This is a genomic window from Roseburia sp., from assembly GCF_041325975.1.
Lineage (GTDB): Bacteria > Bacillota > Clostridia > Lachnospirales > Lachnospiraceae > Roseburia > Roseburia rectibacter.
Map to the genome: position 1 here is coordinate 1,347,775 of NZ_JBGLEJ010000004.1, position 56,830 is coordinate 1,404,604.

61 protein-coding genes and 3 pseudogenes (1 of these 64 cut by a window edge) are annotated in these 56,830 nt (G+C 46.8%); 44 read left to right on the top strand and 20 right to left on the bottom strand.

Annotated features, from left to right (window positions below; all coding sequences use genetic code 11):
- The 8 genes from ACDD58_RS09815 to ACDD58_RS09850 all read right to left on the bottom strand — a co-directional run.
- Positions 1 to 248, bottom strand: partial view of a hypothetical protein gene (locus ACDD58_RS09815; protein ID WP_370777219.1) — the 5' end (the start) only. 1,399 nt of this gene lie to the left of the window's left edge; the window shows 248 of its 1,647 coding nt (coding positions 1–248); the start codon lies at positions 246 to 248; the stop codon falls past the left edge of the window.
- 125 nt (positions 249 to 373) lie between these two features.
- Positions 374 to 823 (bottom strand): response regulator, encoded by a 450-nt coding sequence (locus ACDD58_RS09820; protein ID WP_370777483.1) that lies wholly within the window; start codon positions 821 to 823, stop codon positions 374 to 376.
- A 62-nt stretch (positions 824 to 885) separates the two neighbouring features.
- Complete coding sequence (locus ACDD58_RS09825; protein ID WP_370777221.1) at positions 886 to 1,221, bottom strand: hypothetical protein; 336 nt, start codon at positions 1,219 to 1,221, stop codon at positions 886 to 888.
- Complete coding sequence (locus ACDD58_RS09830; RefSeq protein WP_370777223.1) at positions 1,206 to 1,637, bottom strand: Rrf2 family transcriptional regulator; 432 nt, start codon at positions 1,635 to 1,637, stop codon at positions 1,206 to 1,208. Before ACDD58_RS09830 ends, ACDD58_RS09825 begins: the two co-directional genes overlap by 16 nt.
- A gap of 66 nt (positions 1,638 to 1,703) precedes the next feature.
- A complete protein-coding gene (locus ACDD58_RS09835) occupies positions 1,704 to 2,105 on the bottom strand; it encodes an HI0074 family nucleotidyltransferase substrate-binding subunit (RefSeq protein ID WP_117920569.1) in 402 nt (133 codons plus the stop codon).
- The gene (locus ACDD58_RS09840) at positions 2,089 to 2,358 is read right to left on the bottom strand and encodes a nucleotidyltransferase family protein (protein ID WP_117920570.1); all 270 of its coding nucleotides are present in this window, start codon (positions 2,356 to 2,358) and stop codon (positions 2,089 to 2,091) included. Before ACDD58_RS09840 ends, ACDD58_RS09835 begins: the two co-directional genes overlap by 17 nt.
- 96 nt (positions 2,359 to 2,454) lie before the next feature.
- Positions 2,455 to 3,828: an MFS transporter gene (locus ACDD58_RS09845; protein WP_186900527.1), complete on the bottom strand. Its 1,374-nt coding sequence runs from the start codon at positions 3,826 to 3,828 to the stop codon at positions 2,455 to 2,457.
- A gap of 25 nt (positions 3,829 to 3,853) precedes the next feature.
- On the bottom strand, positions 3,854 to 5,866 hold the full coding sequence (locus tag ACDD58_RS09850) for a right-handed parallel beta-helix repeat-containing protein (protein ID WP_186900528.1): 2,013 nt from the start codon (positions 5,864 to 5,866) through the stop codon (positions 3,854 to 3,856).
- A gap of 287 nt (positions 5,867 to 6,153) precedes the next feature.
- Between ACDD58_RS09850 and ACDD58_RS09855 the strand changes: the two genes are divergently transcribed.
- Positions 6,154 to 7,110 carry a helix-turn-helix domain-containing protein gene (locus ACDD58_RS09855; protein WP_370777226.1) on the top strand — a complete coding sequence of 319 codons (957 nt, stop codon included), beginning with the start codon at positions 6,154 to 6,156 and terminating at the stop codon, positions 7,108 to 7,110.
- A gap of 51 nt (positions 7,111 to 7,161) precedes the next feature.
- On the opposite strand, the gene ACDD58_RS09860 is transcribed toward ACDD58_RS09855, so the two are convergent.
- The gene (locus ACDD58_RS09860; protein ID WP_370777228.1) at positions 7,162 to 8,346 is read right to left on the bottom strand and encodes an IS630 family transposase; all 1,185 of its coding nucleotides are present in this window, start codon (positions 8,344 to 8,346) and stop codon (positions 7,162 to 7,164) included.
- A 75-nt stretch (positions 8,347 to 8,421) separates the two neighbouring features.
- Between ACDD58_RS09860 and ACDD58_RS09865 the strand changes: the two are divergent.
- A pseudogene (locus ACDD58_RS09865) lies at positions 8,422 to 8,721 on the top strand (integrase core domain-containing protein); the annotation flags it as partial.
- Between the two features lie 643 nt (positions 8,722 to 9,364).
- Here the strand turns inward: ACDD58_RS09865 and ACDD58_RS09870 are convergent.
- From ACDD58_RS09870 to ACDD58_RS09885, 4 genes are all read right to left on the bottom strand, one after another.
- A complete protein-coding gene (locus ACDD58_RS09870; RefSeq protein ID WP_370777230.1) occupies positions 9,365 to 10,213 on the bottom strand; it encodes a sialate O-acetylesterase in 849 nt (282 codons plus the stop codon).
- 49 nt (positions 10,214 to 10,262) lie between these two features.
- Positions 10,263 to 10,808, bottom strand: coding sequence for an AAA family ATPase (locus ACDD58_RS09875; RefSeq protein ID WP_039121379.1), 546 nt, complete (start codon positions 10,806 to 10,808; stop codon positions 10,263 to 10,265).
- A gap of 134 nt (positions 10,809 to 10,942) precedes the next feature.
- The gene (locus tag ACDD58_RS09880; RefSeq protein ID WP_370777232.1) at positions 10,943 to 12,481 is read right to left on the bottom strand and encodes an ATP-binding cassette domain-containing protein; all 1,539 of its coding nucleotides are present in this window, start codon (positions 12,479 to 12,481) and stop codon (positions 10,943 to 10,945) included.
- Between the two features lie 258 nt (positions 12,482 to 12,739).
- Entirely contained in the window at positions 12,740 to 13,354 is a 615-nt protein-coding gene (locus ACDD58_RS09885; protein ID WP_370777234.1) for a ParB/RepB/Spo0J family partition protein, read from the bottom strand.
- Positions 13,355 to 13,941: 587 nt separating this feature from the next.
- On the opposite strand from ACDD58_RS09885, the gene ACDD58_RS09890 reads away from it, so the two are divergent.
- From ACDD58_RS09890 to ACDD58_RS09980, 19 genes and pseudogenes are all read left to right on the top strand, one after another.
- Positions 13,942 to 14,139, top strand: coding sequence for a helix-turn-helix domain-containing protein (locus ACDD58_RS09890; RefSeq protein WP_114000934.1), 198 nt, complete (start codon positions 13,942 to 13,944; stop codon positions 14,137 to 14,139).
- Between the two features lie 73 nt (positions 14,140 to 14,212).
- Positions 14,213 to 14,734, top strand: coding sequence for a DUF5720 family protein (locus ACDD58_RS09895; RefSeq protein WP_370777237.1), 522 nt, complete (start codon positions 14,213 to 14,215; stop codon positions 14,732 to 14,734).
- Positions 14,735 to 14,903: 169 nt separating this feature from the next.
- The gene (locus ACDD58_RS09900) at positions 14,904 to 15,800 is read left to right on the top strand and encodes a DUF6017 domain-containing protein (protein WP_370777239.1); all 897 of its coding nucleotides are present in this window, start codon (positions 14,904 to 14,906) and stop codon (positions 15,798 to 15,800) included.
- Complete coding sequence (locus ACDD58_RS09905) at positions 15,801 to 16,292, top strand: PcfB family protein (RefSeq protein WP_370777241.1); 492 nt, start codon at positions 15,801 to 15,803, stop codon at positions 16,290 to 16,292. It abuts the gene before it with no gap.
- Complete coding sequence (locus tag ACDD58_RS09910; protein ID WP_370777243.1) at positions 16,289 to 19,210, top strand: DUF4368 domain-containing protein; 2,922 nt, start codon at positions 16,289 to 16,291, stop codon at positions 19,208 to 19,210. Before ACDD58_RS09905 ends, ACDD58_RS09910 begins: the two co-directional genes overlap by 4 nt.
- A complete protein-coding gene (locus ACDD58_RS09915; RefSeq protein ID WP_002593326.1) occupies positions 19,207 to 19,551 on the top strand; it encodes a TnpV protein in 345 nt (114 codons plus the stop codon). The genes ACDD58_RS09910 and ACDD58_RS09915 overlap by 4 nt, the downstream gene beginning before the upstream one ends.
- 215 nt (positions 19,552 to 19,766) lie before the next feature.
- Complete coding sequence (locus ACDD58_RS09920) at positions 19,767 to 21,731, top strand: hypothetical protein (RefSeq protein WP_055060299.1); 1,965 nt, start codon at positions 19,767 to 19,769, stop codon at positions 21,729 to 21,731.
- Positions 21,722 to 22,336, top strand: a complete 615-nt coding sequence (locus tag ACDD58_RS09925) for an ATP-binding cassette domain-containing protein (RefSeq protein WP_004845304.1) — start codon at positions 21,722 to 21,724, stop codon at positions 22,334 to 22,336. Before ACDD58_RS09920 ends, ACDD58_RS09925 begins: the two co-directional genes overlap by 10 nt.
- A gap of 322 nt (positions 22,337 to 22,658) precedes the next feature.
- Positions 22,659 to 22,826 (top strand): hypothetical protein, encoded by a 168-nt coding sequence (locus tag ACDD58_RS09930; RefSeq protein WP_009259853.1) that lies wholly within the window; start codon positions 22,659 to 22,661, stop codon positions 22,824 to 22,826.
- Between the two features lie 117 nt (positions 22,827 to 22,943).
- Positions 22,944 to 23,312, top strand: coding sequence for a DUF3847 domain-containing protein (locus ACDD58_RS09935; RefSeq protein ID WP_009259852.1), 369 nt, complete (start codon positions 22,944 to 22,946; stop codon positions 23,310 to 23,312).
- Positions 23,269 to 24,765: a MobQ family relaxase gene (gene mobQ, locus ACDD58_RS09940; protein WP_370777245.1), complete on the top strand. Its 1,497-nt coding sequence runs from the start codon at positions 23,269 to 23,271 to the stop codon at positions 24,763 to 24,765. Before ACDD58_RS09935 ends, mobQ (ACDD58_RS09940) begins: the two co-directional genes overlap by 44 nt.
- The gene (locus tag ACDD58_RS09945) at positions 24,762 to 26,633 is read left to right on the top strand and encodes an AAA family ATPase (protein ID WP_118772850.1); all 1,872 of its coding nucleotides are present in this window, start codon (positions 24,762 to 24,764) and stop codon (positions 26,631 to 26,633) included. Before mobQ (ACDD58_RS09940) ends, ACDD58_RS09945 begins: the two co-directional genes overlap by 4 nt.
- 142 nt (positions 26,634 to 26,775) lie before the next feature.
- Positions 26,776 to 26,934, top strand: coding sequence for a transposon-encoded TnpW family protein (locus ACDD58_RS09950; RefSeq protein ID WP_178880595.1), 159 nt, complete (start codon positions 26,776 to 26,778; stop codon positions 26,932 to 26,934).
- A gap of 41 nt (positions 26,935 to 26,975) precedes the next feature.
- A pseudogene (locus ACDD58_RS09955) lies at positions 26,976 to 27,791 on the top strand (VirD4-like conjugal transfer protein, CD1115 family); the annotation flags it as partial.
- A gap of 36 nt (positions 27,792 to 27,827) precedes the next feature.
- Positions 27,828 to 27,986: a Maff2 family mobile element protein gene (locus ACDD58_RS09960; RefSeq protein ID WP_118144607.1), complete on the top strand. Its 159-nt coding sequence runs from the start codon at positions 27,828 to 27,830 to the stop codon at positions 27,984 to 27,986.
- A gap of 155 nt (positions 27,987 to 28,141) precedes the next feature.
- Positions 28,142 to 28,414, top strand: a complete 273-nt coding sequence (locus ACDD58_RS09965; protein ID WP_002592127.1) for a helix-turn-helix transcriptional regulator — start codon at positions 28,142 to 28,144, stop codon at positions 28,412 to 28,414.
- Positions 28,374 to 28,751 (top strand): TnpV protein, encoded by a 378-nt coding sequence (locus tag ACDD58_RS09970; protein WP_113993293.1) that lies wholly within the window; start codon positions 28,374 to 28,376, stop codon positions 28,749 to 28,751. The genes ACDD58_RS09965 and ACDD58_RS09970 overlap by 41 nt, the downstream gene beginning before the upstream one ends.
- 48 nt (positions 28,752 to 28,799) lie before the next feature.
- Positions 28,800 to 29,180 carry an Imm50 family immunity protein gene (locus ACDD58_RS09975; protein WP_113993291.1) on the top strand — a complete coding sequence of 127 codons (381 nt, stop codon included), beginning with the start codon at positions 28,800 to 28,802 and terminating at the stop codon, positions 29,178 to 29,180.
- A 24-nt stretch (positions 29,181 to 29,204) separates the two neighbouring features.
- On the top strand, positions 29,205 to 29,537 hold the full coding sequence (locus ACDD58_RS09980; RefSeq protein ID WP_113993290.1) for a hypothetical protein: 333 nt from the start codon (positions 29,205 to 29,207) through the stop codon (positions 29,535 to 29,537).
- A 96-nt stretch (positions 29,538 to 29,633) separates the two neighbouring features.
- On the opposite strand, the gene ACDD58_RS09985 is transcribed toward ACDD58_RS09980, so the two are convergent.
- Positions 29,634 to 30,440: a helix-turn-helix transcriptional regulator gene (locus ACDD58_RS09985; protein ID WP_006573790.1), complete on the bottom strand. Its 807-nt coding sequence runs from the start codon at positions 30,438 to 30,440 to the stop codon at positions 29,634 to 29,636.
- A gap of 483 nt (positions 30,441 to 30,923) precedes the next feature.
- Here ACDD58_RS09985 and ACDD58_RS09990 point away from each other — a divergent pair, with 483 nt between their 5' ends.
- The 7 genes from ACDD58_RS09990 (at position 30,924) to ACDD58_RS10020 (ending at position 36,392) form a co-directional block, all read left to right on the top strand.
- The gene (locus ACDD58_RS09990) at positions 30,924 to 31,112 is read left to right on the top strand and encodes a hypothetical protein (protein WP_002304353.1); all 189 of its coding nucleotides are present in this window, start codon (positions 30,924 to 30,926) and stop codon (positions 31,110 to 31,112) included.
- Positions 31,109 to 31,450 carry a DeoR family transcriptional regulator gene (locus tag ACDD58_RS09995; protein WP_117554708.1) on the top strand — a complete coding sequence of 114 codons (342 nt, stop codon included), beginning with the start codon at positions 31,109 to 31,111 and terminating at the stop codon, positions 31,448 to 31,450. Before ACDD58_RS09990 ends, ACDD58_RS09995 begins: the two co-directional genes overlap by 4 nt.
- Positions 31,443 to 31,739 (top strand): DUF3847 domain-containing protein, encoded by a 297-nt coding sequence (locus ACDD58_RS10000; protein ID WP_238013515.1) that lies wholly within the window; start codon positions 31,443 to 31,445, stop codon positions 31,737 to 31,739. The genes ACDD58_RS09995 and ACDD58_RS10000 overlap by 8 nt, the downstream gene beginning before the upstream one ends.
- Positions 31,740 to 32,060: 321 nt before the next feature.
- The gene (locus ACDD58_RS10005) at positions 32,061 to 32,600 is read left to right on the top strand and encodes a hypothetical protein (RefSeq protein ID WP_118413592.1); all 540 of its coding nucleotides are present in this window, start codon (positions 32,061 to 32,063) and stop codon (positions 32,598 to 32,600) included.
- 195 nt (positions 32,601 to 32,795) lie between these two features.
- A complete protein-coding gene (gene mobQ / locus ACDD58_RS10010; RefSeq protein WP_370777250.1) occupies positions 32,796 to 34,376 on the top strand; it encodes a MobQ family relaxase in 1,581 nt (526 codons plus the stop codon).
- 65 nt (positions 34,377 to 34,441) lie between these two features.
- Positions 34,442 to 35,086 carry a CHC2 zinc finger domain-containing protein gene (locus tag ACDD58_RS10015; RefSeq protein WP_370777252.1) on the top strand — a complete coding sequence of 215 codons (645 nt, stop codon included), beginning with the start codon at positions 34,442 to 34,444 and terminating at the stop codon, positions 35,084 to 35,086.
- Positions 35,055 to 36,392, top strand: a complete 1,338-nt coding sequence (locus tag ACDD58_RS10020; protein WP_370777485.1) for a VapE domain-containing protein — start codon at positions 35,055 to 35,057, stop codon at positions 36,390 to 36,392. The genes ACDD58_RS10015 and ACDD58_RS10020 overlap by 32 nt, the downstream gene beginning before the upstream one ends.
- A gap of 28 nt (positions 36,393 to 36,420) precedes the next feature.
- On the opposite strand, the gene ACDD58_RS10025 is transcribed toward ACDD58_RS10020, so the two are convergent.
- Entirely contained in the window at positions 36,421 to 36,660 is a 240-nt protein-coding gene (locus tag ACDD58_RS10025) for a tweety protein (RefSeq protein WP_098924858.1), read from the bottom strand.
- Between ACDD58_RS10025 and ACDD58_RS10030 the strand changes: the two genes are divergently transcribed.
- From ACDD58_RS10030 to ACDD58_RS10080, 11 genes and pseudogenes are all read left to right on the top strand, one after another.
- Complete coding sequence (locus ACDD58_RS10030) at positions 36,634 to 36,831, top strand: hypothetical protein (RefSeq protein WP_098924856.1); 198 nt, start codon at positions 36,634 to 36,636, stop codon at positions 36,829 to 36,831. The two genes, ACDD58_RS10025 and ACDD58_RS10030, sit on opposite strands and share 27 nt — an antisense overlap.
- Positions 36,832 to 38,502, top strand: coding sequence for a recombinase family protein (locus ACDD58_RS10035; RefSeq protein ID WP_370777255.1), 1,671 nt, complete (start codon positions 36,832 to 36,834; stop codon positions 38,500 to 38,502).
- 90 nt (positions 38,503 to 38,592) lie between these two features.
- Positions 38,593 to 38,676 (top strand): annotated as a pseudogene (locus ACDD58_RS10040) (Maff2 family mobile element protein); the annotation flags it as partial.
- A gap of 20 nt (positions 38,677 to 38,696) precedes the next feature.
- Positions 38,697 to 39,566: a VirB6/TrbL-like conjugal transfer protein, CD1112 family gene (locus ACDD58_RS10045; RefSeq protein WP_021739912.1), complete on the top strand. Its 870-nt coding sequence runs from the start codon at positions 38,697 to 38,699 to the stop codon at positions 39,564 to 39,566.
- Positions 39,567 to 39,580: 14 nt separating this feature from the next.
- Positions 39,581 to 40,015, top strand: coding sequence for a PrgI family protein (locus tag ACDD58_RS10050; RefSeq protein ID WP_370777257.1), 435 nt, complete (start codon positions 39,581 to 39,583; stop codon positions 40,013 to 40,015).
- Positions 39,933 to 42,362 carry a VirB4-like conjugal transfer ATPase, CD1110 family gene (locus tag ACDD58_RS10055; RefSeq protein WP_370777259.1) on the top strand — a complete coding sequence of 810 codons (2,430 nt, stop codon included), beginning with the start codon at positions 39,933 to 39,935 and terminating at the stop codon, positions 42,360 to 42,362. Before ACDD58_RS10050 ends, ACDD58_RS10055 begins: the two co-directional genes overlap by 83 nt.
- On the top strand, positions 42,355 to 42,528 hold the full coding sequence (locus ACDD58_RS10060; protein WP_370777261.1) for a hypothetical protein: 174 nt from the start codon (positions 42,355 to 42,357) through the stop codon (positions 42,526 to 42,528). Before ACDD58_RS10055 ends, ACDD58_RS10060 begins: the two co-directional genes overlap by 8 nt.
- On the top strand, positions 42,521 to 43,543 hold the full coding sequence (locus ACDD58_RS10065) for a DNA cytosine methyltransferase (RefSeq protein ID WP_370777262.1): 1,023 nt from the start codon (positions 42,521 to 42,523) through the stop codon (positions 43,541 to 43,543). The genes ACDD58_RS10060 and ACDD58_RS10065 overlap by 8 nt, the downstream gene beginning before the upstream one ends.
- Entirely contained in the window at positions 43,540 to 45,519 is a 1,980-nt protein-coding gene (locus ACDD58_RS10070; protein ID WP_370777264.1) for a CD1108 family mobile element protein, read from the top strand. Before ACDD58_RS10065 ends, ACDD58_RS10070 begins: the two co-directional genes overlap by 4 nt.
- Before the next feature lie 26 nt (positions 45,520 to 45,545).
- On the top strand, positions 45,546 to 45,818 hold the full coding sequence (locus ACDD58_RS10075; RefSeq protein ID WP_370777266.1) for a DUF4315 family protein: 273 nt from the start codon (positions 45,546 to 45,548) through the stop codon (positions 45,816 to 45,818).
- A 4-nt stretch (positions 45,819 to 45,822) separates the two neighbouring features.
- Positions 45,823 to 46,863: a CD1107 family mobile element protein gene (locus ACDD58_RS10080; protein WP_370777268.1), complete on the top strand. Its 1,041-nt coding sequence runs from the start codon at positions 45,823 to 45,825 to the stop codon at positions 46,861 to 46,863.
- Positions 46,864 to 46,910: 47 nt separating this feature from the next.
- On the opposite strand, the gene ACDD58_RS10085 is transcribed toward ACDD58_RS10080, so the two are convergent.
- Entirely contained in the window at positions 46,911 to 47,624 is a 714-nt protein-coding gene (locus ACDD58_RS10085) for a hypothetical protein (protein ID WP_370777270.1), read from the bottom strand.
- 68 nt (positions 47,625 to 47,692) lie between these two features.
- Here ACDD58_RS10085 and ACDD58_RS10090 point away from each other — a divergent pair, with 68 nt between their 5' ends.
- From ACDD58_RS10090 to ACDD58_RS10100, 3 genes are read left to right on the top strand one after another with little or no spacing between them, the layout of a single operon-like run.
- On the top strand, positions 47,693 to 49,789 hold the full coding sequence (locus tag ACDD58_RS10090) for a DNA topoisomerase 3 (RefSeq protein WP_370777272.1): 2,097 nt from the start codon (positions 47,693 to 47,695) through the stop codon (positions 49,787 to 49,789).
- A complete protein-coding gene (locus ACDD58_RS10095) occupies positions 49,776 to 50,255 on the top strand; it encodes a hypothetical protein (RefSeq protein WP_370777274.1) in 480 nt (159 codons plus the stop codon). Before ACDD58_RS10090 ends, ACDD58_RS10095 begins: the two co-directional genes overlap by 14 nt.
- Before the next feature lie 12 nt (positions 50,256 to 50,267).
- The gene (locus ACDD58_RS10100; protein ID WP_370777275.1) at positions 50,268 to 52,094 is read left to right on the top strand and encodes an antirestriction protein ArdA; all 1,827 of its coding nucleotides are present in this window, start codon (positions 50,268 to 50,270) and stop codon (positions 52,092 to 52,094) included.
- A 353-nt stretch (positions 52,095 to 52,447) separates the two neighbouring features.
- Here the strand turns inward: ACDD58_RS10100 and ACDD58_RS10105 are convergent, their stop codons facing one another.
- From ACDD58_RS10105 to ACDD58_RS10120, 4 genes are all read right to left on the bottom strand, one after another.
- A complete protein-coding gene (locus ACDD58_RS10105) occupies positions 52,448 to 53,326 on the bottom strand; it encodes a Bro-N domain-containing protein (protein WP_370777277.1) in 879 nt (292 codons plus the stop codon).
- A gap of 242 nt (positions 53,327 to 53,568) precedes the next feature.
- Positions 53,569 to 53,901, bottom strand: coding sequence for a DUF6050 family protein (locus tag ACDD58_RS10110; RefSeq protein WP_370777279.1), 333 nt, complete (start codon positions 53,899 to 53,901; stop codon positions 53,569 to 53,571).
- Positions 53,902 to 53,972: 71 nt separating this feature from the next.
- On the bottom strand, positions 53,973 to 55,316 hold the full coding sequence (locus tag ACDD58_RS10115; RefSeq protein WP_370777281.1) for a relaxase/mobilization nuclease domain-containing protein: 1,344 nt from the start codon (positions 55,314 to 55,316) through the stop codon (positions 53,973 to 53,975).
- A complete protein-coding gene (locus tag ACDD58_RS10120) occupies positions 55,277 to 55,606 on the bottom strand; it encodes a MobC family plasmid mobilization relaxosome protein (protein ID WP_071143469.1) in 330 nt (109 codons plus the stop codon). The genes ACDD58_RS10115 and ACDD58_RS10120 overlap by 40 nt, the downstream gene beginning before the upstream one ends.
- Before the next feature lie 283 nt (positions 55,607 to 55,889).
- Between ACDD58_RS10120 and ACDD58_RS10125 the strand changes: the two genes are divergently transcribed.
- Together ACDD58_RS10125 and ACDD58_RS10130 are read left to right on the top strand one after the other, a co-directional pair.
- Positions 55,890 to 56,090 carry a helix-turn-helix domain-containing protein gene (locus tag ACDD58_RS10125; protein ID WP_117541282.1) on the top strand — a complete coding sequence of 67 codons (201 nt, stop codon included), beginning with the start codon at positions 55,890 to 55,892 and terminating at the stop codon, positions 56,088 to 56,090.
- The gene (locus tag ACDD58_RS10130; protein ID WP_256272297.1) at positions 56,071 to 56,754 is read left to right on the top strand and encodes a response regulator transcription factor; all 684 of its coding nucleotides are present in this window, start codon (positions 56,071 to 56,073) and stop codon (positions 56,752 to 56,754) included. Before ACDD58_RS10125 ends, ACDD58_RS10130 begins: the two co-directional genes overlap by 20 nt.
- Positions 56,755 to 56,830 lie beyond the last annotated feature (76 nt).

Sequence of the window (56,830 nt, forward strand, 5' to 3'; positions counted from 1 at the left end):
ACTTCTTCTATCTGTTCATCAAAATGGGATTTTTCTGTATTTTTCATATCGTAGATATACTTAACAAGCAAAGCAACCCACACTAAAATAAGTACCGAAATAATAACTGCTACTACCAGTTCCGATGATTTTTTTACAAATAAAAATAAAACAATCCATAAAAATGATATCAGCATTGCCGATATGAAAATCATCATACGATTAAAATCTTTTTTCTTTGGTTTCTTTAATGAGTCGTCTTTAGCCATAACAGAACCTCCCGCTTTTTGCACTATCATGCATAGATTTACAGTTCAATTTTACCACAATAAACCAACCCTGAAAACAGCCTTTGTAAAATATTTATGCGGCGTCTCCATTATTTTAATAATTTCTATACGCTGGGAATTTCTATTTTTCTGCTGACTATACACTCTTTGATCGCACTCACAATTTTTTCTTCATCCAAAGGCTTTGACAGATGAAGGTTCATACCGGAAATCCTGCTGTTTATAATATCATCTGCGAATGCATTTGCAGACATCGCTATTACAGGTATTTTCTGGGCATCAGATCTTTTCAATGACCGGATTTTTCTTGTTGCATCCAGACCATTTAAACGCGGCATCATAATGTCCATATTCAGTTCATTATCTTCTACTACCAGCGCACGCAGACCTGCAACAGAGATATTCTCTTTTTCTGCCGGTCTTCTTATCTCTGTTTCCCTGCTGATCTTAAACGGCAGTTTTACAACGCATGTAGTGCCTATGCCCTTTTTGCTATTCATTTCTATCGTTCCATTTAGCTTATCAACGAGCTGTTTGGCTATTGCAAGTCCCAGACCTGTGCCTTCGTATTACACTTCCGCCAGACCGGTTAAACTTTATCGCATTATCCGCAAGATTATGCAGTATCCTTTCCACAAAAATCGGGTTTCCGGATATCATGCGACATTGCTGAGAAAAATTGCGTTTTAGCCCTGCTTGCCTGCTCAGAAAGCCGTGCTGCCTCACGCAGACGATGATTCATGCTGATCAGATATATTCCATCTATCACCATAAGTACCACTAAGGTTCCACAGACGATAAAAATGATATACCATGCATCTATGGATGCATTTAAATCTCTCTTACTTGTCACGCCAAGAATATCTAGTGATGAGTTTTTGCCCATATTTTTCAATACTTCATCCCCAATTTGTCTGATCTGACATCGTTTTACTGCTATTTTTCTATGCACAAAGCAACATCATTTTTCACATCTGCAAGTGTCATCGTTGCCAGTTTATCTTCCATTGCTTTCTGAACCTGATTTAACCGGTCATCCAGCACATGGTGGATATTTTTCCCAACAGGACATTTCTGGTTCGGATTCTCATGAAAGTGAAACAGTTGTTCATCCGGAGTACATTCCACCGCCTTATATACATCAAGAAATGTGATCTCATCTAATGGTTTCGTAACCGTGACACCACCGGTTCCCCTTGAAACTTCAATTAATCCTGCAGCCTTTAACTGTTGTAAGAGTTTTCGTACAATGACCGGATTTGTGCCAATGCTGGCTGCCATAAAATCACTTGTCATCTTCCTGTCTGTAAATGTATCTATACAGGCAAACATGTGTATTGCCATTGTAAATCTGCTCGAAATCTGCATTTTTTACGCCTCTTTCTTATCATAAATATTCCATCTGTTCCGGTATGTTTTTCTGCCGAGTCATTTTCATCCCAGCAATTGTTTTACCGTATTTTCAAATTCATAAAAAAGATCAATATATTTTTCCACGATCGTATTGCAATGTTCTTTTACGATCTCACAATCATAGTCATGTGCCAGTTCATTTCTCACCTTAAGCATATTCATCCACGCTTCATCTGAAATTAAGTTTGCCTTATAGGATTCTCTAAGTACTTCCCTCGGCGAACCAGCTACAAATCCGGTAATTGCATAGTACTGCACCAGTATATCTTTCATAACTTTCCATGACAGATCGAATGTAATGCTAAATTTGGCACTTGTACCACTAAGCACGAATGAATCCGTGAGATCTCTCTGTCTTGCTTCCGCTAATGCATCCAGGGAATTGCAAAATGATAGAAATCGTCTGTTAAATTTTTCGTCCATATTGTCTGATATCCTCCAACAACAATTGATTTTTACATGTATCCATATTCACAAGATCCACACTGTAAAGTGTTGGCAGATCTTCTACTTTTTCTATCAGTGCTTCAAAATCTTCTATTCCGGACACCGCTATATCAATGTCACTGCGTTCCCTTGCCGTTCCTTTTGCCCTTGAACCATACAAAATCACTTCTTTTGCATGAAAACTATTACATAATTTTGCTACTTCCTGTATCACTTCTTCTGCCCGCACGAATACCACCTGCCTTTATTATAATATTTTAGCATAAAAAGAGCGATACCGTATAGATGAATCCATACAATACCGCTCTTTTTTATTATCCTTCTCTTATTTTTCACTTCTTAATTTCTGATTTACTTTTTCTACATCAAGTTTATAATAAAGAAATACGATAACTACTGTAATGATTAACGGAATACCGGCAAACATAAATGCTAACATATTGGTGCAGGATGCACTCTGTACTGCTGCCGTTGCATCATAATGAGACGCTGCGAGTAACCAGCCGCTGATTGCTGAACCCAGTCCATTTCCTACCTTCATGCCAAATGATGTGCAGGAATACATAGAACCATCCATTCTTTTTCCGGTGTTTAAATAAGTATAATCAGATGCCTCAGATACGAGTGCATTGAAAGTACCACCCAGTGTGCAGCATGTAAGAGCAACCAGCCCATACATCCATACTACCACAGATGCATTTGCCTGCATAACGAAGATCATATAAATAGCGCGTACTATCACATTTAAAGCAAAACACCCCAGATTTAAAAGACGAATATTTTTCAGTTTCTTTACAAGTACAGGTGCTGCGATCAGACCGATCACATTGGCTGCCGAAAATACAGTTACCATATTTCCAAAATATCCGGCATTTCCACAATTGTATGTAAAGTAATAAATGGCTGCTCCCATAGATACACCTGTCATCAGATAAAAGAGCAGATAGATCATCGTCAGCATATTAAAATATTTATTGGATACAAGAGTTTTTAAAGTCTCAATCAAGCCAATTTCTTTTTTTTCTATACCCTCTTTTTTCGCTTCCCTGTATGTTTCATTCAGTTCTTCTTCCGGAAGTTCCTTTACAGATAATACAGAAATTGTGTTAACAACAAGTCCAATTAATGCAAAAATGATTGCCGTTGTTCTCCAGCCTGCATTACCACCACCAAATTTCTCTACCAGAACTAATGTATAATTGGAAACCAGAAGATTCCCCAGTGTAGAACCAATAAAACGGAAAGTTCCCATCTGCACACGTTCCTGGCTGTTTTTTGTAATTAACGATGTGAGTGCAGAATATGCTATATTATTTGCTGTATAAAAAATAGCATTCAGTAATGTATATGCTATAAAGAAATACGCATATTGCAGCTTGGAACTCATGTTCATAGGAATAGAAAACAATGCAATAAGCGCAATTGCATTACCAAAATAGGACCAGAACATCCACGGTCTTGCCTTACCAAATTTAGAATGTGTTCTGTCAATCAGACTGCCAAACAAAATATCTGTAACACCATCTAGCAGCTTGGACAACAATATTAATGTACCTATAATACCTGCATCCATTCCAATTGTATTTGTCAGATAAATCATAACAAAGCTGGAAATCAATCCATATACCATATTGGCAGCAAAATCGCCCCCGCCATATCCTGCTTTATTGTAAAATTTTAAATATTTTTTTTCTTCCATCGTAAATCCCCCTCTATATCCTAATCTATCGTAAACTCCAGACCGCTGCTTCTTTTGCAGCAAAAGGTCCCGGTACTGCTGTTAAGCTTCTGTGATTACCAAAATAATCCCGGTCAAAGGTAATCGTACTGCCGTCAGGATTTTCAAATCTTTCCTCCGGCTCAAAAGCCTCCCCCAATACATCACTATCTATGATAGATGTCGTATAATCACCAAGTATCTCATATACATTTGTTTCCAATGTATACCGTCCGTCCTTTTCCACCAGATTGACATACACTTTATCTGCTGTATTCACAAAATGATCCGTTTCATTCTTCCATGCTGTGGCACCATTAAAATACGCATTTCCATTGATCCATACCGGCAGCTTACCAAAATGATAGTCCTGCATAACAAACATGTTTGGTTCCGGATTGTCCAGTTCAAATGCTTTAATCCACTCTTCATAAGTAGGAAAATCATCAAATACACTTGTACCCTGCACCTGATTATCCACCATGATAAATCCCATATCTTCTTTGATTTCTTCTGGTTTTACCGGCCAATTCTGGATAAATATATTATTATATATCCTGTCATCTCCATGCAGGAAAGTCATCATACCCGCTACCTCTGTCCTGTGTGCAATATGATACGGAGTATATCTTGGTGCCATAGTTCCATTCTTTAAAGGCATGTCAGAACCACTTCCAATAGAACTCATCGGTCCAAGGCAAAGATTATGCACAACTGCTACACCCTGCGATGCGATCTTCATAGAAAGTTTGGACAGGCAGATATTATGATCTATAAGTGTCGGACCGTGACTTACTTCCACAAAGATATCACAGCTTCCCATTCCTCCCGGTACAAGCGGAATATCCTCAGAAGGTGCGTTATTATCATGGAACAGATTTTGTGTGATTCTGGTTCCCTGCGCTTCCCAGTCACACCAGATACCCATGGTGCAATGATGAAAATGATTGCGGCGTATTGTTACATCAATTGCTGCATGTAACTTAATACCTGCTACCTCTGCTCCTGCAAGTTCCTGCATATTATTGATATGATGAATATGATTATCCTCTATAGTGGAAAATACACCTCCCATTCTCCCAACAATACCGGTCTGCTCACAATGGTGAATATGACATCTGCGAACGATATGACTTCCTATGTTTTCTTTCGTCCATCCATGATACTGCCCTCTGCAGACGGCATCTCTTTCCATCTGTGTTGCACTTTTGACATGCCGATTTGTAAAATAATGGTCATTTTCTGCATCATAATACTTTCCGAGAGATATTCCACAGCACTTACTATTACTGATCTCGCAGTCTTCAATAATCCAGCCCTTTGCCCAGTGAGGACCAATCATACCATCCTGGTAAGCTGCCGGAGGTGCCCAGGTAGTAGCCGCCTTATTGATATCAAAGCCACTGACTGTAATATAATTGATATGATTTTCAGACGGCATAAAGCAATTACGCCGTGCATTAATCTCCACCTTTTCCACCCGTGGATCTTTTCCCTGAAAATTAGCATAGATAACTGTTTCGTTTTCTTCCTGCTCTGTATACCATTTATACACTGACCATTCCGGCTCCCAAGAATGTATATATACCTTTCCTTCCCTGCATTCTTCCAGACTCTGTACTTCATATAATTGTCTGTCGTTCAGATACACCGCACCGGTATGCCTTACAAAAGGGCCAAAATACCAGTCGCCTTTCACAAGAGTTGTGTATGGGTTATAACCACCAAAAACACCATTATCAATTCTGCATACCCATACATTTCCATCAAGGTGATTCCAATTGCGGACTTCTTCCGCTCCCGTTATGACAGCTCCCAAAGGAACCTCACTTTTATAGATGATCCGTGCATCTTCTGTGCCGGCATTTTTGGGATCTACATATTCTCGATAAACACCGGGTGCCACCAATACCTCATCGCCTGCTGCTGCTACCTGTGCCGCATCGTTGATAAAACGAAACGGACTTTCTTTTGTTCCATTGCCATCTTTACAGGCATTGCAATTTACATAAATATTCATTTTCCTCTCCTTTCAAAGAGTACGGCTCATCGGGCCCTTGATGATCACATGCACATTACTCTTGCTTTGCTGTTACCTGTATTATATAATCGAACTTATAGTTCCAAAATATCTAAAAGAGAGCAAATATAAATAAAATGTATCCAAAACAGACTTTATTTCAAACGATTCCTACACAGTCAAATGCAAATTACAGAAAAGAACTCTCCAGACATCATGACATGTCTCACTCTAATCTGATTCTGCATAATAATGAAAATTCACTATATCAATACTTTGAGATCAATATGCCTTATCTTATTCTCTATGAAAATGTCAATCCGACCACTAATCTCTCTACATATATGGAATTGTCGGAAAGCAGTATCGTGGATACACATATGCCTTACAAGGATTTTTTGTCCATGGGAGGATTACGGCTTCACTCTCACGACTTTTATGAACTGACTTTTGTTTTGTCTGGAGAACTAAAGATGCGGATTGAGGACGAATATATTACTTACCACCCGGGTGAATGTTGCCTATGCAACAAAAATATTCACCATGTGGAAATTATGGATCATTCTACAGAGATTGTCCTTTTTCTGCTAAAAGAAGAGTATCTGCGCGATGTGATCAATGCAAATTATTATTACGACCAGAACGGAAATCCCCATGCGATCGGTTCTGTGTTTCTGCACTTTTTTGAAGAAAATAACAAAAACTCGCTCTATGATGCCAAAGTGTATACCGATTTCAAGCTCTTAGACACATCCTGTCAGGATCAATTCTTTGATATCATTAATCACATGGTGGATGAAATTTCCAGAAATCATTCCGGCAAAAGCCATATGATGAAAGCATTGTTCTGTCGTTTTATCGAAATGCTTGAATTTAATGATACCCATCAGGTAGAAGTTCACTGGGCAAAATTGTCAAATGATGAACAGATCATCTATAAAATAGCAAATGCCTATCAGAATAAAATGGGAATTTTTTCCAGGTCAGAAATTGAAACATTAACCGGTTATAACAGCGACTATGTAGAACGAATCTTGAAACGCTCTACCGGCAAAACTCTTTCTGAATATGGAAGGACTTTTTTGTTAAAAAAAGCTGCGGATATGCTAACAGAAACAAATAAAAAAGTTGGAGATATCTGTGAAACACTCGGATACTCCAACCGTAATTATTTTAATAAATTGTTTATGAAAGAATATGGCATGACACCGCTTACTTATCGCAAACATATGCGTCATTTATAATATGTATTGCTGCTAGTGTACTATACTGTGCACTAGTATTTCATCCTTTAATTAACTCGACTTTTTGACAGACAGTGTATCAACAATGATTTCTTCCGATACATCAATATCATCGAGATTATATTTCCAATGGAACACAATCGGCTCTTCGTTTATTTCTACAAAATATCTGTAGATACGATTAGTAAGTTCCTCCTTAGATTTAACACGGATACCTCTGAGCATCTGACGAGTCATCTTGCTAAAGAAACTTTCAACCATATTGAGCCATGATCCATGTTTGGGAGTGAATACAAATTCGAATCTTCCCGGTACAGTTGCCAGGTATTGTCTGGTCGCCTCTGATGTATGAACTTTAAGGTTATCGAGTACGATGCGAAGCTTGTCTCCCTTTGGGTACTTATCATCTAACAGCTTCAAAAATTCAATGTATTCCGTGCTGCTGTACTTGTCTCTTACAAGAGGAATCGCTTCTCCTGTTTGAAGATCAATTGCAGCTAATAATGAAAGAGTCCCCAAACGTTTATATTCGTAATCTCTATTGATGGTCGGATGCTTTTCATTCGGCATTAAATCATCTGATGTTGTTGAAATAGCCTGTATTTCTGGCTTTTCATCATAAGACAGCACATGTATAGGTGTATCTTCAGATATAATGAGCTTTCCAGATTCATCAAACTGCATTTCAAGCTGCTTATACACAAGCAGGACATTATGCATTTTGGAATCAAAATTAGGATCCCTGTTCTCACAATAATAAGTTATTTTATGTGGCTTTATATCTGCCTCGTCAAGAATTGTATGTACTGTACTTTTATGAATGGTGGATAGTCTTGTGTATCCAGCTGCTTCAGCAGTTTTATTGATATGTGAGGTTAGCTTTGCATACGTCCATGTTTCAGCAGCATATCCAAAATCAATTGGCTTCTGGCATGCAATGTTAATGATCCAGGCTTTTTCTTCGTCTGTAATCTCTGCATTCCTGCCACGACCAGGGGCATCAAAGAGTGCATTTTCAATGCCGCCTTCTTTAAACTTTTTCAGGCAAAGCATGACGCTGCAGCGGTTGATCCCCACTTTATCAGCAATCGCATCTATTGATACGGAATCCGCACGTAATAATAGAATGCGCGCTCTTGTAACTGTTTGAGCCTGAATTGTTCTGGCACGAGTCTGACGTTCCAGATATTCTCTTTCTTCATTGCTGAGTTCGATTGATGATGCTCTTTTGCCCATGCAAATGCCCTCCAAAATCTTTATAAGGACATTATAGCACAGGTTCTGAATATAGTCGAGTTATTAAAAGAATATTATACTAGCGAGTTGTACCGTAACGCAATCAATAAATATGGCATTCTTCAAAGTATGAACAGTGCCGGTGGCAGATGCCATGACAATGCAAGATGTGAAAGTATGTGGGCACGATTCAAAGAAGAATTACTTTATGGACGCTACGACGCCACCTCAATGACTGTAGAACAGTTAAAAACTCTTATTTGGAGATATTTTATCAGTTATTGGAATAATCGGAGAATCTGCTCTGCTAATGGTGGACTACCTCCGATGGTTAAGCGGCAACAATACTATACTTCACTACAAGAGGCAGCATAAAGTCGAACATCCTTGTGAAAAAAGTGTAAACCAATATTGACAATATCATTTGCCATCGAAGTTGATAAAATTGCATGAAGAAAGCGACAATGATTTTGTCTTCATTACCGCTAAAATGTAGCGTCTCCTATAGGAATCGAACCTACAATAGAGTCTTAGGAGCTCGAGATACCACTGTAAATACATACAATGATTAGTCAACCTAAGTCAAGGAAATCCTTGGTTTTCCTAACTATTCTGTTACTCCCTGTCAAAATAAGAAAACCTGTTTTCATCTCTGTAAAGCACCTTTCGGTGCTCGTCCGGTGCTCGGAGCACCCGGAGGATATAACCATTCCGTTCCATCGAGTTCACTCAGTTGGCCACCATTACGATTCAGCTTCGTAACAATGATCACTTGGTTTTCTTATTAGATTAACTATATTATAACGTGCTGTAGGTCGGATGTCGATGATTTTTTGACCATATTTATTGTTTTACATGTTACTTCTCTATTAGTTCTGCAAACTGGAATTTGCCAGTCAATTACTTATCTTTTTCCAAAGAAGTAAGAATAGCAATCCTCATTACAACAATCGCTTTATTCATACAATTACACTTCTTTGTAAAATTCTAATTCTTTTCTTTATTTTATTTCCATTAGTCAGATTGAAAGTAAGAGATTTTTCATTTTTGTTATGAACTCTTCATAACTACATTTTCCCATTGTCAAATCCATCATAGCTAAATATTTCATTTCATTCTGAGTATATGGAATATTAATACATGACTCTAATAATTTTTCTTCGTTTTTCAAAGGTGTTATCACATTCTTTTTGTTTTTGTAGGCATAGTAATAACGAACCCCAAATTTTCTTTGAGAGACAGCATTTAAATGTATGCCATCTGGATTTGCTGACAACCCCTGGGCAGTTACAAAATATACATGATTATGATCATTGGCATATCGTAATAATTCTTTATTCACCAAGTCATACTCTGTACAATTAAAACCAAAGCCTATCTTTCCTAAATAGTCACCAAGTCCTCCAATAATAAACGGTACATCGTCTAAATTAAGTTCATTTTTTAAAGCCTCAAAAATTGTATGTAATTTTTCATAATACGTTTTGTAGTTACCATTATAGCTATCATTTTCTCCTTGATGCCACAGAATAGCAATCAAATTACTATTTTGCATTGCAAATTTTGCCTGAATAATTGCATTTTTAAATAATATTTTCTCTATAGACCAGTCATCAATGGAACTGCCACCTTCCGCACATGGAATCAAGCCGATTTGTTCTTCTTTGTTTTCCATGCACCACATTGCAGCAAATGAACCCGCAAGACTTACTCCTGATATAGGACGATCGTAGTTAATTGGTTCTGTCATCATTTGCCATTTTCCATTTCTTAACATCTGGATTCTCTCATTACAAATCATCGGTACTTCGTTTATGAATCCACGTCCAGCCATGTTGGACTGTCCAATCATTAATACACTTTTCATTCAACACCTCCACAAATTCCATTTTTTCAATTCTCCAAACTGAAATTGTCTAAAATAGTAAAGCCGTACCGCTTACTATTTTTTCTTTTACTGCTGAAACAGTATCTTTGATTGAATGCGTAGTTGTATCTATAACATTTAATTCATAGATTCCTAAATTGGAAAATTGCTTCCACATTGTTTCAACTAATTCAATATTTGTTTCTCTGTCTAACTTTGAGCGTTCGATAGCTCGCTTCATAGTTTCTTCTTTACTTGCCCTTAAAACGATATAGTGTACTTCATAATGCTCTTGAACAATGTTGAGCCACGGCTCTAAAAACCACGGTCCTACAATGCCATCTACAATTACATCATATCCACCACGAGCATATCGCTTCGCAGCTTCTAAAAACGCTTCAATGACAATCAAATTTTGCTCATTTGATTCTGGCAAATGCGGTGGTATTGCCCCTTTACTCAAATAATGATAAAAGTCATCTGTGTGCATATGCACAGACTTTTCCAAATCTGATTCTTTTGCAACAGCAGATGCCGTTGTAGTTTTTCCTGTCCCCGGCGCACCTGTGATTACAATAATTCTACCTTGATTCATCTATATTTTACCTCCACAACTTCAAATTTTCATTTCTTTACTCTTAGTAATAAAAAATCCGGCTTATGAAACAAATCCTTGTAATCCGGATATTGTTCAAGTATTTCATCTGTTGGTAATGGTTCAATCATTCATTACAAATTTCTTAATCCACTATAATCTAACTCGTATATTTTATCACATACCTCATCAATATACTTTCTATCGTGAGAAATACTGATAATAGCTCCCGGGAACTCTCTAAGCATTTTTCTGATTACAGGTCCCGATAAGGGCGAAAAATTTCTTGTTGGTTCATCTAAAATAAGCACATTTGCTCCGCTCAAACTCATACTTAAAAGAAGCACCTTGGCCTTTTGCCCTCCGGACAGTTCCCTTATAGGATGTTCCATTTCATCCGCAGTATATTTAAGGGAACCAAGATATGTTCTAATTCTTGTTCTTTCTTCCTTGTCTCCGGATTTATCAAGAAAATCAACAGGAGTCATATCCAAATCAAGTATCTCTTCATAGTTTTGCGGCATATACTCTGCCTTAATATCATCTCTCTGCGAAAGTTCTTCCGCTATTTTTCTTAAAAGAGTCGTTTTTCCAACTCCATTAGCGCCAATAATACATATTTTCTCCGAGCCTCTTATTTTCAAGTTAATGTCTTCAGCCAAAATCCTTTTCTCATCCCTAGTCGTAAGTTTTGCAAGAGTATACTCTATAACTGTTTTTCCTGCCGGAATAGATGAATCTTTGTCTCCCAGTTTAAAGAAAATAGCCTCCTCCTGTTCCGGCATCTCCGTCATGTTTTCATCTTCCTTTTCAAATCTTCGTTCCATAGACTTAACTGTGTGCATTTTATCTTTTAAGTTTTTAGCTTCGGCTGGTGACTGTCTGGAACAGTTCCCTAATGCGTTCTGAACACTTTGCATGATTTTTCTGTATTTTTCATCACGAATCTTTTTTTCTTTTCGATCATTTAATGCTTGTCTTTCCTGGCTCTCAAATTTATGAAATCTTTCTTCTAAATATTTTCTGTAAGGAATTTTTGCGACTGTATATCTGGTCTTTGTTTTTCGCACAATCTGTTCAATATGAATTACCATATTCGCTGTATTTTCTATCAAAGTTTCATCATGAGAAATGAAAAGTACTATGTGCTCCCAGTCATTTATTATTTTTTCAAGGATTTCCAGCGTATTGATATCTATATCATTTGAAGGTTCATCCAACAAAAGCACAGTCACATCCTGAATAATAAGTCTCATTAGGTGTGCCTTAACTTTTTCTCCACCCGAAAGACTTCCCATTTTCTGGTCACTATAGAAAAATTCACTTGTCATTCCGAATTTTCCGGTAATTTCAGATAACTCTTTCGGTGTTCTATTCCAAAACATTTCTTCTGCAGAAAAGAACTCATAAATAGTTTTTTCTTTATCTTCTTCAGATATTTCCTGTGGAAGATAACCGAGTATTTCTTTTCCGACCAACCTTTCTCCTTCAGCTTCTATATAATTATCAATAAGTAATGGATTGTAAATCCACTTCATCAATGTTGATTTTCCATTTCCTTCTTCACCAATGATTACCGCCTTATCACCTTTATTTAGTACAAGGTTAAATTCACTAAGTATGACTCTTAAATCCTTTTTATGTGTTAAATTTAAGTTTTTTATCTGTAACATATTGGTTCCTCCTTTCGCCCGTGTGCAAAAGTAAAAAACGAGCCTTTTTTGCATACACAAAAAGACCCGCCAAATAAACCTTTATATATTCTCACAAAGGAAAACAAAGGAAAATCTCTTGCGATAATCTAATTCAAGCGTACACAAAAACAAGCCTGTTTACCACAGGGCTTAAATCATATATGTCTTGCTCAAACCAAATTATCTGTTATACATCTCCTCACCTTTCACTTCATGTGCCTTTCTTTTTTCTGTTAATCATACTAGCACATTGTTACGTAATTGTATATAGTTTTTATTATCCACCTCATCCGATTTCCACGGCAATGGTATGGGATCCAATTCATCTAATAGAGCCGGTATCAGTTCTGTCATTTTGATATAACGCTGGACCTGCTTTGCACTGTCTCCACAAAGTTCTCCAATCACATCAATACTTCTCTTTCCTGTATTGTGGTCAACTTGACCACAATTCTTTCTGCCTGCTTTCTTTTTAATGGCATCATATTTCATCTTGTAGGCATATGCTTTTTCACTTGGTGTAATCTGCTCTCTCTGTAAATTAGAATCCACCATAGTCACTACAGCTTCATCATCCTGCATCATGCGAATAATCACAGGAATTTTCTTATATCCCAGTCGCTCCGCTGCATATTTCCTTCTGTGGCCTGAAATGATTTCATAGTAACCTTCTTCCCTTGGCCGGACGATCAATGGATTAAGAACTCCATATTTCTTAATACTGTCCTGTAGTTCAATCATCTGACTGTCACCGATCACCTTGAATGGATGATTCGTAAAAGTTCTTAAACGTTCCATTTCAATTTCAACTACTTTTTCATCCAAATCTCTGATATCCGTCTTTTCTGTCAATGACACTTCCTCCTTTTCCCTGAACGAAAAAAATCGCCCAGACTAGAATTTTTAATCTAATCTGAGCGATACTTCGTCAGGCCTGTTTTCTTCAAGCAAGAAAACCATTTTTACATTCATTGACAACCTAAATCTTATCCTACACTTTAGTTATCTCCATTGGGTGCTTGGATAGATTTAGTTCTCGGTGCCCGTTTTGTCTTTTCGGTGCTCCAATTACTCATTTTTATATTTTTTCGGTGCTCGCAAGCCCCATAAAATAAAAAAAGCAACAATGAATTTTTACGATCATTGTTGCAAAAAATCGATGTTCCCGGCGGGAATTGAACCCACAACTAGCGCTTAGGAGTATGGCTTACCATGTGATACACGGTTCGGATGTAACTTCCAATATCATCCCTTACGCAGAATGACTTGTAGTAAACGAACTTTATGGTGCAAAACACCTATTCTGACGCAGTTTTATGTGTCCGTTGGGTGGTCCTATTAGCAAATTCTTAGCAAGAGGACACCCAGCCAAAGCCGATTGCTACTGCCATTCTTCACTCCCTTAGTCAAAATGACAAGGCAAATACATGGAGGTTACTATGGACAAGAAAGAGAAAAAGTCACTGCCGGAACCGCGCACATACACCGTGGAACAGATCGCGGCCATGCTCAACATTGGCCGCACAACCGCATATCAGCTCGTCAAGCAGGAGGAGTTCAGGATCGTCCGCATAGGCAATGCGATCCGCGTTTCTAAGAAATCTTTTGACGAGTGGCTGGAAAGTTTGGAATTGTGAATATCGCAAGAAACGCCGTAGGCTCAAAAAACCTATGGCGTTTTTTTATACCCATTTTTGAAGGAGGCTGGCAATGAAATTGACAGAAGCAGAAATGAGGATGGTGTTTCAGATTGAAAGTACCAATCAGAACGCCGCCCTGAATGAGATTTACATGACATGGCGCTATGCGCCGAACCCGGCAACGAAAGAAACGGCGGAAGGCCTTCTGGACAAGCTCCGCCCACTGTCGGATCAGGAGTGCATGGATTTGATCCGCAAGGTGCAGGCCGAATACCGTCTGCCGGAGAAAGCCCGCACCATCGGGGAAATGCTGGCAGAGGCCAGACAGCAATCCGGGGCGCAGAAGTTATCCGGCCATGACATTATGGCTTTGGAGCGTTTCGACCCGGCAACCAGACACATGATCGTCTTTGATGTTCTTACCCATGACTCGCCTATTGGCTGGAAGGGTGAGAAAATGCGCCTGTTCCTGACCGACACCGGATACAGCAAGGCTTTGGAAAATCAGGAAAAGGGACATATCAAAATCCGTAACCATGCGAAGGTGCTTTCCGGCGATCTCCACTATGACCATAAAGACCGTGAGAGGTAGCCGCCCCAAACTGTATCAAAATCAGCGGAAAATCTTCTGCTTCTTCCTCCGTGGCTTGCGTTCTGAACAGAGCGTGGATGTTTTCCCATGCGGGAGGCTATGGAGGCATACAGACGGGTAAACCGCTCAAAATCAACACTTTTTATTTTCACAGGAAGGAGGTGCGAAGATGGCTGTTTTTCGTATTGAAAAGACCCGTGATTATACGGTCATGTCGAACCATCACTTGAAAGATCGGACGCTGACCCTGAAATCCAAAGGGCTGCTGTCCATGATGCTGTCACTCCCTGACGAGTGGAATTACACCACCAGAGGTCTTGCGGCGATCTGCCGGGAAGGTGTGGACAGCATCGGCGCGGCATTGAAGGAGCTGGAAAACCACGGGTATATCCGGCGCACCCAGCTTCGGGATGAAAAAGGCAAGATCACGGATACCGAGTATGTCATTTACGAAATGCCTCAGTGCGAGCCGCCGTCAAGCCCAGGTACGCCTTTACCGGGTACGGCAAAGCCATATACGGAAAACCCGGATATGGGTATCCCGGATACGGCGGAACCGTGTACGGAAAACCCCGCACAATTAAATACTAATCAAACAAAGACTGATTTATCAAGTACGGAGATATCAAATCCTATCCCATCAAATCCCCCTACCCCCGCAGGGGCACGGATGGGAATGGATCGGATGGGAGCCAGAGAATGTTATCGTGAAGTGATTTTGGACAACATCGAGTACAGCTATCTGGTGCAGGACAGCCATATCGACCGTGAGCAGCTTGACGAAATCGTTGACCTGATCGTGGATACCGTATGTTCTGCCCGCAAAGTCATCCGCATTGCCGGAGATGATTATCCGGCGGAGGTGGTAAAGTCCCGGTTTATGAAGCTGGACAGTTCCCATGTTCAGTATGTCATGGACTGCATGAAGGACAACACCTCCTATGTCCGCAATATCAAGAAATATCTTCTGGCGGCGCTGTATAACGCCCCGACCACCATCAACAGCTACTATTCTTCCCTGGTGCAGCACGATATGTACGGAGACGGGCAAAGGGGGCGAGGCTAAATGCAGGAGGAAGTAACGCGGGGCGCCGTAACGCTCATTGTTGACGGAGCCAAGCTAAGTGAGCGAGTCTTTGAAAAGGCCGTCAAAAAGTTCCTGGAGGAAATCCAGAAAAGCCAGAAGCCCAAAATCTACCGCGGCAGGCAGAGTCTTAAACAGCTTGCCAGCCAGAACGCCGGTCTTGCCAATATCGAGATCAGTGACAAGAATATCAAGGCTTTCTCCCGTGTGGCGAAGAAATACCATGTGGATTTTGCATTGAAGAAGGACACCGCCGCAGAGCAGCCCCGTTACCTGGTCTTTTTCAAAAGCCGGGACGCGGATGCCATCACAGCGGCGTTTCAGGAGTTTGCCATCCGGAAAATGAGCCGTGAGGAAAAGCCCTCCATCCGGGAGCGGCTGACTCAGGCGAAGGAACAGGCGGCAGAGAAAACGGAACACCGCACCATTGACCGGGAGAAAGTAAAGGTCAAAGATCGGAGCGTGCAGAGATGAACATGAAAAAACTGTTTTTGCTGAACCTTCCGTATCTTCTGTTCGTGTATCCCTTCGACAAGCTGGCACAGGCTTTTCGGCTTGCGCCCGGCGCTGACCTCTCCGGCAAGCTGCTTTCTATCGGGGACGGCTTCACGGCGGCGTTTTCCTCCCCGTGGCTCAGTTTCCATCCCACGGACCTGCTGATCGGCATAGCGGGTGCGGTGATCCTTCGCATGGCGGTCTACCTGAAAGGCAAGAACGCAAAGAAATACCGCCACGGAATCGAGTATGGTTCTGCTCGCTGGGGTACGGCGGCGGATATTGCTCCCTACATGGACAAGGACTTTTTCCAAAACATCCCCATGACGCAGACGGAACGGATCACGATGGCGAGCCGTCCAAAGCAGCCGAAGTATGCCAGAAATAAAAACATTCTGGTGATCGGCGGTTCCGGCAGCGGCAAGACGCGGTTCTTCTGTAAGCCGTCGCTGCTGCAAGCTCATTCATCCTATGTCTGCACTGATCCGAAAGGAACCTTGCTGCCGGAGATCGGCACTTTCCTGGAACGGAAGAAATACCGTATCAAATGCCTCAACCTGATAAACTTCCGAAAATCCATGAGATACAACCCACTGGCCTACATTCGATCAGAGAAGGATATCTTAAAGCTGGTGAACGCCCTGATTATGAACACGAAGGGCGAAGGCGAAAAATCTTCGGAAGATTTCTGGGTCAAAGCGGAACGCCTCTATTATTCCGCGCTGATCGGCTACATCTGGTACGAGGCCACGGAGGAAGAAAAGAACTTCATCACGCTTCTGGACCTTATCAATGCCAGTGAAGCCAGAGAGGATGACGAAACCTATCAAAGCCCGGTGGACCTGCTCTTTTCTCAGTTGGAAGAACGGGAGCCGGACCACTTCGCCGTGAAGCAGTACCGCAAATTCAAAATGGCGGCGGGTGTTGTATGCTCTAAAAGACTTCTTAATCAAGCGGTTGGGAAGTCTCTTAGAACACACAACCTAAAACCGAAGAAAGGAGCGCAAGTTATGAGAAAAAACGAGAAAATCACAGCTCTGTACGAACGACTGAGCCGTGATGACTTTGGCAAAGATGATGACCAGCAGCGTGAGAGCAATTCCATTTCCAATCAAAAGGCTATGTTGGAGGAGTTCGCCGCACGGCAGGGGTTTACGAACATTGTCCATTTCACGGACGATGGCATTAGTGGTACTTGCTTTGACCGTCCCGGATTTCTGGCAATGATGAAAGAGGTGGAAGCCGGGAATGTGGAGTACCTGTGTATCAAGGACATGAGCCGCATGGGTCGTGACTATCTGAAAGTCGGTCAGATTATGGAAATCCTGCGTCAGCGTGGCGTGCGACTTATCGCCATCAATGACGGCGTGGATAGTGCCAGAGGTGACGATGATTTTACCCCTTTCCGCAACATTATGAACGAGTATTACGCCAGAGACACCAGCCGTAAAATCCGTTCCACTTTCCAGTCCAAAGGCAAGTCCGGCAAGCACCTCACAGGCACGGTCATTTACGGCTATCTCTGGAACGAAGCCAGAGACCAATGGTTGGTTGACCCCGAAGCCGCTGATGTGGTCAAGCGCATCTTTGCCATGACGATTGAGGGCTACGGTCCGTATCAGATCGCCAGCAAGCTGAAAGAAGAAAAAATCCTCATTCCGTCCGCTTACCTTGCCCAGCACGGCGAGGGTGTGAATAAAAACAAGACTTTCAAAGATGTGTACGGCTGGGGTTCTTCCACCATCTGCAACATTCTTGAAAAGCGTGAATATCTGGGACACACCATCAACTTCAAGACTCGAAAGCACTTCAAGGACAAGAAAAGCCATTATGTCCCGGAGGACGAATGGACGATTTTCGAGAATACCCATGAAGCTATCATTGACCAGCAGACCTTTGACCTTGTGCAGAAAATCCGTGGGAATGTCAGACGCTACCCGGACGGCTGGGGCGAAGCAGCTCCCCTCACAGGCTTGCTTTATTGTGCCGATTGCGGCGGCAAGATGTATGTCCACCGTACCAACAACGGCAAGCGTATTTCTCAATATACCTGTTCACAGTACACCAAAGTTCCTTGCGGAACGCTCTGCAAGACCCAGCACCGTATCAACGAAGATGTGGTACTGTCCCTTGTCTCGGAAATGCTGAAAGCCATTGCCGATTATGCGAAGCATGACAGAGCCGAGTTTGTCCGTGTGGTGCAGGAAGCGCAGTCCAGCCAGCAGACGGCAGAGGTCAGGAAGCAGCGGACACGCCTTGCCACAGCAAAGCAGAGAGTTTCCGAGCTGGAAGTCCTGCTCTGCAAAATCTATGAGGACAACATTTTAGGCAAGCTGTCCGACAGCAGATACGCCACTCTGGACGCTCAATACGAAAAGGAACAGTCCGAGCTTACCGCTGAAATCTCTGTTCTGGAAAAGGCTGTCAAGAGCTATGAGAAGCACGAAAAGGACGCTGACCGTTTTATCGCTCTGATCGACAAATATGAGAACTTCGACAAGCTGACCATTGCCATGCTCAATGAGTTTATCGAGAAAATCCTTGTGCATGAGCGTGACCGCAAAGGCAGTATACAGACCACACAGGAGGTCGAGATTTACTTCAATTTTGTTGGGCGATTCGTTCCACCGGCGTTTGGAGAAGTGGAGCTTACCCCGGAGGAATTAGAGGAAATCCGCAAACGTGAGGAACGAAAGGACAGGCTTCATCAGAACTACTTGAAGCGGAAAGCCAGCGGAGCGCAGAAGCGATACGAGGACAAAATCAAGAAGCGGAAAAAGGCAGAAATCGAAGCCAAGAAAGCCGCCATTCGTGCGGAGGACATTGCAAAGGGCGTGTTCGTCCCTGTCAGCAGTTTACCGCAGAGAGAGCCGATGAAAGGAGTACAAACAGCATGAATATCACTTACACACAGAACGGCGATTATCTTATCCCAAACATCATTATCCGCAAGACCAAGCCCCTCGGACACTACGGCAGACTTCGCAAGGCGTATCTGGAAATGCACCGTCCGATACTGTTCAATGAGCTGGTGCTATCCGACAAGCTCTTTGAGCATTGCGCCGAGATTGACGAAACAGCACGAAACCGCATGGAGCTGATCGTGCGGTCACTGGCAGAGCAAAACGGCGTGACCGAGCAACTGAAAGCCGAAAACCAAATGGAATGGGTGCGGCAGATGAACGCTTGCAAGGCACAGGCAGAGGAGATTGTGAAAGTGGAATTGATTTATGATTGAGCGAGGAAGTCCGGGCAGAAAACTGTTCGGACTTTTCTCATGTAGTCCAAAGTTGCGGTAGAATTGTTCACGAGTTTTATGGTACAATTTATGCGAATAAAGAAAACGGAAAATTAGAATCTAACAAGAGAATGTGGTTGTATGAAAAAATCCATATTAGTATTTTGGGCAATCGTGTGTCTGTTACCTATTCAAAGGAGGTTTAAGAATTTTAAATGAAACATATAAGAAATATATTGCTGTTGATTACGATTATTTTTGCTTTTGTTATGCAAGCTGAAGTATATCAAAATATGCTCTGGAACTTTAATGGTGCTTATTATTTATCGTCCAGATACACAACTACTAATGACGATATGGATTCATTTTTAGCCAATGCAGAAGATACAGCTGAGAAGCATGGTGTTCATATTTTTTCGACTTTTAATCAGAGAGTTTCTAATTATCAGACAAGACTTTATATTTATGGTGATGATACCGTTGTTCGGGATAGTCTTAAAAGCACAATGGATATTGAGGAAAAAACATATACGGCTTTGATAGGCGGAATCACCGTAATAGAATTTGAAGATTTTAGAGAAGCAAAAAACACAGGCAATGGACAGGAAATAATGGTCAGCTATATCGGTGACGATGATGACATTATTGCCACATATCAAGATTTGGCAAAAGAATATTCTATATCGCAGCCAGAGTTTTGGCAATCAACCGAAACTGATATGATGTTCATTGTTTGGGGCCTGGTTGCCATATTGATGATTGTACTTAATATGATTGAGGTGATACGCAGACAAAAGGAAGTAGTTGTACGAGCTTCTCTGGGCGAAAATGCTGCTGTGATTGCTCTAAAAGCTGTAGTGGCTGATATGATTTCATATGCTGCATTATTCGTCTTAGCAAAGTTGCTTGTTTCTCAATTTATATCGGGAGCGTATGAAGATCATCTCATTTTGGCAGTGTATTGTGCCGGAGCAGTTCTTTCCGTAATTCCTTATGCTGCTTTTGTCCGCTTTGATGTAAAAAAAGCCTTTGCCAATGCTTCAGATAAAAAAGGTATGTTTTATCTTCTGAACGGTCTTAAAGTATTTGCTACTGCTATGACGATTTTTACAATAACTACAAATCTCAGTAGCATTCAAGGTAATTTACTTACAAACACTACTCTTTTAGAAAATCATTATAATGATTACTATTTTGGAGTTATGCAGATTGAACCTCCTTTTGAAGAAAATGAGGAGGAATCCAAAGAGAGCGAATTTTGGAATGACCTTTACGAAAATGAATACAACACTATAAATCCGGTGGTCTGCATAGGCAGCCGGATAAGCGATACGGATAATTATATTTTTGTAAATCATAATGCCAGAGATATGCTACAAGGGTTTTCTGATATGCTTACTGAAGATGATGAAAAAGAGGATATCGTGGTCTTCGTGCCAAAGGGAAGAAATGCGGAATCATACAAAGATATCGCAAAAGAGGAAATTAGCTCTCTTACCCAAAATGCAGAAGAACTGCGTGTTGTTTATAAAGAATATTCTGGCAGAGAGCAATTTTATTATCTCAATTCGAACAGAGAAGAGGCTATTGACGGATTGTCAAGAGTAACAAATCCGATTGTGATTTATCAGGCAAATGAGGCTGTTGCTTTAAATGGAAGTTATATCGAAACAGGAACATATAATGGTGAGGTAATCTACGGATGCGATGAAAGCACAATTCGTAATGCTGCGAAAAAATATGCAGAACAGCTTGGTTCACACTATTTTATGCTGACGAATGTCGGAGAGGATTACATTTATAGTCATAGTTTCCTTGTAAAATTGATTAGCTTTATAAGCTCTCTTTGCGTATTAGTATTGCTGTTAGATATCGCTATCATCGTATCTGAAGCGAAAATGGAATTTAGACTTAGCTCTATGGAAATCTCCCTCAAAAAGGTTTTAGGTTATAGCTTTTATGAAAGGCACAAAAGATTTATTTCCGTTAATCTCATAGAAAATATAGCCGTTGTGATATTGATTTGCATTGTTTCGATTTTTATATCTAACGCAAGTGTCGGGATTGCTTTACTGATTGGATCATTGCTCACCATTATTGAAATGGCAATCATTTTCACAAATATTATGTGGGTTGAAAAAACAAATATCTCAAAGTCATTGAAGGGAGGATGTTTATGATTATAATTCGTGGCTTAAATAAAGCATTTGGAGAGAAAATAATTTTCTCCAACTTTAATTTGGAAATTCCGGATGGAAGTTTTGTAGTAATCAGCGGGGATAGCGGCAGTGGAAAAAGCACTTTGCTCAATATGATTGGTGGTATCGAAAAGCCGGATAGCGGCAGTATCATAATCGAAGGGCTGAATATTACCCGGCTTAAAAATAAAAACAGTTTTTTTGCGGATACAGTGGGGTTTCTTTTTCAGAATTTTGCACTGCTTGAAAATAAGACAGTTAAAGAAAATTTAAGTTTGATTAAAAAATCAAGCCGAACTAAAGTATCACTTAAAGAAGCTCTTAATCGTGTGGGGTTATCAAAGGAAGTTAACAAAAAAGTTTATCAGCTTTCCGGTGGTGAACAACAGAGAGTTGCTTTAGCTCGTCTTATGATGAAAAAATGTTCTGTTGTTTTGGCAGATGAACCTACTGGCTCACTTGACAAGAAAAATAGAGATATTGTTATGAGGTTATTGCACGAACTCAATGAAGAAGGTAAAACGGTTATCATTGTTACCCACGATCAGGGTATTATTGAAGATGAACCTTATGTTGTGAAAATCTGAGAGTACCTCTTAGAAATGTCTTGATCTACATTTTATGTAATTTGGGTCAGAAGAAAATCCCTTTAGGAACTAAAGGGCGCACTTCTATACTCTCCTATCGGGAGTATGTGCGTCCTGCGGAGCTTCATTCCCGGTCAGCAGAAGAAAACTGCACGACCGAGAATGTTGCGTCACTTCGTTCCGTCAAGGTGGCTACACCCCCTTGCGCCGCTAATGCGGCTATCCCCTGTGGACTTGCCGTCCGCAAACGGTTTTGACAAACCGTTCGCCGCCAGCAAGTTTGAAATTAGTAAACGATAATTTAACAAAGGAGCGTGAGCGTATGAAAAAGATTATGTTTGGAAACAGTTTAATGCTATTGGGTATTGCTATAATGATACTTGCAGGATTAAAGGTGATATATGTAGGAACACTGTGGGTGTCGTTTCTTTTAATTATCGTGGGTTTTGTTATGGCTACGATTGGTTTTTTCGGTAAGGATAGTAAATAAATTATCTAACTGAATACAACAACCGAATACCGAAAAATAGACCGTTGACTGGTCGCAATGTGCGAAAAGTTGGCGGTCTTTTTTTATACCCATTTTCAAAAAAGGAGGTCAACCAAAATGGCAAAACAGAAAAGCCTTGAACAGCTTCGAGCTGAAAAAGAGCAAGTGGAAAAGCGGCTTGCACAGGAACAGCACAAACTGGAGCGTTTGGAGAACAGAAAGAAATATCTGGAGAAAGGCGAAAGGCAGAAACGTACCCACCGCCTTTGCAATCTGGGCGGCACGATTGAGAGCCTTGCCCCGGAGGTCAAAAATCTCACACGCACCGAAATGACCGAGCTGATGGAACACATCTTCGGTCTGCCGGAGGTACAGAGAGCCGTCCGGCACATGGAGATTACACACATCAACCAAGCAAACAGAGGAAAGGAGCTGAAAGCCAATGGCACTATTCCACTTCACAGTAACCCAAACGAAACGCAGTAAAGGTCAGTCTGCGATTGCTTCTGCCGCCTATCGTTCCGGCGAAAAGCTGTACAGCGAGTATTACGGCGAATACAGCGACTACACACGCAAGGGCGGCGTGATCTGCTCTGACATTCTCCTGCCGCCCCATGCACTGAAAGAATACGCAGACCGTCAGACCCTATGGAACGCGGTTGAAAAAGCCGAGCGTGGTAAGAACGCCCAGCTTGCATACAGTTTTGAAATTTCCTTGCAGAATGAATTTTCTCTTGAAGAAAACATCGCTCTGGCAAGGGAATTTTTGTTTCGGGAGTTTGTCAGCCGGGGCATGACCGTTGATGTGTCCTTTCACGAAAAGGAGTGTGAGGACGGCGGCACACCCAATCCCCATTTTCACTTTCTCTGCCCTATTCGACCAATGGAGCAGGACGGCACATGGGGCATAAAACAACGGCGAGAATATGTGCTGGACGAGGAGGGCAACCGTATTCGAGACGCAAACGGTAAGTATGTGTTCAATGCCGTTCCCACTACCGACTGGGGCAGTCCCGAAACGCTGGAACATTGGCGTGAAGCATGGGCGGAGATGTGCAACGCCAAGTTTGCGGAAAAGGGGCTTGACGTTCGTATCGACCACCGAAGCTATGAGCGTCAGGGCGTGGAGCTTCTTCCAACCGTTCATGAGGGCGCAACCGTCCGGGCAATGGAGAAGAAAGGCATACGCACCGAGAAAGGCGAGTTCAACCGCTGGATCAGAGCCACCAATGCCGTTATCCGGGACATCAAGAAGAAAATCGCTCTCCTGTTTGATTGGATTGCCGAAGCAAAAGCGGAGCTTGCCAAGCCGCAGGCACCCGACCTTGTTTCGCTGCTGAGCGCCTATTACACCCAGCGCAGAGCCGGGGCATATTCGCAGAAAGGCAAGGTCAGCAATCTAAAGGAGATGAACGAGACTTTCAATTATCTCCGGGCAAACGGCATTTACTCCCTTGAAGATTTAGAAAGCCGTGTCAGCGAACACAGTGCTGCCACAGAGAGCTTGAAGAAAACGCTGGACGAACAGACCGCCCGAATGAAAGCAATTAAGCAGCTCTATGACAGCTCCGCTGCTTTCCAGAGCTTGAAGCCTGTCTATGACGGCTTGCAGAAAATCAAGTTTGAGAAGCCCAGAGCCAAGTACAAGGCAGAGCATGAAGCGGAACTGAAACAGTTCTACGCCGCCAGACGAAAGCTGACCGGGGAGTTCCCGGACGGCAAGGTGGATATGAAAAAGCTGTCCGACGAGTATGACGAGCTGGAACAGGCGCACGAAACCACCTATGGCGAGTTTAAGGCTGTCAGAGACGATTTACACCGCCTTTGGAAGGTCAAGTCATGTGTAGATACTGCCGCCCGATTTAACGAGCGTACAGAGGAACAAATGCTCCAAAATCGACCCCAAACACGACACAAAAAGGAGGAACTATCCCGATGAATTACACCCAAGCGCAGATTGACCGGGCAAACGCCGTCAGTCTGGAAGATTTTCTCCGCACACAGGGAGAGACACTTATCAAAAGCGGACGGGAATACCGCTGGAAAGAACATGACAGCCTGACCGTCCGGGGAAACAAGTGGTTTCGCCACAGCCAGAGTAAGGGCGGCTATCCCATTGATTTCGTCATGGAGTTTTACGGCAAGTCCTTTCCCGAAGCCGTCCAAATGCTGACCGGCGAAAGCGGCGAAGGACAGACCGAAGCCACCACAGCACCGCCCACAGCGTTCCACTTGCCCTTGCACAACCGAACAGCCGACAGGGTAATTCAATATCTTTGCGAAAGCCGGGGTCTCAACAAAACGCTTGTTGAGGCTTTTCTTCTTTCCGGGGATATTTACGAGGACGCAAAGCGGCACAATGTTGTCTTTGTCGGCAGAGACCGAAACGACACACCGAGATACGCCCATGTGCGAGGAACGGCAGACCCATTCAGACAGGACATTGCCGGGTCTGACAAGTCCTATCCGTTCCGCTATGAGGGAAACGGCAACCAGCTCTTTGTCTTTGAAGCACCGATTGACCTTTTGTCCTTTATCTGCCTTTATCCGCAGGACTGGCAGACAAGGAGCTACCTTGCCCTGGGCGGCGTTTCAGGCAAAGCCCTTGACCGTTTTCTTTCTGAACGCAAGGACACCCAAAAAGTGTTCCTCTGCCTTGACAGCGACACCGCAGGAAGCGAAGCCTGTACCCGACTGGCACAGTCCATTCCCAGCGAGATCGCCGTCATTCGCCTTGTCCCGGCAAGGAAAGACTGGAACGATGTTCTCCGTCAGCAAGGGGACATTCCGAGCCGCAAATTCATAGCCGAGACAATCACGCTGCGAGAGCTGCCCACCGCCCAGCCTGTTCCCATGCTCCGCATGGCAGATGTGGAGCTGACGAGCGTGGAATGGCTATGGTTTCCCTATATCCCCTTTGGAAAGCTGACGATCATACAGGGCAACCCTGGCGAGGGCAAGACCTACTTTGCCATGCGTCTTGCGGCGGCTTGCACCAACCGAAAGCCCTTGCCCGGTATGGAAACCCTTGAACCGTTCAATATCATTTACCAGACTGCCGAGGACGGTCTGGGTGATACGGTCAAGCCCCGACTGATGGAAGCAGACGCAGACCTTGAAAAAGTGCTTGTCATTGACGATAGAGACACACCACTGACCCTTGCCGATGAACGCATCGCAAGGGCAATCCCGGAAAACAACGCAAGGCTGGTTATCATTGACCCGGTACAGGCGTTTCTGGGCGCAGATGTGGACATGAACCGGGCAAACGAGGTGCGCCCGATATTCCGCAGTCTGGGAGACATTGCACAGGCTACCGGGTGCGCTATCGTGCTGATCGGACATCTCAACAAAGCCGCAGGAACGCAAAGCACCTACCGGGGATTAGGGTCTATCGACATTACGGCGGCAGTCCGCAGTCTGCTCTTTATCGGCAAGCTGAAGGACAGCCCCACAACAAGGGTACTTATCCATGAGAAAAGCTCCCTTGCGCCGCCCGGACAGTCCCTTGCCTTTTCTCTGGGAGACGAGAAAGGCTTTGAGTGGATAGGGGCTTATGACATTACCGCTGACGAGCTTCTTGCCGGGACGGACACCGCCAAGACCGAGAGCAAGACCGCACAGGCGCAAATGCTCATTCTGGAACTGCTTGCGGACGGAAAGCGTATGCCGAGCGCAGAACTAGAAAAGGCAGTCAATGAGCGTGGGATTTCCTCACGCACCATGAGAACGGCAAAGAGCCGTATCGGGGACAGACTTGTGACCGAGAAAGACGGCACAGCATGGGTCTGCTATCTCCGAGACTGACAACAGGAACACGGCAAGCATGGCAAAGACGGCAAGGTTTTTATAGATACCTTAATGTTGCCACCTTGCCTTGTTCCCTCATACCGACACCGCCCGATGATGAACAGTCACCGGGCATTTTTTATTTACAGGAGGATTTTGAATGAACAATACCACAACCAACAGTACCCCTTGCCCGACTGTCAGAAAGCAGATCGGCAAGACCACCTATATCGTCCGTGTGCATTTCAGCCAGACCGCAAAAGAAACGATGGAGGACAAAATCAAGCGTCTGCTCCGTGAGGAAGTCCGCAAAATGTGACTTCTTTTTGAATTTGATGAAAAAGTCCTTGACTTTTCGTCTCTGGCAAAACCTTAAAATCCATCCTCATTTCCTGCGGTGCCCGGCTTGCTCCCTTTGATATCAAGGAGCTGCGGGACCTGATGGAGTATGACGAACTGGAACTGGATACCCTGGGCGACCAAAAGACGGCGCTGTTTGTGATCCTGTCAGATACGGACAGCACTTTCAATTTCGTGGCCGCCCTCATGTATAGTCAGCTTTTCAATCTGCTCTGCGACAAGGCGGATGACTTCTACGGCGGGCGGCTGCCTGTCCATGTCCGTTTGATCCTGGACGAGTTTGCCAACATCGGCCAGATACCGAACTTCGATAAGCTGATTGCCACCATCCGAAGCCGTGAGATATCGGCTTCTATTATTTTGCAGTCGCAGAGCCAGTTAAAGACCATCTACAAGGATGCGGCAGATACCATTGTCGGTAACTGTGACAGCACTTTGTTTTTGGGAGGCAAGGAAAAATCCACGCTCAAGGAAATTTCGGAACTGCTGGGGAAAGAGACCATTGATCTCTATAACCAGTCCGAAAACCGGGGCAGCCAGGTTTCCCACGGCCTCAGTTATCAGAAATTAGGAAAGGAGTTGATGACCCAGGACGAATTAGCAGTGATGGACGGCGGCAAGTGTATCTTCATGCTGCGGGGCGTGCGCCCGTTCCTTTCGGACAAATACGACCTCACCCGGCACCCGAATTACAGATACACGGCCGACGCCGACCCTAAAAATGTCTTTGACATGGAACGGTACATGAAGAAGCAACGTGCCGTGGTAAAACCCACGGACATCTTCGATGTGTACGAGATTGACGCAACAACTTAACCCAAAATCAAAAACATTTTTTAGGAGGATTATTTTATGGAATTTTTCAACAGTGCAGTTGGTGTTTTGCAGACTCTCGTAGTGGCCCTGGGCGCAGGTCTTGGTATCTGGGGCGTTATCAACCTTCTGGAAGGTTACGGCCAGGACAACCCTGCTTCCAAAAGCCAGGGTATGAAACAGTTCATGGCTAATTAAAGGGAACAAAAAGAAAGGAAAAGCACAATCCAGACGGTATCAGCGGCAGGCTACAAGAATAAATTGTGATTACACAAGATTGGTGCTATAATAAGAGAAAAGTTCCTGCCGGGGCAGCCGCCCCGGTGGTATGGATAGGAAGGCAGGAAAGCAATATGCACATCAGCTATAAACCACTCTGGCATACACTGTTAGAGCGTGATATGAGAAAAGAAGATTTAAGGCTTGCCGCTGGTATGACAACGAATATGATTGCCAACATGAGCAAAGAGGGAAAGCACATCAGCATGGACACATTAGCCCGTATCTGCGAAACGCTGAATTGTGAGATTACCGATGTGATTGAGTTAGTACCAGACGAGCCTGCTTCCACAGGAGGTAAGGAACATGAGCGAATTGAAACCAAGAATAACAGAAAACGGAATTGATTATATCCTTGTCGGAGATTACTACATCCCAGATTTGAAACTGCCAGAAGAACACCGCCCCATCGGAAAGTATGGACGGATGCACCGGGAATATTTGAGAGAAGTCCACCCAGCCAGATTGAACACATTGATATTGACCGGAGAGCTATGGACATATCTTGCAGACCTGAACGAACAGGCACAGGAACGGTTAGATACCATCATGGAGCAGATGAAAGCTGCCGAGGGCGTGACCGAAGAATTAAAGCGTACCCATCAAATGGAATGGGTGCAGCGTTGCAATAACATTCACAATCGGGCAGAAGAAATTGTTTTGCATGAGATGATTTATGCATAACGGTATGGTAGAATGATTATGACAAATCGTTGTTTGTGGAGGTAAGGTATGTGGTATGATGGAATAGACAGAAACACTTTCATCAAACAAATTTACACAAAAGTCCCTGAATTGCTGAACGTCAGAATAGATGCTATTTCATTGAAAAGAGATGGTACCGAAGTATCTGTGGTTTTTGATATGCCAGTTTATCCAGACAATCCTCCTGAAAAATGGAATGGTAACAATACTGTTTCTATTGAAATTTCTTTTTTCGTTATTTCAGAGTTCAAACTGGAGATGAAGGATAGATATATGTACGGAAATATTGACATTTTTTCACATGAAAGCAAAATAAAAATCGTTGTAGATGGATCGATATTATGCTCTTTTGTAGCCGAAGCGGCTGTTATCCAGAGAATGAGCGCATACATAGATACAGAAATATAAATTAGAAATTTGGAGGGAAGAAATATGCAGACGATTATTGTGTTGTTAAATCCAGGAATGCTTGAAAATGCTGATTTGGATTTGAGATATCGCATACCAGACCGTATCGAAGAGGTATCAAATTCCTTGATACAAAGCAATGGATATGATTATATAGACACAGAGGACGGGGAACCTGGACCATTGATGGGTATTTGGTTGGAAACTGAAAATGCACATAAAAATTGGCATATAGTAAGGGATTTGTTTCAAAGGGAAAAATTTATAGGAAATGATTTATCTTTGTCGGCTCAGATATATATTTCCGAAAAAGATACTGACGATTTAGAAAACTGTGTACTTGTTTTTCCTGAATAACAATTCCAGCTTGTCATTCTGAAAATTTAACTGAATAACCACAGCACGAACCGCTGCTACATGGAAGCTAACAAACCATGCAACAGCGGTTTTTCTTTATCGTTTTTTCCTCTGGCTGATAGGCGTTCCCATTTTCTTTGACTTTTTGAGAATCCGAATTAGCCAGCGAAATTCTTCATCTGACAGATTTTTATAGTTGATACCAAGCTGTTTGCAGTAAAGGACAACGAGCTTTTCATCCCGGCTACCCTTGAAGTTTTCGACCGCTTCCAGATTTTCTTTCAGTTCATCGGCAACGGTGGTCTGGGGTGCACTTTCACTGTCCTTTTTGTGGGCTTCTCGAATATCCCGGATAATGAGGTTGAGGTCATCCCGTACCATGTGACTGAAATATTCATCATCGCTGATATGGGCGGCTTGCAACACTTTCAAATGGGGGTCATCTTCGCCGGGGCGATACCGTTCAATGATTTCATGCCGGACGGTATCGACAAGGGCGTTGAGGTTTTGAATCTGCATGGTGGCAATCCCATCCACATAAATCTCAATGTCCGCAAGAAACTTGATAAAGTCCTTATGGGTGGCAAGTTCGCACAGCAGACGGTTGTTAATCCGACCGCTTTTCAGAAGTGCTACCATCTCATCACTCAAATGCAGCTCCCTTAATGGCGTGTTGATCTCCGCCCGGTTCTCTGTCCGGCAAAAGAGATAATCGAGGGACACCCCATAAAAATCTGCCAGCAGGATAAGGTTGCCATGATTGATTTCCTTATAGTCATCTTTTTCATAACTGCCAAGAGCCGATTTTGAAATACCCGTTTGCTCTGCCAGTTCTTCCAGTTTTAATCCTTTGTTTAATCGTAAATCTTTTAGCCGTTCCTGTATTGTAGTAGCTCCGTTCATTGAAGCAGTTCCCCCTTCTGACAACATTTATAACCGTTGAATTGATTATACCATATCAATTCCGCAATCGTGGAAATTTCTGATTTTTACCCCGAATTCCTACTTTGTGGACATACGGCACAGGGCACAAAAATGTTCTACGATACAGGTAGTTCATCGATGGATTATTCCAATCGAATGACCAGCCTGTGTGGGATATGCTTCCCCGGCGATGTAGTGCCATGACTTTTGGCAGGGATGTGGAGGAACCCTTACCAAAACGAGCATACCAAAGGGAGCGATACGCCGCTGTGAGATTCAGGGGAGGAACGACACCGGGGAGAACTGGCGGACTGACACCGAAATGATACCGAAACACGACAATCTGATAGGGGGATAGTCTACCCTATCGCTGATACTTCGGGAGATTTTAAGCGGCTCTATGGCTGTAATTTTGCCGAAAATCGCCCCGAAACCATACACTAAAACGGGAGGAAGCGCAATATGCCGAGAATGAGCAAAAAGAGGAAGCATGAGCTTTCCTTTTACCTCAATGACCGGGGGCGTGTCACTTACAACGAATTATGCCGGAAATGCCAGCATGGGTGCAAGCAGAGCTTCCGGGCGGTTGTGATTGACTGCCCCCGTTATTTATCCAAACGAGCAAAGAAAAAGGAGGAACACACCGAATGAATTTTGAATTTATGACGATAGACACACCCTTGCCGCCCTGTATGCCATTGCCCAGAGCGTTGACAGGATTTCCAGTCAGCAGCACCGCAAAGGTCATGTACTGCCGGATGCTGGACGCTATGCTGTCCAAAGGGCAGGAGGACGAAAACGGAATCCTCTTTGTCTGCTTCCCTGTCACAGCCATTGCCGCAGTCCTGTCCCGCAGCTCCATGACGGTCAAGCGTTCTTTGAATGAACTGGAAACCGCCGGGCTTATCATGCGGGTGCGTCAGGGCGTTGGAGAACCAAACCGGATTTATGTGCTGATACCGGGAAAGGAGGACGCTGCCCTTGCCTGAGACCTCAAAGCTGGAAAAACTCAACTGGGAGCTGGAGAAAAGCGAAAAGAAGCTGCGGAAAGCCATCAATGATGAAAAGGCATTGCAGTACCAGTTAAAGCAGCTTACCCGAAAGGAACGGACGCACCGGCTCTGTACTCGTGGCGGTATGCTGGAAAGTTTTCTGCAAGAGCCGGAACGCCTGACAGATGATGATGTCATGGTGTTGTTGAAACTCATTTTTCACAGACAGGACACACAGGAACTATTGAAAAAACTGCTGGAACGGAAGAAGCCAGAAACCCCTTAGTTTACTAAGGGCGCAATTATACACCACCCAGAGGTTGGTGCATTGCGTTCTCCGAAGGCTCCTCGCCGGAGGGCTGTGATTTTCCGCAGTCATGGTCTGCTCCAAATCATACAGGGGACGCTACGCTTCCCCTGCGCTGGCTGCCACCAGCTACCCTTTTGTGGACTTGCCATCTGGGGACACCTTGCGTTGCAAGCTGTTCCCAGCCGACAAGTTTTACAAAATCTCTCTATACTTTGACGGTCGGGTAAAGTATAATGAAGTTAACAGCAAAGCGGAAGTTGATTGTGAGAAATTTTATATTGCGAGGAGGAAATAACAGTGCTTACATTACAGGAACTCCTTAACGGAGTGAAATGTTTAGATGAAAATACACTGGCTGAATTGTCGGATAAATTATGGGAATTGGGGACATTAGATGATATAAAAGAAAAAGTGACCCCTGAACTTTTTACCTTGCATATTTGTATGAATATGGTGGGGAATTGGCAATGTGATGGTTGGTGGTATATTATTTGTGAACAGGTAAAATTAGTTCCGTTTATCCCAGAAGCATTAAATGCTTTAGGATTATTCACCCTGAAAACAGCATTTGAAAAGGTTATATCCTGTTTTCCCCAAGATACAATTTTTACTGATGATAATAACTATATTGACACCGTTAATTTTCTGCAAAATAACAGGTTTAAGGTATCAAATAAAAAATTAAATTCAATCCCTCTCGAAAAAAGAAAAGAAATGGTAAAAAAGACTCGTCATTGTATTGAAGAATTAGAACAGTTAACAGAGCCTTTATGGGGATATGCCAGTGAAAATAATGGGTGGAAAATTGTGCTTGACTACATTTCCGCTCATAAATAATATAAATTAACCAGTTCCAGTTTGCCACCCACACATCGGGTCAACTTGTCCTGAACTTTTACAACTTAATACCCGCCGCCCACACAGCGGCACACCAAGCAGGAAATCTGAAAAAGGTCTCCTGCTTTTTTTCTGCCCAAAATGAGGTGGTAAAACGCCACCCCATCCGCCAATTACCGAAAGGAGTGACACGAAATGCCCTGCCCACACAACGAAATCACGATTGTTCAGCGCAGCCAGCGGCAGTCTGCGGTTGCCGCCGCTGCTTACCAGAGCGGTGAAAAGCTGTTCTGTGAATACGACCAGAAAGTGAAGCACTACCCGGAAAAGCGTGGTATCGTCCACAATGAAATCCTGCTTCCGGCAAACGCCCCACGGTCGTATGCAGACCGCAATACCTTATGGAACGCCGCCGAAGCGGTGGAAAAGCAATGGAACTCCCAGCTTGCAAGGCGGTGGGTGCTTACCATCCCCAGAGAGATACCGCCTGACCAGTACGCTGTCCTTGTCCGGGAGTTTTGTGAACAGCAATTTGTTTCCAAAGGCATGATTGCTGACTTTGCCATCCATGACCCCCATCCGCCGGGACACAATCCCCACGCCCATGTCCTGCTGACTATGAGGGCAATGGACGAACATGGGAAATGGCTTCCCAAGAGCCGCAAGGTTTATGACCTTGACGAAAACGGGGAACGGATAAAACTTCCGTCCGGCAGGTGGAAAAGCCACAAGGAGGATACGGTTGACTGGAACGACCAGAAGTATTGTGAAATCTGGCGGCATGAATGGGAGGTCATCCAGAACCGCTATCTGGAAGCCAATGACCGCCCGGAGCGTGTGGACTTGCGTTCCTATGCCAGACAGGGGCTTGATATTATCCCCACTGTCCATGAGGGTGCTGCTGTCCGGCAGATGGAAAAGCGGGGTATCCAGACGAATATCGGAAACCTGAACCGGGAAATCAGAGCCGCCAACAGCCTGATGAAGTCCATCCGGCAGTTCATCCACAACCTCAAGGGCTGGATTGCCGAGCTGGGCGAAAAACGGAAGGAGCTGCTTGCACAAAAAGCGGCGGAGGAAGCGACACTTCTTCCCAATCTGCTGATGAAGTACATGGAGATACGAAAGGAAGAACGGAAGGACTGGACGAGGGCTGGACAGAACCGGGGGACTTCACAGGACTTAAAGGCAGTCAGCGAAGCCTTGTCCTATCTCCGGCAAAAGGAGCTTTCCACTGTGGAGGACTTAGAAGCATTTCTGGAAGCATCCGGGAAATCAGCCGCAGATTACCGCAATCAGATGAAGCCAAAGGAAGCTCGCAGCAAAGTGATTGACGGGATTCTTGCCAGCCGGACAGACTGCAAGGAATGTAAGCCTGTCTATGAGAAGTACCAGAAGATATTTTTCAAGAAAACAAAGGAGAAATTCAAACAGGAACACCCGGAGGTTGCCCGGTATGAGAAAGCCGCCGCCTACCTTGCCAAGCACCCGGACGATAAGGACAGCACCCAAAAGGAGCTGCAACAGGAGCAGGAAAAACTTCTCAGCGAAATCGCAGAGCTGAAAGTACCGCTGACAGAGGTGCAGGAGGATTTGAAGAAGCTGCGGGACATCCGCTACTGGGTACGGAAAGCCACCCCCGGCACAGAGGAAAGCAAAGAGCCGCCCAAGAAACAGCCTATCAAAGAAGTCTTGCAGGATAAGACTGACGAGAAAAAAGCACAAAGAACCACCCCGGCACAGGAGAAACACAGACAACAGGATATGGAACTTTAACAGGCACTTGCCATTTTCAATCAGAGAATGTCAGGTGCTTTTCTTTTTTTCAAGGAGGGATAGATTTGAATGTATTTGAAGCTGTGAAGCAGTTCGTCACAACCAGACAGGCTGCGGAGCATTATGGAATCCATGCAGGGCGGAACGGGATGGCTTGCTGCCCGTTCCATCATGATAAAACCCCAAGCATGAAGCTGGATCGGCGTTACCACTGCTTCGGCTGCGGTGCGGATGGGGATGTGATTGATTTTGCCGCCGCCCTGTATGGGCTGGGAAAGAAAGAAGCCGCCGTACAGCTGGCACAGGACTTCGGGCTTTCCTATGAGGACTGGAAACCGCCGGGAAAAGCAAAAAAGCCCAAGCCCCGGCAGAAATCCCCGGAGGAACAGTTTCAGGAAGCAAAAAACCGCTGCTTCCGTATCCTTGCCGATTATCTCCACCTACTCCGAGTGTGGAGAAAGGAATATGCCCCGCACTCCCCGGAGGAAGTCTTTCATCCCCGGTTTGTGGAAGCCTTACAGAAGCAAGACCATGTGGAATATCTGCTGGATGTGCTGCTGTTCGGGGAGACAGAGGAAAAAGCGGCTTTGATTACGGACTACGGAAAGGATGTGATACAGCTTGAACAGCGAATGGCAGAGCTTGCAGCCGCAGACGCAGCAAGAACTAAAAAACACCATGAACGCCATGCAACCGCCCCAGAGCATTGAGGAAATCAAGGCGGGGCTGGAAACCACCGAGAAAGGCGGTGTCCGTCAGAGCATACGGAACTGCCTGATCGTATTCCAGCGTGACCCGCTGCTTTCCGGGGCTATCGCATACAACATCCTGACCGACCGCAAGGACATCATAAAGCCCATCGGCTTCCACAGGGACAGCACCGCCTTAAACGATACGGACATGAAATATCTGCTTCTCTATCTGGAAGAAACCTACGGGCTTACCAATGAGAAAAAGATTGATAACGCCATCGGGATTGTGGCGAATGAAAACAAGTACCACCCCATCCGGGATTATTTAAGTTCCCTTGTGTGGGACGGGACAGAGCGAATCCGCTTCTGCCTACGGCACTTTCTGGGAGCTGACGCAGATGATTACACCTATGAAGCGTTGAAGCTGTTCCTGATGGGCGCTATCTCACGAGCCTTTCAGCCGGGGTGCAAGTTTGAAATCATGCTCTGTCTGGTCGGAGGTCAGGGGGCTGGCAAGTCCACCTTCTTCCGTCTGCTGGCAGTCCGGGACGAGTGGTTCTCCGATGATTTGCGGAAGCTGGACGATGACAATGTGTACCGTAAGCTGCAAGGTCACTGGATTATCGAAATGTCGGAAATGATGGCAACCGCCAACGCCAAGAGCATTGAGGAAATCAAGTCGTTTTTAAGCCGGCAGAAAGAGGTTTACAAGATACCCTATGAAACCCACCCGGCAGACCGCCCCCGTCAGTGCGTGTTTGGCGGCACTTCCAATGCCCTTGACTTCCTGCCCCTTGACCGTTCCGGCAACCGCCGTTTTATCCCGGTCATGGTGTACCCGGAGCAAGCCGAGGTTCACATTTTGGAGGACGAAGCTGCTTCCAGAGCCTATATCGAGCAGATGTGGGCAGAAGCGATGGAGATTTACCGAAGTGGCAGGTTCAAGCTGGCTTTCAGCCCCGCCATGCAGCGGTATCTCAAAGAACACCAGCGGGATTTTATGCCAGAGGACACCAAAGTCGGGATGATACAGGCGTATCTTGATAAGTACACAGGGAACATGGTCTGCTCCAAGCAGCTCTATAAGGAAGCCTTGAACCATGCTTTTGACGAGCCGAAGCAATGGGAAATCCGGGAAATCAACGAGATTATGAACCAGTGCATTGACCGCTGGCGGTACTTCTCGAATCCAAGAATGTTTTCCGAATACGGCAGACAAAAGGGCTGGGAGCGTGAAAACCCGGCAACGGACTCCGGCAACCCGTCTGAAAAAACGATGGACGGTTTTGTGGAGGTCACAGAACAGATGGAGCTTCCATTCTGAAAATGACAGCCCGTTGCACCCCCTGTTGCTATCCCGTTGCCGAGCCGGTTGCCGGGAAAAATCCCTTAACTGCGGGCTTTTCTCCCTTATAACAACCAAAACAACAGAAAAATAAAAGAAAAGTATAAATAGTAAGTAATGCCAGATTGAGATTGTTTGCAAGGTCTTTTGAAGCCCGTTGCCGGACTTCGTTGCCGACACCCTCTGTCTGGCTGTTTTCATGTATGGAGGATAACTGCCTATGGCAAAAAACAAAACAGAGATTCATGTGACTACTGTGTTTGACGGGGAACTGGACGCAACCGATGTGTTCGTCAGCCTGATTTCCCAGAAATACGGTAAGACAAATACGGAAGAATATCTTGCTAAAAAGAAAGATATGAGCTATAATGAAGATGAGGTTCAAAAGAGCCAGATACCGTCTGGATTGTGTGGGTAAATGGCTATGATGAACGAAATGGAATACAGAACAATCGGAAAAGCACTTGCCGGGGGCTATCGTGCAGCGGTCTATTGCAGGCTGTCAAAGGACGATGACCTGCAAGGCGAAAGTGCCAGTATCGCAAACCAGCGTGATATGCTGGAAAAATACTGCGAAAAGCAGGGATGGGAGGTTGTAGCAGTCTATCAGGACGATGGCTTCACAGGTCTTAATATGGAGCGTCCTGATTTACAGAGAATGTTGAGAGCCATTGAGCGCAGGCAAATCAACCTTGTCATCACGAAAGACCTCAGCCGACTGGGGCGTAACTATCTGCAAACCGGGCATTTGATTGAGGACTTTTTCCCAAGAAACGGTGTCCGCTATATCGCCATGAATGACGGTATCGACACCCTGCGGGATAACAACGACATCGCCCCGTTCAAGAATATCCTGAACGAGATGTACAGCAAGGATATTTCCAAGAAAGTCCATTCCTCTTATCTTCTGAAAGCGCAGAAAGGACAGTTTACCGGGTGTCTTGCCCCGTTTGGGTATCGGAAAGACCCGGAGGACAAAAACCATCTGCTCATTGACGAGGAAACCGCCCCGATTGTGCGGCTGATTTTCGGATATGCCCTAAACGGTCATGGTCCGAACTATATCCGCAGACGGCTGGAGGAAGAAAAAATCCCCTGCCCCACATGGTGGAACCGGGAACGGGGGCTTCGCAATACCCGCACCAAATGGGAAAAGAAAGACCCGGAAAACGGGCGGTATATGTGGGACTTCTCCGTTATCAAAGACCTTTTGATGAATCCCGTCTACACCGGGGCGATTGCTTCCCAGAAAAAGGACTACCGTTTCAAAATCGGCACGATTGGGGAAAAGAAGCCGGAGGACTGGATTGTGGTGGAGGGACAGCACGAACCGCTGATTGACAGCATGAGCTTTGACATTGTGCAGAATAAGCTGAAATCCCGCCAGCGTCCGGGGCAGACCAATGAAATCAGCCTGTTTGCCGGACTGTTAAAATGCGGCGAGTGTAGGAAGTCGCTGACGGTACGCTATACAAACGCAAAACATCCCCAGCGGATTTATTCCTGCAAGACCTACAACGCCTTTGGAAAGAACCACTGCACCCAGCACCGGATTGATTATGACACCCTTTACAGCCATGTGCTGCGGAAAATCCGGGAATGTGCCAGAGCTGCCCTGATGGACGGGGAAGCGGTTGCCGACCGCCTGACCAATACCTGTGAAGCAGAGCAGCGGGAACAGCGGGAAGCAATGGAACGCTCCCTTACAAGGGACGAGGAACGGATTGAGGTTCTGGACAAAATGGTCATGCGGCTTTATGAGGATATGATTGCAGGGCGTATCAGTGAGCAGAATTTCAACACCATGCTGGAAAAGACACAGACCGAGCAGACGGAGCTTAAAACAAAAGTGTCAGAGGGCAGAAAGCGGCTGTCCGATGAAGTCCAGCTTGCCAATGACGCAAAACAATGGGTGGAAGCCATTCAGGAATACGCCAACATCACAGAGCTGGACGCAGCCACCCTCAACCGCTTAATCAAAGAAATCGTCGTGCATGAGTGCATTGACGAGGATAAAACAAGACACATTTCTATCGAAATTCATTTTAATCTCAAACCCATCCCGGAGGTGGAACAGGTCACTGCCTGACCTGTCCCGCCGGGACGGTTCTCTTAAAAACACCATATAGATTTTTTGTACGCCGCCGCCCGCCATCGAGCAGAGTTTTACACCTAATTGGGGATAAAACAGTTGATGGCCGGCGGCGGTGTCGCCCTCATCGGCATCACCCTTGTACCTCTGCTCTCCGGCCTGTTCGGTTGATCGTCCGGCGGTGATCGCTTATGGGCGGCATACTCGACAAACTCGATGAATGGCTCCGAGGGCTGCTCATCGAGGGGATCACGGGAAACCTGTCGGGCATGTTCGATACGGTCAATACCAAAGTAGGTGAGATCGCCGGTGAAGTGGGACAGACGCCGCTGGCATGGAACAGCGGCGTCTTTTCTATGATCCGAAACCTCTCTGAAACGGTGATCGTTCCAATCGCCGGGGTTATCCTGACATTCGTAATGTGTTATGAGCTGATCCAGCTTGTGACAGAGAAAAACAATCTGCACGATGTAGACACCTGGATGTTCTTCAAGTGGATTTTCAAAACATTCTGTGCCGTTCTCATTGTGACGAACACATGGAATATCGTCATGGGTATCTTCGATGTGGGGCAAAGCGTTGTGAACAGCAGCGCAGGCGTCATCATCGGGAATACCTCCATTGATATCAGCAGCGTCATCACGGATATGGAGGCGCAGCTTGAAGCCCTGGGTACGGGAGAACTGTTCGGGCTGTGGTTCCAGTCCCTTTTCGTGGGGCTTACCATGAATGCCCTTTCCATCTGTATCATGCTTGTCATCTACGGCCGCATGATCGAGGTGTATTTGACAACTTCCGTTGGACCGATTCCGCTTGCCACTATGACAAACCGGGATTGGAGCCATACAGGACAGAACTACTTGAAATCCCTGTTTGCATTGGCGTTCCAGGCATTTCTAATCATGGTGTGCGTGGGAATCTACTCTGTTTTGGTACAGAGTATCGCCACGGACGGAAATATCTCAGGCGCGATATGGGCCTGCATGGGCTACACGGTCCTGCTGTGCTTCGCCCTGTTCAAGACCGGCAGCCTCTCTAAGAGCCTGTTCGGAGCGCATTAAGGAGGCTTGATAAATTGGCGTATGTAACCATTCCAAAGGATTTGACGAAAGTAAAATCCAAAGTGCTGTTTGGGCTTACCAAACGGCAGCTTATATGTTTCGGAGCGGCGGCACTCATCGGAGTACCGCTTTTCTTTTTGCTCAGACGCACGGCCAGCAACAGCGCCGCCGCGTTCTGCATGATTATCGTCATGCTCCCGTTCTTTTTGCTTGCCATGTATGAGCGGCACGGTCAACCCCTGGAGGTAGTAGCCGGACAGGTCATCCGCTGTATGTTCCTGCGGACGAAAGAACGGCCTTACCAGACAAACAATTTCTACGTAGCCCTGGAGCGGCAGGCCCAGGCGGAAAAGGAGGTGAAAGCCATTGTTCAGAAAGCGAAAGCCAGAGCCTCAGGCACGGCAGGCGGCAAAACCCACGGTAAAGCTAACCGCTGCGGAAAAGCGTGAGATCAGCCGTATTCTGGAAACTGCCAGAGGCGACGGCAAGGTACATTCCGCTCAGGACACTTTACCGTTCCGCCAGATGTACCCGGACGGCCTGTGCAAGCTGGACGACCACACCTGGTCGAAGTGTATCGAGTTCGAGGATGTGAATTATCAGCTTGCAAAGCCTGACGACCAGACGGCGATCTTTGAAGCCCTCTGTGATATGTATAACGCCCATGACGCTTCTATCGGGATGCAGCTATCTCTTGTGAGCCGCCGCATGAACCGGGAGGATTTTGTGAAGCGTATCGAGATCGCAGCGCAGGGAGATCACTTCGACCATATCCGTGAGCTTTACACACAAATGCTCCGCAAGCAGCTTGAACGGGGCAACAACGGTCTTATCAAAACAAAGTACCTGACCCTCACCATTGAGGCACGGGACAGCAAAACCGCACGGGCACGATTTTCCCGGATCGTCATGGACGCCCTCAACCATTTCAAGGTCATGGGCGCTCTGGCAAAGGAGCTTGGCGGCAAGGAGTGGCTGGAAATGCTCCACGGCATCCTGCACCCGGACGGGGAACGGTTTGCCTTTGAATGGAGCTGGCTTGCCCCTTCCGGCCTGTCGGTTCAGGATTTTATCGCACCATCTTCCTTCCGCTTCGGTGAAGCACGGAAGTTCACGATGGCGGATAAATTCTGTGCCGTGTCCTTTCTGCAGATCAGCGCACCGGAAATGGATGACCGTATGCTCACCGAGCTGCTGGATACGGACAGCGGGCTGCTTGTCAGCCTCCATATCCGCAGCATGGACCAGAACGAGGCAATCAAAACGGTCAAGCGGAAGATCACTGACATTGACAGTATGAAGATCGACGCACAGAAAAAGGCGGTGCGGGAAGGTTTCGATATGGATATCATCCCCACCGATCTTGCCACCTACGCAGGCGAGGCAAAGAACATCCTCCGTGACCTGCAAAGCAGAAATGAGCGAATGTTCCTGATGACCTTTCTGGTGGTGAATTTTGCGGACAGCAAGCAAAAGCTGGAGAATGACCTTCTCCGTGCGGCAAGCGTGGCGCAGAAATATAACTGCTCCCTGGTGCGGCTGGACTTTCAGCAGGAGGACGGCTTCGTGTCGGCTCTGCCCCTGGGTGTCAACCGCATTAAGATACAGCGCGGACTTACCACTTCGGCAGTGGCGGTGTTCGTTCCCTTCACCACACAGGAGATTTTCCACGGCGGCGAAGCTCTCTACTACGGGCTCAATGCCACTTCTGGCAACATGATCCTTGCTGACCGCAAAAAGCTGAAAACGCCCAACGGCATGATCTTAGGCACGCCCGGCAGCGGTAAGAGCTTTTCCGCAAAGCGTTCTATCGTGGGTGTGTTCCTGAACACAAAGGACGATATCCTGATCTGCGACCCAGAGGCGGAATATTTTCCGCTGGTGAACCGTCTGGAAGGACAGGTCATCAAAATCTCACCTACCAGTACACAGTATGTGAACCCTATGGATATCAACCTCAATTACAGCGAGGATGATAACCCGCTGGCGCTGAAATCCGATTTTATCCTGTCGTTCTGCGAACTGGCGGCAGGCGGACGGAACGGTCTGGAGCCGGTGGAAAAGACGGTCATTGACCGTGCTGTGCGGATCGTGTACCGCCCCTATATCGCAGCCCCCCGCCCGGAGAATATGCCGCTGTTGGAAGATTTGTATGACGAGATCAAACGGCAGCCGGAGCCGGAGGCGCAGCGGATCGCGGCGGCACTGGAACTGTATGTGCATGGCAGTTTGAATGTTTTTAACCACCGCACCAATGTGGATATCAACAACCGCATTGTCTGCTTCGATATCAAGGAGCTGGGAAAGCAGCTCAAAAGCCTGGGTATGCTGGTGATCCAGGATCAGGTGTGGAACCGTGTTTCCCAAAACCGGGATCAGGGTAAATCCACCTGGTACTTCGTGGACGAGTTCCACCTTCTGCTGCGCGGCGAGGTCGGTGCCTGGAGCGTGGAGATTTGGAAACGCTTTCGCAAATGGGGCGGTATCCCCACAGGGATCACGCAGAATATTAAGGACCTGCTTTCCTCCCCGGAGATCGAGAATATCTTTGAAAACAGCGATTTTGTGTACCTTCTGAACCAGGCCAGCGGAGACAGGAAAATCCTCTGCGAGCGCCTGAATATCTCCAACCAGCAGGCGGCGCATATCAGCAACGCAGGCCCCGGACAGGGGCTGATCTTCTTCGGCAATGTGATCCTGCCTTTTGTGGATGACTTCCCGAAGGACAACGAGCTTTACAGCATTATGACGACAAAACTTGGTGAAACCGGGAAAGGAGAAAATGAACATGAATGATCCCCATTATTTGCATACGGAAGAAAAACAGGATGGCGAAACCTTCTTTGATGTGATGAACCGGCTGATTGCCAGAAGCAAGGCAGTTACGGCGGATATGGAGGCGGTCCTTGCGGAGCTGGAAAGTGAGATCGAACCGTTCCGTGTGCCGAAGGACCATGAATAAACTGACCCATGTGAGCCTGTTTTCCGGCATTGGCGGTCTGGACCTGGCGGCGGAGGCTGCTGGGTTTGAAACCGTCTGCCAGTGTGAGTGGGCGGATTTTCCGCACTCCGTCCTCTCTGCACGATGGCCGGATGTTCCCAGGTTTCGAGATATTACTACTTTCACGAAGGAGGCGTTTTTTGAAAAAACAGGACTTGAAACAGTTACCGTTATCTCAGGCGGCTTTCCCTGTCAGCCCTTCTCCACCGCCGGAAAACGGAAGGGCTTTGCGGATGAACGCTACCTGTGGCCGGAAATGTGCCGCGTTATTACCGAGCTCCGGCCCCGTTGGGTGCTTGGGGAAAATGTTGCTGGCTTCATCAATATGGGGCTCGACAAAACGATCTTTGACCTGGCAAAAGCGGGATACGCTGTTCTCCCATTCGTATTTCCGGCTTGCGGCGTCGGCGCATGGCATGAGCGCCAGCGAACTTTTATCGTCGCGGCTGATGTTTCCCACACCCCTTGCCTCCGACAACAACACCGCCAGGGATGCGGCAAGCCTGGATGTGTTCCTGTCGGACAATGGGATATTCCGCAAGAGGAACCGAAACGGGGCGATCTGGAGCCTCAGCCTGTCGGCGGCGGTATTCTATCTGACCCCGGTGGCGTCGGACGGTTTCCGTTCAACCTTGAAGCCGTCGGCCTTCGATTCGACGAAGAAGGACGGGAACCTGTCGGCGCAGATCATCTCCCAGGAACAGCCGGTTTCCGAAACGGCGGCGCTGAACCCGGATTGGGTGGAATGGCTCATGGGCTTCCCGAAAGGATGGACGGACGTATCCTCTGGGCTGCCGAACCGGAAGGAATCCCCCGCATGACCGAGCGCATGGAGGACCGGGCTCTGCGGCTGAAAACTTTGGGAAATGCGGTCTGCCCACCCCAGGCCTATCCCATTTTCCGCTATATCGCCATGATCGAGAATGGCACCTGCGGCGACTTTTGCCCTTATGGAAAGGAAGGTGACTGCCTATGAGGGAACTGAAAGCGACCGATAAGATCACGCAGAAAATGACCCGTGACGGTGCGGTATCGGAAAACCTTGCCACGGGAGAGGTGGAACATATCAGCAGCCGTGAACCGGAAATGGAACTGTCCGCTTCTTCGGAAGAATCCGCTGGCGCTGCGGCTGACCTCGCCCTGTGTGCGGCGGAACACCATGAGAAGAAAACCGCACGAAAGGCGGAAAAGGCTGACACCCAGGCAGTGCGGGATGGTTCTGCTGCAAGGCAGCGCCCATCCTCCCGGCTGCAATTCACCGAGGAAGAACGTGCCGATCCCGCACTTGGAAAGTACATCGACCGTTCCGACCGTGCGGCGGACCGGCTGGACGCGGCAAAGGCCGCTATCCCCACAAAGAAAGTTCTCCGTACCGAGCGTGTTTTTGATGAGACAGCCGGAAAAGGCAAAACGCAGCTTCACTTTGAAGAAGTGGAGAAACGCCCCAACGGACGATTGCGGCACAATCCACTTTCCCGACCGGTCCATGAGATCGTCCACGCCGCCCATGCGAAGGTGCATGAGGTGGAACAGGAAAATGTGGGTGTTGAGGCTGGACACAAGGGCGAGGTGCTGACGGAACGCGGGCTTGCCTACGGAAAAGGTAAAGTTCGTACCGCCGTCCACCATCACCGCACAAAGCCCTGGCGTGACGCGGCGAAGGCAGAGCAGGCTTCTTTTAAGGCAAACGCCGACTACCTTTACCAAAAGGCACTGCATGATGATCCTGCATTGGCGGCTTCTAACCCGGTATCCCGCTTTCTGCAGAAACAGCGGATCAAGCGGAACTATGCAAAGGAGCTCCGGCAGGCAGAGAAAACCGCAAAGAACACAGCGGCTACGGCGAAAAGTGCGGCGCAGAAAGCAAAGGACGCCTTCAAGGAAACCTTTCTCTGCATCAAGCATCATAGCCGGGCGGTGCTGTTGGTGATCGGCATTGGTGCCTGTATTGCCCTGCTGTTTGGTGGGGTATCTTCCTGTTCCATGATGGCGGGCTCCGGCGTGGGCGGTGTATTTACTTCCTCTTATCTCTCCGAGGACACGGATATGCTGGCTGCAGAGGCGGCCTACTGTGAACTGGAGCAGGAGCTTCAATATGAGCTGGACCACTATGAGGCTCTGCACCCCGGATATGACGAATACCGTTTTGACCTGGACGAGATCGAGCATGACCCTTATGTGCTGATTTCCATTCTCACGGCGTTCCATGAAGGGGTGTTCACCATCGACGCGGTTCAGGCGGAGCTGCAAATGCTCTTTGAAAAGCAGTACATTCTGACGCAGACCGTGGAAGTGGAGGTACGCTATCGGACGGAGACACGGACAGACAGCGAGGGAAATGACTATGACGTGGAAGTACCGTACAACTACTATATTTGCAATGTGAAGCTGGAAAACTTCGATCTTTCCCATGTGCCGGTCTACATCATGGACGAAGAAACGCTTTCCCTGTATGCGGTCTATATGGCAACGCTGGGAAACCGGGAAGATTTATTCCCCGGCTCCGGCTATGTGGACAAGTACACCAAACCGCCCACCACCTATGATATCCCGCCTTCCGCACTGGAAGATGAAACCTTTGCAGCGCTCATTACCGAGGCGGAGAAGTACATCGGATATCCTTATGTCTGGGGCGGCAGCAATCCGAACACTTCTTTTGATTGCTCCGGCTTCGTATCCTGGGCGCTGACGCAAAGCGGCGTCTGCAATACGGGCAGGCTGGGAGCCCAGGGGCTCTACAATATTTCCACCCCGGTATCCTCTGCCAACGCAAGACCCGGCGACTTGATCTTTTTCGTCGGCACTTACGATACACCGGGCGTTTCCCATGTGGGTATCTATGTGGGCGGTGGAAAAATGCTGCACTGCGGCGACCCCATCCAGTATGCAGATATCAACACAAGCTACTGGCAATCCCACTTTTACGCTTTCGGGCGACCGCCCTACAACTAAAAAACGATATGGAGGTAATTTGATTTATGGCAACGACACAGAAGATCCGCAACGATATTGCGAAAACCAAAGAAAAGATCGCGGAACAGCAGAAACGCCTTCGTGCGCTGGAGGCGCAGCTTGCGGAGGAAGAAAATCTGGAAATTGTCCGCATGGTGAAAGCCGTGAAAATGGACAACAAGGAGCTGACCGCCTTCCTGAAAGCCTACGCCAGCGGTATGATCTCCCTGCCGGAAGGTATGCTGCAGGAGGCCAGCACCGAGCATGAGGAAACGGAGGGATACGAGGATGAAACATAACTTTATGACAAAAATGGTATCGGCTCTTTTGGCGGTGATGCTCAGCACTGCCGCTTTTTCTGTCACTGCCTTTGCCAGCGGCGGCGAGGAAAGCACGGAATCCGTGACCGAACAGGAAACGGTCGGGGATGTTTCTGATCTGCTTTCCGCTCTGGCAGGCAGCCAGGTCACGGTATCCGTCACCGAGGACGGTATTCAGTTCAGTTCCGGCGAAAATGACTCCGGGCAGGCCGGCACCGTCACCACGGGCGGCGGCAATCTGAATGTCCGCACGGGTGCAGGAATGGATTATACCGCCTTCACCCAGCTTCCCAATGGAACGACCGTGAAGGTGATCGGCACGGACGGCGACTGGCTGAAGGTCATCCTGCCGGAAAAGGTCGGCTATGTCTATTCCGGCTACATGACGGTAAGTGACGGCGAGGCTGGCTCCGGGGAAGGTCCTTTCTCTCTGGACGCGGAAACGCTGGAAAATCTGCTGGGGATGCTGGGCGGCGGTCTGAATGGCGGTGCCGCCCTGACGCCGGACGGGAACCTTTCGCTGATCGACGATATTGGCAGCCCGACCGCCAGCGGCAAGCAGTTTATTACAGTGGAAACGAAGAACGGCAATGTGTTCTATCTCATTATCGACCGTGACGACGAGGGCGAGGAAACCGTGCATTTTCTGAACCAGGTGGATGAAGCCGATCTCATGGCACTCACGGAGGATGGAGAAAAGGCGGAAACACCTATTGTCTGCACCTGTACGGAGAAGTGCCAGGCCGGAGCAGTCAATACCGCTTGCCCGGTCTGCGTAAAAAATATGAGCGAGTGCGCCGGTACGGAGCCGAAACCCACGGAACCCACCGAGCCGGAAACTATAGAGCCGGAGAAGAAAAGCAGCGCCGGAGCCATTGCCGCGCTTCTGCTGATTTTGGCGGCTGGCGGCGGTACGGCAGCCTATTTTCTGGTGCTGAAACCGAAACAGGGCAAGAAAGTCCCCGCTAATCTGGATGACTTCGATCTGGAGGATGAAGAAGAATATCTAACCGAGGACGAATGAACTTTGGTCAGAGAAAAATGTGGCAGATGTTATTCATCTGCCACATTTTATAGTTCATCCATTGTATACATTCGCTCAGGAAGATCCTCCCAGAACTTAATCAAAGCGTTAAAGTAATCAATAAAATCTTGTTCTTGTATCATCAGCGTGGGTTCAAGCAGTGTCGTGTGATAGAGAGACATTAAATCATATTCTGTTCCACAAACATCTTGGGTGAAGTAGTCAGGCCTAAGCTTTCTGAGCTTTTGTTCTGAATCTCCTTCTGCGTGCTTTATCACATTAACCAACAAACGAAGCTCTTTTATTTTTCCCCAAGAATCCAGTTTTTCAAAAGGTTGTTGATGCCATTCAAAAACATCTTTTGAAAACGCAAAACCACGTTTAATGTCGGAAGGGTCATATTTAAGACCTTCTTGCTCTGCTTCATGTATGACGAAGGAGTATAGTTGTTGTTCCCATACTTGACACAAACACGCCAACCACATTCCGATATTCCGATATCGCATGAGTGAAAGCATATCATACCGTTCGACTGCTTTTTCCTGAACGAAATCAACATAATCGCTAGGGTCAACATAGTCATTTTCAGTACAAGGACGGTTCATAATGCTTTCCCATAATTCGTTTTGATATTCTTCCGCCTCAGATTCTGCGTTTGCAAAAACAGGCTGAATTCGCTCTACAAACATTGTTTTTATTAGAGTCAAATCATCAATGTATCGTTGTTTTAGTGGTCCCCATAAGTACAGTTGTGATCGCATGATAGCCCCCCTTCTTACCAAATTATTATATTCCGAAATACTGAACTTTTCAACATAGGAGGTATAAATTGAAACTGATTATCGCAGAAAAACCGAACGTAGCAAAATCTATCGCGTCGGCCCTGGGTGCTTCATCCAGGGTCGATGGCTTTTATGAAGGCAACGGCCTTCTCGTATCCTGGTGCGTGGGACACCTAGTATCCCCGATGGATGCTGGCGGCTATAACGAGTATTTCAAGAAATGGCGCTATGACGATCTTCCCATTCTGCCGGAGCCGTTCCGCTATGTGCTGGTACCGGGTAAGGAGAACGCTTTTGAAAATCTCCGTGCCCTGATGGACCGCTCCGATGTGGATACCATTGTCAATGCCTGTGACGCCGGGCGTGAAGGGGAACTGATTTTCCGTCTGGTGTATGAAATGGCTGGCTGCCGTAAGCCAATCCTCCGTCTTTGGATTTCTTCTATGGAGGACAGCGCTATCCGAGAGGGCTTTTCTGATCTGCGCCCCGGCACCGATTATGAAGCCCTATATCAATCAGCACTCTGCCGCCAGAAAGCGGATTGGCTGGTGGGGATCAATGCCACTCGTCTTTTCTCCGTCCTCTATCACCGCACCCTGAATGTGGGCCGTGTGCAGACGCCTACGCTGGCAATGTTGGCAGAACGTGACGCAAAAATCACACTGTTCCACAAAGAGAAATATCATCTGCTGCGCCTGATGCTGGACGGAGCTGAGGCGGTGTCGGAGAAATTCACCGATTCGGCAGCGGCGGAACAGGCAGCGGCCATGTGCAAGGGTGCGACCGTCACCTGTACCTCTGTTACCCGTGAGCAGAAGAAAGAGCAACCGCCGAAACTCTATGACCTTACCACCTTGCAGCGTGAGGCAAACCGCCTGTTCGGATACACGGCGAAACAGACCCTTGACTACGCCCAGAGCCTCTACGAAAAGAAGCTGCTGACCTATCCCCGCACGGACAGCCGGTATCTGACCTCCGACATGGCAGAAACGGCTTCCTGCGTGATCCACCTGGCGGCAAAGCTGCCGCCCTTTGATGGCTGCGGCAACTTCTTTCCGCTGGTGGAGGCCATGATTTCCGACAAGGACGTATCCGACCATCACGCCATTATTCCCACGATGGAGATTGAAAAAGCGGATATCAAGGCTCTGCCCCTGGGCGAGCGCAATTTGTTCCTACTGGTCTGCTGCAAGCTGCTGTGTGCGTTGGCAGAGCCGTATGTGTATGAGACGGTCACGGCCACATTTGACTGCGGCGGCTATTCCTTCACCGCAAAGGGCAAGCGCATCCTCTCCGAAGGCTGGCGGGAGATCGACCGCATTTTCCGTACCTCCCTAAAAGAAAAGCCTGCGGACGGGGACGGCGGCACGCTCCCAGACTTCACCGAAGGACAGACTTTTGACGGTGCGAAGGTTTCTGTTACCGAGCATTTCACCCAGCCGCCGAAGCCCTATACCGAAGATACCCTCCTGTCCGCTATGGAGAACGCAGGCAAGGATGGTATTCCCGATGAGGCGGAGCGGAAAGGTCTTGGCACGCCTGCGACCAGGGCGGCAATCATCGAAAAGCTGGTGGCAGCCGGATTTGTGGAGCGAAAGGGCAAGAGCCTGATCCCCACAAAAGCCGGTATCAACCTTGTCACTGTTCTGCCGGAGCCGCTGACCTCTCCCATGCTGACGGCGGAATGGGAACAGAAATTGACGGAGATCGCAAAGGGCAATGCTGACCCGGATACCTTCATGGACGGTATCCGCACGATAATCCAGGAGATCGTGTCCACCTATTCCTGCATTTCCGAGGATGGCAAAAAGCTGTTTGCCCCGGAGAAGGAAGTGATCGGTACCTGCCCCCGCTGCGGCCAGCCGGTTTATGAGGGCAAGAAGAACTTTGCGTGTTCGGATCGGTCCTGCGGTTTCGTCCTCTGGAAAAATGACCGCTTCTGGACGAGCCGCAAGAAGGAGCTGACAAAGAAGATGGCAACGGACCTTCTGAAAAAGGGACGTACCAATGTAAAAGGAATGTGGTCTGAAAAGAAACAGGCTGCTTATGACGCTGCGGTGATCCTGGATGACACGGGCGGGAAATACATCAACTTCAAACTGGAATTTCCGAAAAGAAAGGAAGGTGTCAATGGCAGAAAATAAGACTTTGGAACATTTACCCGAAGTGAGGGCGGCGGTGGCTGCCCTCTCCCCGGAGGACCGGGAGGTGCTGGCGGCGGTGCAGACCTCGCCCTTCAAGTTGACAACACCAGAGCAGTTTAAGGAGTTTGCGGACAACATCGACTATTTCGTATTTGAGCCCAATATCCACGATCTGAATGATCTGGGGTGGCGGTATCTGGCACAGCACATGGATATGCTGCTGCCCCCGGAACTTCTGAAAGCGATCGACCCTGTTCCGTTTGGCGAGTACGCCATGCAGGAGGAACAGGGTCATTTTACGGAACACGGATACATTTCTCTCTCCGGCGACGAGTGGGTGCATGAACGCCCTGCGGAGCCGGAGAAAAAGCCCTCCATCCGGGAACGGCTGGAACAGGGCAAGAAGAAATGTGCGGAGAAAAACAAGGTGCAGCCCCATAAGGAAAAGTCTGCGCCGGAACTGTAAGGAGGTGCTGATATGCCATATTACGATCACGACAAGGAGTATCCCTTTGCCGCCTTTATCACCAATCTTGGAAAGTACAATGAGGGCGAGCTTGTGGGCGAGTGGGTGAAGTTTCCCACCACCGCCGAGGAATTGAAGGAAGTATTTAAGCGGATCGGGATCGGCCAGAAGGATGACTTCGGCCAGCCCTATGAGGAATGGTTCATCACGGACTATGACTGCTATGTGGACGGTCTTTACAGTAAGCTGGGTGAATATGAAAATCTGGACGAGCTGAATTATCTGGCATCGAAGCTGGATGAAATGAGCGAAAGCGAATACGCACAGTTTCAGGCCGGTATGGAAATGGGCGACCATTGCGGCAGCCTGCAGGAGATCATCAACCTCACCGAGAATCTAGATTGCTATGAGGTTTACCCCAATATCGAGGATTATGACGATCTGGGGCGCTATTACATCAAAGAACTGGATGCCATGCAGGTGCCGGAGCATCTGAAGAACTACATCGACTATGAAGCCTACGGTCGGGATATCGCTATGGATGAAAACGGCACCTTCACCGATCAGGGGTATGTCTGGGATACCGGAAGCAGCTTCCATGAGTTTTATGACGGCGAACGCGGCAGCATCCCCGACGAATACCGGGTGATGACTTTCCAGGATGATCTTCCCGAAGAAGAAAAATCCGAGTGGGCTATGGATATCGCCTTTGACATGGACGAGTTTTTCCGTCAGAACGATCCGCAGTATGCGGCGGAGCACCCGGAGGCACACGCCGCAAAGGAAGAACTTTACGAAAGCCTGATGGCAGGGCGCATTTCTGCTTTGGATGAAAAGCTGGCGGCACTAGGGCAGACGCAGGAGGACTATCTTCCCTCGGAGATTGAAAAGTTCAAGGACGCCACGGGCTATGAGGAATTTCTTGATTTTGACCCGGCGGAGGTCAAGGCAGCTTTGGAGGACCCGGAGAAGTCCCATGCGGATGAAATGCTGTCCGCTGCGGAGAGGGCTGCCTCGGAAAAGATGACTGTGCTTGTAGTGGAGCCTATGAAGGAACCCTATGTGAAGGAGATCAACTCCGACCTTCATTCCCTGCAGGCAGAGGTTGGCGGTGATATTGGGGCAATCTATCCCTATTCTGACCCGGTGGCACTGGTTTGTAATGATGAAGGAAAGCTCATAGGGCTTGAACTGAACCGTGGACTGCGGGATGAAAATGGAGAAATTTATGATATCGTAGCAGGAACTTTCCTGGTGGTTGGACTTGGTGAGGAAGATTTTTCCTCCCTGTCCCCGGAACTGATCCAGAAATACACGGAACAGTTCAAAACGCCGGAACGATTTATGCAGATCAATGGCAATATCGTTGTTCTCCCTGTCCCGGCAGAGAAACAAGACCTCGCTTTTCTGCCAGACCGTTTTGAGACCGGCGAGCGTGTGCAGACACCGAGGGGCAGCTTTCAGGTGACGGCTATGAGCCGGGAGCAGATGGAGGCGGCCGGTTACGGCGTCCACCATATTTCCGATGATGGAAAGTATCTTATCATGGGAAACGGCACACGGGCCTTTGCCGTGGCAGCGGAGCAGCCGGAAAAGGATAATCCCCTCCGCACGGTCGAAATGACGTTGGAGGATGACTACGGCATGATCGACGGCGTTATCAACAACGGCAGACGCGGCGAGGAATTGGAAAAGGTCCAGGAGTACGCAGAACGGATAACGCCGGAGAAGCTTTCCATCCGTGAGCGGTTGGAGGACGCAAAACGGGAGTGTGCCGAGCACAAACCCCCGGAGGGAAAGAAGCCCGGTCGTGATGTGCCGGAGCATGACTGCCTATGAGCCGAAGCAAGAAGTGGCGGCTGGAATGGGCGTTCTTCCTGGGCGAGAACGGCAGGCGGCAGTATAACCATATCTGCAAAAAATGTGTTCACGGTTGCAAGCAGAGTTTCCGGGTATGTCTGGTCGCTTGTCCGCATTACAGTTCCAAACGGTCTAAAATCTGTGAGGATAAGGGGGCGAAAAACGCAGAATAATTCCCTGTATCCGTATTTTCAAAGGGAGCCTTTATGATTTCTCATGTGTCGGTCTGCTTACTGGCACATGTAGAAAAAGGCTTGATTTCAAACACTTTCTGACACATAAAAAGGGAGTACAGCTTTTCGGTTCGTCCGATCGGCTGTACTCCCGCTTTTTTATTTGTTTTCGTCATTATCAGGCTTTTCCGTTTCCGCTACACTTTCTATCATGTCAACGACTACGGCATTAAGCTGTGCGGCGTTCTGCGATGTGATGACCGGACGCCCGGTATCCTTTTCGATATCCTGTCGAACCTGACCGGCATAGCTGCCGCCGCGGTGGGCGATCTTCTGACTTTCAGAAAAACCTTCCGGCTGGTGCGCCTTTGACAACTCTGTGGTTGTCGCCTCTGCCAACATATTCAGCACAATTTCCATCGTACTCATATTGTCACGGAGATTTTCTTTTTTCAGACCTTTCAGCTTCTTATATTGCCGAGTAGTCATGCCGGACCATGCTTTCGTGATCTCATCGGTGAGAATGGCATATTCTTTGCCTTGCTGTACGCCGCGCTCCTGCCATTCTGCGGTAAGCTCATTACGGACACGGATAGAAAGAAGCCGCTGATGAATCCAGTCTGTATCATACCCCTTTTTCTGGTAGGTCTCTAATGCGCGGTCGATTGCCTGTTCCGGGTCAATCGTTTCTTCAATGCGTTCACGGCCGACCTGAGCAAGCCAGAGTTTGAACGGTTCGGCTTTTGGTGATGGGATAGACTGAATAATGCGTAAAAGCTGTTCGGCCGTTGCCGCCAGCACTTTACGCTTTTTGCCTGTTGCGCCCATCATTGCTACCTGGGGACAATTTGTCCCCAGGTAGCTTGCAAGCTGTTCATCACGCTTGCGCATTTTTTTGAGATAGTCTGTTGGATTGGAGCTATCTGTCAGGACGGCGATAACATCCACAACAGAGAAATACCATTCTTCCTGTTCTTCGTCCCATGCGGTGCGTATTTTTCTATCTTCAAAAAGCTGGATGGAATTGCTTTCGTCCATGCGCTTCAACCTCCTTAGAGTATGTATTTTTATTTTACCATGAAAGGGGTTCTATTTCTATAAGAGAAGCAAATTTCGCCGTAGTAGGCGTTGTGGGAATGTGCGTAAACTGCCAGAATTGCGAGGCTGTGGGAAAGTTGTTTGCAGACCTGTGGAAAAGGCTTGCCTTTTTCCATCAGGTTGTGAATGGCTTTTCCATCGGCACGAGCGGCAGTTTTCCATATTTCCATGACGCAAGAAAGTCATCCAACGATCAGCCGGTACACCGTCAGCGGCACATACCACACTGCCACAATCAGCCGCCATGCCAGAACGAAACCGCCAATCACGCCGCCGATAATGAAGTTCAATGCAAACAGGGCAATCCCTCCACCCAGGGAGCCACCACCCGGTACGATCCAGAGGCACATCCGATGGAGGCCAAACGGCAGTCCGCAGAGTATCCAGAGCCATACATAGTCAAGCTCTCCGTTCTTCATGCAGGCGGATTTGAAGATACAATACAGGATCAGTGCCACGGTCACGGGCAGTACACTTTTGAAGAAAAATACCTTGATTACTTCGCTTCTTGTCATCAGGAAAACCTCCTTCCGCAGTTCCATTATACAAGATGCCGGACACCGCGCCCAGCACCTTTCGGAGAAAATTATTCCAGCTCATGCCGCCGCTGTTGTTCCTGTTCCTTTGGAACGGCCAGCAACGCATCCACATTCTGCTTTACGGTCTCATATTCCTGCACCGCGCTCCTGGCGGCCTTATACTCCGCAAGGAGCCGTTCCCTTTCTGCGGCAAGGTTGGCGAGTTCCGTTTTCATGCTTTCTGTTGTCGGCAGCGGCACAGTCCCCAGCCGCTTCAATTCTCTGGCGGCCGCTTCAAAAAGGATGATCTCGCTCTCATGCCCCCGCAGGAACTTTTCTTTATTATTCGATTTGCGGTATCGGTCATAGATCGGCTTTAGCTGACGGTAAGTTTCAGCGTGCTTCATCACAAGGGTAAGTTCGGCACTTCTGCTTTCTATTCGCTTGATTTCTGTATGAGCGGTATCCCTGCGTGCGGATACTGCGGTCAGTTTGCTTTCCAGTTCTCCATAACTGCTTATCCCGTGTTCGGTCAGGAAATTCATGGTCTTGGCGGCCTGTTTCAGATTGTTCAGTTTCGCCCAATGGGTGAAGCCTGCACTCTGCTGCGCCTTGATGTTGTTCTGAATATCAATGAGCAAGCTGATCTTTCCGTCCTGCTGTTTCGGCTGGCGGGAAGGTCTGGCGCGTCCGGCGATCCGGGTAGCAAGGGCTTCTTCGGTGTAGTCCGCACCCAGGGTTTTCAGACGGGTGAATCGTTCCTGATCCGGCGCTCTGGCGGAGATATATTTGCCCCGCTTGATCTCATAGCCTTCTCTCCGCAGGCGACGAAGCAGTTCTTCTAAATCGGAACAGGCTGGCAGGAGCCGGTCAATGGCCGCTTTCAGCTTTGCCTTATAGCTGGTGCCGTTCTGCGTAGCCTGATGTTCAATATAGCTCTTGCCCTTGTCCTGTCCTGGGATGATGACGGACAGACCGTGTTCTTTGCAAAGCCGGTCCGAAGTGCGGCGGATATAGTGATAACTCCGCTTGTTGGAATGATAGTGCTTGTGATCCGCAAAGCTGACCGCATTGAAAATCAGGTGGTTATGAACATGATCTTTGTCTATATGGGTGGTAAGTACAAATTCATACTTGCCGCCCAGGATTTCTTTTGCAAGCTCCATGCCGATCTCATGGGCCTGTTCCGGCGTGACCTCCCCAGGCTGAAAGGCTTGGATGAGGTGACGGCCCAGGTTCGTTCCCTTGTCGATGGCATGGCGGCGGGTCCAGGCAAATTCGATATCCGCAGTTTCGGCGGCGCAGCCATAGGAAGAAACAAGCAGTTTTCCGTCCGTCTTTTCCGGGTTGCAGATATAGTCAATGGCCGCTTTCAGCGTTGACTTGATAGGATGTGTCTTTGTAACTGCCATATCTCGTCCAGCCTTTCCCGTATCTCGTCCATGTCAGCCTGATACGCAGGGCCTCCGGCGTTGATCCGCTTGGCGATCTGGTTGATATTCCGGCCAATGGCAGAAAGCTCTTTGGTGAAGGCCTTGATATCTGCGGTGTCCGTATAGATGATATACCCGTCAATCGCCATCTTGCGGAGATATGCGCCATATCTGCGTGTGGGTAGCTGGCTCATTTTCTCATCTATGAGCCGTTTTTCGTCCTCCGTGACATAGAATTTCATTTGGATATTCCGCTTTCGGTTCGCCATGCGCCGCCTCCGTTCTTCATAAGGGTTTGGGATTATCCCAACAAGCAATTTTGAATTTTCGGGCAAGGGACCTGAAAATCTCAAAATTAGCAAGCGGGTACTCGCTTGCTGTGCTTGCTACCGTAACCCTTCCCTCGTTTTCCCTCTATCAATACTACAATTTGAAACGGAGATTTTGGCTGCATTGTACCGAGATATGAGCACAAATATATGATAGATATATCATGCCTTGTATTCTTCGAGCAAATGAAATATAATAAGAAATGTTGTCGGAGGTGCAAATATGGACTATATGACACTCAAAGAGGCAAGCGAGAAATGGGGCGTTTCGTCCCGTCAAGTCAACTATTACTGCGTCGAGGGCCGTATTCCCGGCGCTGTGAAAATGGCCGGTGTTTGGTTGATCCCCAAGGAAACAGACAAACCCGCCGATAGACGATATAAAAAGCAGGTGAAAAACGAAAATGAAAATTCTGTTGGTTGAGGATGATTTGGAAATCAGCAAGTTATTAGCTGAATTTTTGCAGGAAAATGGATATGAAGTTTTTTGCCAATATGACGGGCTTCATGTATTGGATTGCCTGCGGGAAAATAATATCGACTTGATTTTGCTTGATATTATGCTTCCATATCGAAATGGTGATACCGTACTTACAGCGGTAAGAGAATGTTCTACGGTTCCAATCATCATTATTTCCGCCAAAGGAACAACGCAAAACAAAATAGATTTACTGCGTCTCGGTGCAGATGATTATATTACAAAACCGTTTGATATGGAGGAAGTTCTGGCCAGAATTGAAAGTAATCTCCGTCGAGTGCAGTTTCAAAAAGATACTCCTACCTATTTACGTCATGGCGATTTGATTTTGGATTTGAACGATAATACCGCCTTTTTGCAAGGCAGCGAATTGACTTTGACGGCAAAAGAATTTGCAATTTTAGAGTTGCTGATGAAATACCCGGATAAAATATTCTCAAAAGCAAATTTATTTCAAAGTGTTTGGAACACCGAGTATATCAGTGAGGATAACACATTAAATGTTCATATAAGTAATCTCCGTAACAAATTAAAAGCCGTTTGCCCGGACAAGGACTTTATTGATACTGTTTGGGGTATTGGATACCGTTTACACAAAGCCAGAGATTAGACCTCTGGCTTTAGACATTTTTTAAAGATTTCTGTTTGGATTTAAGAAATTCTTTATGATTGCCTCTTACAATCAA

Bases quoted from the DNA above. Each gene is read 5' to 3' on its own strand.
- ACDD58_RS09980 (WP_113993290.1), top strand. From the start codon at position 29,205: ATGCAGACGATTATTGTGTTGTTAAATCCAGGAATGCTTGAAAATGCT.
- ACDD58_RS10125 (WP_117541282.1), top strand. From the start codon at position 55,890: ATGGACTATATGACACTCAAAGAGGCAAGCGAGAAATGGGGCGTTTCG.
- ACDD58_RS10085 (WP_370777270.1), bottom strand. From the start codon at position 47,624: ATGCGATCACAACTGTACTTATGGGGACCACTAAAACAACGATACATT.
- ACDD58_RS09860 (WP_370777228.1), bottom strand. From the start codon at position 8,346: ATGGGCAAAAGAGCATCATCAATCGAACTCAGCAATGAAGAAAGAGAA.
- ACDD58_RS10075 (WP_370777266.1), top strand. From the start codon at position 45,546: ATGGCAACGACACAGAAGATCCGCAACGATATTGCGAAAACCAAAGAA.
- ACDD58_RS09875 (WP_039121379.1), bottom strand. From the start codon at position 10,808: ATGAATCAAGGTAGAATTATTGTAATCACAGGTGCGCCGGGGACAGGA.
- ACDD58_RS09830 (WP_370777223.1), bottom strand. From the start codon at position 1,637: ATGCAGATTTCGAGCAGATTTACAATGGCAATACACATGTTTGCCTGT.
- ACDD58_RS10115 (WP_370777281.1), bottom strand. From the start codon at position 55,316: ATGGCAGTTACAAAGACACATCCTATCAAGTCAACGCTGAAAGCGGCC.
- ACDD58_RS09915 (WP_002593326.1), top strand. From the start codon at position 19,207: ATGAATATCACTTACACACAGAACGGCGATTATCTTATCCCAAACATC.
- ACDD58_RS09900 (WP_370777239.1), top strand. From the start codon at position 14,904: ATGGCTGTTTTTCGTATTGAAAAGACCCGTGATTATACGGTCATGTCG.
- ACDD58_RS09910 (WP_370777243.1), top strand. From the start codon at position 16,289: ATGAACATGAAAAAACTGTTTTTGCTGAACCTTCCGTATCTTCTGTTC.
- ACDD58_RS10060 (WP_370777261.1), top strand. From the start codon at position 42,355: ATGAATGATCCCCATTATTTGCATACGGAAGAAAAACAGGATGGCGAA.
- ACDD58_RS09970 (WP_113993293.1), top strand. From the start codon at position 28,374: ATGAGCGAATTGAAACCAAGAATAACAGAAAACGGAATTGATTATATC.
- ACDD58_RS09950 (WP_178880595.1), top strand. From the start codon at position 26,776: ATGAACAATACCACAACCAACAGTACCCCTTGCCCGACTGTCAGAAAG.
- ACDD58_RS09920 (WP_055060299.1), top strand. From the start codon at position 19,767: ATGAAACATATAAGAAATATATTGCTGTTGATTACGATTATTTTTGCT.
- ACDD58_RS09905 (WP_370777241.1), top strand. From the start codon at position 15,801: ATGCAGGAGGAAGTAACGCGGGGCGCCGTAACGCTCATTGTTGACGGA.
- ACDD58_RS10130 (WP_256272297.1), top strand. From the start codon at position 56,071: ATGAAAATTCTGTTGGTTGAGGATGATTTGGAAATCAGCAAGTTATTA.
- ACDD58_RS10100 (WP_370777275.1), top strand. From the start codon at position 50,268: ATGCCATATTACGATCACGACAAGGAGTATCCCTTTGCCGCCTTTATC.
- ACDD58_RS10120 (WP_071143469.1), bottom strand. From the start codon at position 55,606: ATGGCGAACCGAAAGCGGAATATCCAAATGAAATTCTATGTCACGGAG.
- ACDD58_RS09895 (WP_370777237.1), top strand. From the start codon at position 14,213: ATGAAATTGACAGAAGCAGAAATGAGGATGGTGTTTCAGATTGAAAGT.
- ACDD58_RS10020 (WP_370777485.1), top strand. From the start codon at position 35,055: ATGAACGCCATGCAACCGCCCCAGAGCATTGAGGAAATCAAGGCGGGG.
- ACDD58_RS10095 (WP_370777274.1), top strand. From the start codon at position 49,776: ATGGCAGAAAATAAGACTTTGGAACATTTACCCGAAGTGAGGGCGGCG.
- ACDD58_RS09985 (WP_006573790.1), bottom strand. From the start codon at position 30,440: ATGAACGGAGCTACTACAATACAGGAACGGCTAAAAGATTTACGATTA.
- ACDD58_RS09995 (WP_117554708.1), top strand. From the start codon at position 31,109: ATGAATTTTGAATTTATGACGATAGACACACCCTTGCCGCCCTGTATG.
- ACDD58_RS09960 (WP_118144607.1), top strand. From the start codon at position 27,828: ATGGAATTTTTCAACAGTGCAGTTGGTGTTTTGCAGACTCTCGTAGTG.
- ACDD58_RS09930 (WP_009259853.1), top strand. From the start codon at position 22,659: ATGAAAAAGATTATGTTTGGAAACAGTTTAATGCTATTGGGTATTGCT.
- ACDD58_RS09935 (WP_009259852.1), top strand. From the start codon at position 22,944: ATGGCAAAACAGAAAAGCCTTGAACAGCTTCGAGCTGAAAAAGAGCAA.
- ACDD58_RS09945 (WP_118772850.1), top strand. From the start codon at position 24,762: ATGAATTACACCCAAGCGCAGATTGACCGGGCAAACGCCGTCAGTCTG.
- ACDD58_RS10105 (WP_370777277.1), bottom strand. From the start codon at position 53,326: ATGGACGAAAGCAATTCCATCCAGCTTTTTGAAGATAGAAAAATACGC.
- ACDD58_RS09880 (WP_370777232.1), bottom strand. From the start codon at position 12,481: ATGTTACAGATAAAAAACTTAAATTTAACACATAAAAAGGATTTAAGA.
- ACDD58_RS09850 (WP_186900528.1), bottom strand. From the start codon at position 5,866: ATGAATATTTATGTAAATTGCAATGCCTGTAAAGATGGCAATGGAACA.
- ACDD58_RS09925 (WP_004845304.1), top strand. From the start codon at position 21,722: ATGTTTATGATTATAATTCGTGGCTTAAATAAAGCATTTGGAGAGAAA.
- ACDD58_RS10070 (WP_370777264.1), top strand. From the start codon at position 43,540: ATGAGGGAACTGAAAGCGACCGATAAGATCACGCAGAAAATGACCCGT.
- ACDD58_RS10110 (WP_370777279.1), bottom strand. From the start codon at position 53,901: ATGACAAGAAGCGAAGTAATCAAGGTATTTTTCTTCAAAAGTGTACTG.
- ACDD58_RS10035 (WP_370777255.1), top strand. From the start codon at position 36,832: ATGGCTATGATGAACGAAATGGAATACAGAACAATCGGAAAAGCACTT.
- ACDD58_RS09845 (WP_186900527.1), bottom strand. From the start codon at position 3,828: ATGGAAGAAAAAAAATATTTAAAATTTTACAATAAAGCAGGATATGGC.
- ACDD58_RS10045 (WP_021739912.1), top strand. From the start codon at position 38,697: ATGGGCGGCATACTCGACAAACTCGATGAATGGCTCCGAGGGCTGCTC.
- ACDD58_RS09890 (WP_114000934.1), top strand. From the start codon at position 13,942: ATGGACAAGAAAGAGAAAAAGTCACTGCCGGAACCGCGCACATACACC.
- ACDD58_RS10065 (WP_370777262.1), top strand. From the start codon at position 42,521: ATGAATAAACTGACCCATGTGAGCCTGTTTTCCGGCATTGGCGGTCTG.
- ACDD58_RS09990 (WP_002304353.1), top strand. From the start codon at position 30,924: ATGCCGAGAATGAGCAAAAAGAGGAAGCATGAGCTTTCCTTTTACCTC.
- ACDD58_RS10025 (WP_098924858.1), bottom strand. From the start codon at position 36,660: ATGAATCTCTGTTTTGTTTTTTGCCATAGGCAGTTATCCTCCATACAT.
- ACDD58_RS09835 (WP_117920569.1), bottom strand. From the start codon at position 2,105: ATGGACGAAAAATTTAACAGACGATTTCTATCATTTTGCAATTCCCTG.
- ACDD58_RS09965 (WP_002592127.1), top strand. From the start codon at position 28,142: ATGCACATCAGCTATAAACCACTCTGGCATACACTGTTAGAGCGTGAT.
- ACDD58_RS09975 (WP_113993291.1), top strand. From the start codon at position 28,800: ATGTGGTATGATGGAATAGACAGAAACACTTTCATCAAACAAATTTAC.
- ACDD58_RS09855 (WP_370777226.1), top strand. From the start codon at position 6,154: ATGCCTTATCTTATTCTCTATGAAAATGTCAATCCGACCACTAATCTC.
- mobQ (WP_370777250.1), top strand. From the start codon at position 32,796: ATGCCCTGCCCACACAACGAAATCACGATTGTTCAGCGCAGCCAGCGG.
- ACDD58_RS10030 (WP_098924856.1), top strand. From the start codon at position 36,634: ATGGCAAAAAACAAAACAGAGATTCATGTGACTACTGTGTTTGACGGG.
- ACDD58_RS09870 (WP_370777230.1), bottom strand. From the start codon at position 10,213: ATGAAAAGTGTATTAATGATTGGACAGTCCAACATGGCTGGACGTGGA.
- ACDD58_RS10080 (WP_370777268.1), top strand. From the start codon at position 45,823: ATGACAAAAATGGTATCGGCTCTTTTGGCGGTGATGCTCAGCACTGCC.
- mobQ (WP_370777245.1), top strand. From the start codon at position 23,269: ATGGCACTATTCCACTTCACAGTAACCCAAACGAAACGCAGTAAAGGT.